This is a genomic window from Vibrio nomapromontoriensis, assembly GCF_050337205.1.
Classification (GTDB): domain Bacteria; phylum Pseudomonadota; class Gammaproteobacteria; order Enterobacterales; family Vibrionaceae; genus Vibrio; species Vibrio nomapromontoriensis.
Window position 1 is genome coordinate 1 of sequence record NZ_JAKJSS010000015.1, and the last position, 57,671, is coordinate 57,671.

Here is a 57,671-nt window from a genome sequence, read left to right on the forward strand (position 1 = left end):
GCGGACGTAAATGCAGTTTTAAAAAGGGCAAAATAAAACGTCGTCGTGAGCGTCGTTGATTTCGTCATATGCCGTTTTGAGTCGATAAATTTGAATCTCCATCAACACAAAGAGATTTCAATATGTCAGACGTTAACATTGATAAACGAGCATACACAGAGCAAGAAACAGCGACGTACATCGGTATGAGCCGTTCTTTTTTACGCCAAAGCAGGATGGAAGGACACCGAAAGAATCGAACGGTCGCGCCACCTTTTATCAAGATTGGTCGAGCGGTTCGATATTTAAAGCAGGATTTAGACCGTTGGTTAGAGAGTCACAGAAAGCTCGATAACCTAGTTCAAGGAGGTGATTACTATGGTTAATCTTACTCCTGAACAAATTACGCTGCTTGCGTGGATGAAAGACGGCAATAAATTTAATCGCTGCTCAGACTATGGTCCACAAAATGGTGTCATACGTGAGCGCCGAAAAATGCCAATYAAACTCCACCTCAAAACATTGGATAAGCTGCTTCAACACGGYTTGATTCAATATAAGTCTTATCACACGTTTGGTTTACGGTGGGATGAGTTTCGAATTACTTCGAAGGGGAGGTTGGCRGTATGCTAGACGTTATCAACCTTACTTCGGTTGATAGAGATGACAAAGCCTTTGTTCAGCAAAGGCTTTGTTGCTTTCCCGAAGCGATTCAAMGAATACTACTCACWGMGTATCTTTCCCACTCCAGCAAATTTGCACGAAATAGTTATTTRAGAGTGACGGTGGATGCCATTAGTCGCAAGCTCTCTATCCCAYTKGCAGAGTTAAAGCTYAAYGTGTCAGAAGATGACTTGAGAGAGCAATCTAARCACTATGCTCAGTCTGCTTTAACGCTTAGRCGACAATACTTGAACGAYTCGCTRGCGATTGACAGCGTTCGTTCTTTGGTGCGTTCCCGTGGTGTTAATCCCGCACTCAGTTTCAGCCTCACAGGTGAGCTTGCTCGATATGGTGATAAGAACTGGTGGTTGAGAAAATTAAGGAAAGCACTSAGGCAGAATATTGAAGCTGTGCTTCAYCACCTGAACCAAGTAAACAAAAAGAAAAGCCTTTAYTGCTCTAACCCAACACTCAACGCTCGAATYGCGCAAAAGCAATATCAGCAGGAGTGGCTTGCCAATACGATTGCGACAAATGARCTAGGACAAAGCTTTTCGTTACTCGAACTCAGTCARAAGGGCGTTGCCGATCCTAAAATCCGTAAAGGTGARCTTATGATGCGAGCAAGAGGTTTTGAAGACCTAGCAAAAAGTATGAACCATGAAGCTGCTTTCCTGACTTTAACGTGCCCATCAAAATATCACCGTGCTTACGCGACATCAGGACACGAAAACCCAAAGTGGGGCGGGTTTACACCGCTGGACGGACAGAGGTATCTAAACAAGCAATGGGTGCTGGTTCGCTCAAAGCTGAATCGTTTGGGTGTACGTTTTTATGGGTTTCGAGTCGTCGAGCCTCAACACGATGGCACACCGCATTGGCACTTGCTTTTGTTTGTTGAAGCGAATCAATATCAAACGTTAATTGAAGTGATGAAGGACTATGCGCTTAGAGAAGACAGTGATGAGAAAGGAGCGAGTAAGCATCGTTTTACTGAAGTAAAAATAGACCCAGCTAAAGGCAGTGCGACGGGTTACATCGCCAAATATATTTCTAAGAATATCGACGGCGCGGATTTAGATTCTGGTATTTACGGTGAAGATCCATTAGATGCGGCAGCCAGGGTAGATGCGTGGGCATCATGTTGGGGTATTCGTCAGTTTCAACAGTTAGGCGGTTGTTCTATCACGGTGTGGCGTGAGCTTCGTCGATTGAAAAGTACGCAGAACCTTCCTGAGCAGGTTAAAGCTATTTTTCAGGCTGCGGACAGTGGAGATTGGAAAAGCTTCTTAGAGTTGATGGGAGGCGTGTTCTGTCATCGAAAAGATCAGTTAGTGCAGCCTTACTATGAGCTAAGTGTTGATACTAATACTGGGGTGGTGAAAACGACGGCGTACAGTGACGAGGAGTTAACGACGGTACTCAAGGGGGTGTTTGCTATTGGGGAAGCGATTGTGACTCGCTCGTTGCAGTGGCGCTTTGAATCAAAGCTCGCGCGAGCTTTTTAACTTGGAGTTCTGTGAATAACTGTATTTTGATAAAAATGCATGTTTTAAAGTATGTACATTTTAATGTCATTTACTTAGTCTTAGCCAAGATAGGGGTACTTAATTGATCCATCCATCTACAACTGGATAGTGAAAGTAAATAATTATGAAAATTAAACGTATCCTCAAAGATATCGTTGAGACGAGAAATACGAAAATAGGTCAATTGTTTGATTTACTGATACAGCTGCTCATTTGTGTGTCTATAACTTCTTTTTCCCTAGAGACTCTGCCATCTTTGAGTAATGAGAGTCGGAATACTTTACATTATGTAGAAATTATTTGTATTAGCATATTTACGGTTGAGTATCTTGTTCGATTTTGGGTTGCAGATGCACGTTGGAAATTTGTAAGGTCATTTAGTGGCATTGTTGATGTGCTTGCTATCTTGCCATTCTATCTATCTTTAGGTGTGGATTTACGAAGCATAAGAATTTTCCGTTTGTTTAGGCTTGTTCGAGTACTGAAGTTAGCGAAATATAGCGATGCATTAAATAGATTCCATGTAGCATTTAAGTTGGCTAAAGAAGAGTTGACACTATTCTTTTCACTCACTTTAGCACTGATATATTTGGCATCTGCAGGAATATATTTTTTTGAAAGTAAAGCTCAGCCAGAAGCTTTTTCATCTATATTTGATAGTTTGTGGTGGGCTGTTATCACTTTAACTACAGTAGGTTATGGTGATGTTTATCCAATAACAGTAGGCGGTAGAATATTCACTTTTGCAATTTTGATGGTAGGACTTGGAGTAGTATCAATTCCTGCAGGAATCATTGCTTCTGCATTAAATAAAGCGAGGCAGCTTCAAAATTTAGATGCGAGTAATTGATTACGAAACTTTTAATCATCCGTAAAAACTATGAGCCTAAAGTGGATCGGAGTAGACCTTAATGAGCCGAGGTCTACTCTTGCTATTTAACTTATGCAACTTCTATTTTTTGCTTTTGCTCAATAGCTAAGCTTTCGCGATATTCAGCTGCTTCAGCTTTCATTGTCCAATGAACATCAGATAAACCACTTTGTTCAACAGCTTGCCTTACTTCGGCAACAGTAGTCCGGAAGAACTCTTTACGTGGGTTGATTTTGTTTACAGATTGTAAGTTAAATCGGCGGTGTAGGTCTTTTTCTAGAGTTGGGGCGTCATCACTATAAATCATCGCATGGACATCAAATGAGAACGGTACGGATGCATCACCAAGCTCCTTTACTCTGTCCATTGGCTCTAGCCTACGAGTCATACCGATCTTATAAACCTCTTCACCAAAACTGCCGATATTACTGATGACATAAACATGACCACGGCGAGTTTGTTGGGCCATAGAAAGGGCGCGCTGACCTTTCTCTTCTGCTTCATGGAGCTTGGTTTCAAGTTCTGCTAATTGAGCTTCATATTGAGCTTTTTGCTCTTCTGTAGCAGTGGCTAACTCGGAGCGAGCTTTCTCAAGTGCTTTCTGTAGTAAACGTTCTTCTTTTTCTGCTTCTTTTCGTGCTTTCTCCATTTCACGAATAGCACGCTCTTCTTCACGAATTTGAGCTTTAATTTCAGCTTGCTCTTCTCTCTCTATTTTCCGCAATTCAAATGTGGCAACCGCCCATTTTAACTCGGTTAGACGTGCATCTAAGAATTCTTGATTTATGCGTGCATTTCTAAACGGTGCTCCATTGTGATTTACGAGTGCAAAAGCATCGATGATCTCTTGCTTTATTTTACCAAAATTGTCATGTTTAACCTTAGATAATGCACTGTCGACCTTGCCATTAAACGCATCAACGGCGAAATGGATAGCATACATTTTTCGGCTAGCCTCGACGTAATCACATGATCCTGCATGATTTCCCTTCACCATTTCACGAACGCGTTTTCGAGACGATTTTAGTTCCTCTCCTGCCTCTTTATGACTGAATTCATTAGCTAAGTCGTCGAGAACTGACTGGTTTGGGATTATGTAGTCATCTTTATAACCATCAATAGTGTTACGCATAGCGCGTATTGCTTGCTCATATGAATCAGCTTTTGCTTTGGCTTCGTAAGCATTACCTGCTATTTCTTTGGCTTGCTGTTCAGCAAAGTTGATAACTTTTGAAGCTTCCTCTCGAGCTGCGCTTTCTATTATTTCTGATTTTTCTTTAGCGTCCCTTAATCGTTGTGTAGCCTCTGAGCGAAGGGATTTAGCTTCTTGGCGAATGCTTTCAGCGTCAGCGTCAGCTTTAGCTACAATTTTTAAAGAGGTATCACGTTTAGCTGCAGCGTCTTCTTCTACTTCATCACGTAATTTTTCGGCATGGCGCTCGATATTTAGTATTGGGCCATACTTAGCAATGAGAGTATCACGTTCAGCTTCAAGCTCAGCCAGCTTAGAAAATCCGTTTTCGACTAAATAATTAGCTTCATCGAGTTTTTCTTCGAGTACTTTCTGCTTTTTTTTCCAACTAACTCTCTGAATTATGAGTAGTAATAATGGTAAAAAGAAAATTAGAAGGGAGATAATAGCGCCTGAACTCATTGTTGTACCTTAGTTAGCCTGTAATGCTTAATATGTTAGTTTGATGTGGGATTTGTGAGACCTAGCAATAACAGTTAGGCCTCGATAAAATAATACAATTTAGATTGATTTCGCAATTAAATCAGCTTTAAGTAACCCGCCTTTAGTTAACAACTTTGGCGAAAAACTCGGATTCCTACGCTGTTTGAATGCAGTTAAAATTCTCTGTAGCCCTTCAGCTTCCAGCAAAGAAATATTGATATCAGTATCCATATCAGCGGCATCAACGAAATCCTCAGAAAATGCAGGAGCAACAATTAGTACTTGAGCCACACGATGCCCGTTGGCTTCACACCGCTTAACATAAGCTTTAACTTGTCTAGAAGTCGAAGAATATTTGGTGAACTGACCATTCTTGAATGACTTAGCTTCACCAATGATAACATCATCATTTTCTAACGAAATAATGATGTCAGCTTTGTCTTTTGCTGTATTGATGTCTTTTCTCAAATCCTCATCAACCGTCATGCCTAGTTGCTCTAGAATCGAACGAGTCGCCTCCTCAAATTTCACACCGATATCTGCTTCTTTGATATCGATGCCCGCGGATTGAAGTCCTTGAAGGTCACGACAGGCCAAAAGATGATAGTTCTCAATGAGCCGATCATTGGCGCTAGCAAAACTCTCGATAATTTGGCTTCTAGGGTTGCCACGTCGAGGTAAATTCATATCATTTCGGATGGTCTTAATCTCATCATTGCTATAGAGATAAAGGATATCTATCGGTGTGATACTGAGTGCTTTAAGACGTTCAGGATCAAGCGTCTCTTTGTTCTCAATTTCGAAGTCTGCTCGAATCCTATCTTCAACGTTTAATTCGTTTTGAGACAGTGCTTCGAGTAGTTCTTTATAGCCACTCACGCTAAGTACATTGAACTCCTCTTCTTCTGATGATCTTAGGTGTTCAATCAAAACGTCAATGCGGTCTTGTAGCCTTGTCCCTATTCGTGAAATATCGAGGTCCATATCTTCAATGAGTTGCTTGATGCGCTCTTTTCTCTGATTTTGAGTAGCGTCCTCAGCATGGAGATCGGTCATTAAAATACTTCTGATGGATAAGCCTGAGTGCGCAATGGTAGCTATTTTGTCTTGTCTCTCAACACCACGAATTTTGTAGCCATGATTTTTGAGGATATTAGAAAGGTCAGCATCAGAAAGTGACCTTAGAATGCGAAGGACATATTTATCATGCAGCTCTTTGCCAAGAACGTCATGAAGAGACTCGATAACTTCATCGGCAATCATAATTTCAGAACGACGGCGGTTGATAAGGATGACTCCATTTTCTCGGAGGTACTCTAAAGCACTTTCAATACCTAGTTCTGGAATTGGGTCGACAGAGTGTTCAATCGCATGAATTTCCTCTCTAGAAAGCGCTAGGCGTTCAGCTAAGACATTTAAGATGCTTCGTTCATCTTCTGATATTTTTGCGGTGCGATTAGACCTTAAATCGTTGTTGAATGCTGTTTTCATACATTCACGGTAGATATCGAGGCGATTCAAGCGTTCAAAGTCACTTGAGTCATTTTCCTCAATCTCTTTTATGAGGTTTAGGCTTAGCTCATCGATCTCGGTGTATTCTTTAGCATAAAGGTTTTCAATCCAAGGAATGGTAGCAATGCAATTCCCATCTCTGACAAGGATATTGATAAGCAAAGAGACTTGAGGTCCGCCTATGGCGATTTGTTCTTTTAGGTGTTTTTGGAAAAGAGTCTGAATTAGGCTGAATAACTGCGTTATTTCATTACCTGATGCTGCTTTTAGCTGCCCATCGATTTTCTCAAGTTGTTTCGCTAAATCAGAATCACCTTTACTGTCTTGGCATAGTTTATCGATACAGTTTACAAACTTTGATCGTTCGACTTGGTTAGTGTGGTTAAGAACCTGATTTAACTTCATGAGAATAGCCTATTGAAATACGTAGAGTAATCGACGAATGATAACTCCGCATTTCTTGTAGGTATATTAATCAATATCAATCTGTTAACTATGTCACTTGTTTGATATGTGAACCTCTTATGGGTTCTATTGTACTACTCGATACATGGTACATGGTGAGTCTTTGAAAGGAGTATTTTTGATGCAGTTCGCTATAAACGGAAAGTGCTATAAATACGCTATAAATAGCAGAAATGAAAAAGGCTTGAGAAACGAATCGCTTCTCAAGCCTTTAAATTTGGTGGCCCCTCGCAGACTTGAACTGCGGACCAATCGATTATGAGTCGACTGCTCTAACCACTGAGCTAAGGGGCCTTATAGGGCAATGATTATAGGGGATGGCAGGTGAGCTGTCTAGACGTAACTAGGGCTAATTGCGCTTGCTTTTTAATCACTTAAACCGATAGAAACAAAAAAGGTGAGCTAGTGCTCACCTTTTTTGTTTGATTTTTACCTGACTTACTCGTCTAGGAAGCTACGCAGAGTTTCTGAGCGGCTAGGGTGGCGCAGTTTACGCAATGCTTTTGCTTCGATCTGACGAATACGCTCACGCGTTACATCGAACTGTTTGCCCACTTCTTCAAGAGTGTGGTCAGTGTTCATATCGATACCAAAACGCATACGCAGTACTTTTGCTTCACGAGGCGTTAGACCAGCTAGAACATCTTTTGTTGCGACTCGTAGGCTCGTCATTGTTGCAGAGTCTAGAGGCAGTTCTAGTGTGGTATCCTCGATAAAGTCGCCTAGATGCGAATCTTCGTCGTCACCAATTGGTGTCTCCATTGAGATTGGCTCTTTAGCAATTTTAAGTACCTTGCGGATTTTATCTTCAGGCATTTGCATGCGTTCAGCTAACTCTTCAGGAAGAGGCTCACGGCCCATTTCTTGAAGCATTTGACGAGAGATACGATTCAGTTTGTTGATCGTTTCGATCATGTGAACTGGAATACGGATCGTACGTGCTTGGTCGGCGATTGAACGAGTGATTGCTTGACGAATCCACCACGTTGCGTATGTCGAGAACTTGTAACCACGACGGTATTCAAATTTATCAACGGCTTTCATCAAACCGATGTTACCTTCTTGGATAAGGTCCAAGAATTGAAGACCACGGTTGGTGTACTTCTTAGCAATCGAAATTACTAGACGTAAGTTCGCTTCAACCATCTCCTTTTTCGCACGACGAGCTTTCGCTTCACCGATAGACATGCGACGGCTGATGTCTTTGATGTTTTGTACTGAAAGTGACGTTTCTTCTTCGATGATATCCAGCTTTTGGATAGAACGACGAATGTCATTTTCGTAACGTCTGATCTTTTCTGCGTATGGCTTATCAGAAGCGAGAACTTCATCTAACCATGCTTCGTTCGATTCATTACCTGTGAATAGCGTAATGAAAGATTTCTTAGGCATTTTGCCGTATTCAACCGCTTGACGCATGATCAAACGTTCTTGAGTACGTACACGATCCATTGACGTGCGCAGTTCGTTCACTAGGTGATCAAACTGTTTTGGCGTTAGACGGAACTCTCTAAAGACTTCTTGTACCAAGCCGTGCGACTTAGCCACTTGTGGGCTATCGTAACCATGCTCATTGATGACAAGTTGAAGGTCTTGATAAGTATTGCGCAGCGCTGTGAACTTCTCTAGAGCAAGCTCTGGGTCAATACCTACATCTTCTTCTTCATCGTCTTCGTCAGAGTCTTCATCACCTTCTTTGTCTTCATCTTCAAGATCAGATTCTGCTAGTTCTGAACCGATATGAGTCGCCGTAGGAGCGGTGGTGCCATCGTCATCTGGATCAACGAAGCCAGAGATTACGTCAGTAAGACGTAGCTCTTCTGCTTGAACTTTATCAAACTGCTCAAGAATGTAAGGAATCGTACCAGGGTACTCAGCAACAGAGGCTTGTACTTGGTTGATACCGTCTTCGATACGCTTAGCAATATCGATTTCGCCTTCGCGAGTCAATAGCTCAACGGTACCCATTTCACGCATGTACATACGGACTGGGTCAGTCGTGCGGCCAATTTCACTTTCTACGCTTGAAAGTGCAGCTGCAGCCGCTTCGGCTGCGTCTTCATCGGTGATAGACTGTTCATCACTCAGAGCAAGGTCATCGGCATCTGGGGCAGTTTCTACTACCTTGATACCCATGTCATTAATCATCTGAATAATATCTTCTACCTGCTCAGAATCGACAATCTCTTCAGGTAGGTGGTCATTTACTTCTGCGTAGGTCAGATAGCCTTGTTCCTTGCCCTTGATGACAAGCAGTTTTAGCTGTGACTGCGGATTTTGCTCCATAGACGATATCCAACTTAGATCTAGTGAAGGGTTTAGTATGCGAAATGCAAACCATTAATAGTAACAAATTTATTTGTTGCTGACTAAATAAATAGGGTTACGCTTTTAAATCTAGCATCAAGGCTAGCAGCTCCCGTTTTTCATCGACTGATAAGCCGACGCTTCTTTCTTTAGCCTGCAGGTTTTCGATTTGTTGTTCTACGCATTGGGCGAGTATTCTGTCCAATGAGTCAATAAATACATCTTCTTGGTTGTCATCGTCGACCTGGAGATCCCAACTCGCGAGACGAGACAGAAGCGCCTCATTTTTTGTATTACGCCAATGCTCAAGCAGTTGACCTGTAGTCATATGGGGGTGTGTTTGACATTTATCAACCACTTCGCCCAATAAATTTAATCCAGGAAGTGATAAATCTCTCACTGTGGATAGATCCGGTACCATTTCAGCATAGCTCGGATTTTGCAAAAGTAGAGCGATAACATCACGCATAGGGGTGCGTTTTATCGCTTTCTGCGGTTGTGGTCGCGTTTCTATGGACGCTTTTCTTGCTCGCCTTAACTGATTATCAAAGCCCGTACGTTCATCTAAACGTTTTTCCAATAGCTCTTGGAAGTAGATATCAGGGATCTTATTAATCAGTTCACTCGAGAGTGCTCTTAACGCCGACTTGCCTTCATTGGAACCCAGATTGAGCTTATTTAATTCAATGAGGTTATCGAATAAGTAAGAGGACAGGGGCGTCGCATTCGCAATTTGTTCTTCAAGCGCCGCTTTACCGTATTTACGAACGTAGCTATCCGGATCTTCACCATCTGGCAAAAACAGGAATTTTAATGTATTACCTGACTTTAGGTGAGGTAAAGCATTTTCAAGGGCACGCCAAGCGGCATCGCGACCAGCTCGGTCACCATCGTAACAACACACAACGGTATTGGTTTGGCGAAATAAAACTTGTAGGTGATCACCCGTGGTGGACGTACCAAGTGAGGCTACGGAGTAATCTACATCGTATTGCGCAAGGGCGACCACGTCCATATAGCCTTCAACAACAAGAATTTGTGGTGGCTCTCGGTACGCTTGCAGCACTTCGTATAGGCCGTAAAGCTCTTTACCTTTATGGAAAATTGGCGTTTCAGGGGAGTTGAGGTATTTCGGTGTCTCGTTGCCAAGTACACGGCCACCAAAACCGATAACACGTCCACGTTTGTCCCTGATAGGAAACATAATACGACCACGGAAGCGATCATAGCGGTTGCCTTTGTCGTTTTCGATCAGCATGCCACCAGACACGAGCATGTCTTGAGCTGCCTTTTGTTGCCCAAAGTTTTTACGTATGTTGTCCCATTCATCTGGGACATAACCGATACCAAACTTTTGAACGATTTCACCAGAAAGCCCACGTCCTTTTAGGTAGTCGATAGCAATTTTGTTTGCAGAGACTTTCAATTGATCTTTGTAGTACTGGCCAATAGCCGTCATAAGATCATATAAGGATCGTTTTTGTTCGCTGTTTGCAGTGGGCCCTTTGCTGAAAGCGCTGTTACCGTTTCTTTGCTCTCTTGGCACTTCGAGTCCGATGGATGAAGCAAGATCTTCAATGGCTTCAACAAACTCAAGACGATCATATTCCATAAGAAAATCAATGGCATTGCCGTGTACACCACAGCCAAAGCAGTGGTAGAACTGTTTCTCTTGGCTAACGCTGAAAGAGGGGGTTTTTTCATTATGGAAGGGACAGCATGCGCCGTAGTTCTTACCTTGTTTCTTTAGTTTTACGCGCGCATCAACAATATCGACAATATCCAGTCGAGCTAATAGATCGTCAATAAAGTGGCGAGGAATAATTCCGGACATAAAACCTTTTACAAGAAACGTTTACAAGAAAGACATCACCCTTTATTAGGGTTGAGATACAAACAAGCCGTGCACTCCAGAGGATAGCACGGCTTGCTGCAATTTGGTTGGGTGACTAAGCCAGTTTAGCGCGAACTAAACCACTTACTTTCCCCATGTCTGCTCGGCCTTGAATTTGCGGCTTCAGCACGCCCATTACTTTGCCCATGTCTTGCATGCCAGCTGCACCAGATTCGGCAATAGCACTAACAATGAGTGCTGTTACTTCATCTTCCGTCAGTGGTTGAGGCATAAAGTCCTCAAGAACGGTAATTTCGGCTTTCTCTGCATCCGCTAGATCTTGACGATTCGCAGCTTCAAACTGAGAGACAGAATCACGACGTTGTTTAACCATTTTTGTCAGGATAGCAAGGATGTCGTCGTCGTTCAGAGTAATCCGTTCGTCGACTTCACGTTGCTTAATAGCTGACAAGGCTAAACGAATAGTGCCAAGGCGAGCTTTGTCCTTGGCTTTCATCGCAATTTTTTGCTCTTCTTTGAGTTGTTCAATAAGAGCCATAACTAAATTCCTACTGGGACCTAGTTATTAGTACAGGCGAACGCGACGTGCGTTTTCGCGAGCTAGCTTCTTAGCGTGACGCTTTTGAGCAGCTGCTTTAGCGCGTTTACGTACTGTAGTAGGTTTTTCATAGTGCTCACGACGACGCACTTCAGAAAGGATACCTGCTTTTTCGCAAGAGCGCTTGAAACGACGTAGTGCAACGTCGAACGGTTCGTTTTCACGTACTTTAACTACTGGCATATGCCTTTCACCTCAGGGTTTAACTGTTCATTAATGCTGGTGCTTTTGTTGTTAGGGCTAAGGATTCCCTTAGTTCTAAGCGGTAAACCAGCTAAATCAAAAATGGTGCGGAATTTTAATCCGATCAGATAGGCTTTGTAAAGCACTTTTCCGCCTATGTCTTGTACAAAATTTGTTTGAGACGCGATGACGAGGTAATATTGCGCCAATTTCGAAATAAGTCGAGAACATTATGCGCATTCTAGGTATTGAAACCTCTTGTGATGAAACTGGTATTGCCATCTATGATGACGAAAAAGGTTTACTGTCACATCAACTTTATAGCCAAGTGAAATTGCACGCCGATTACGGAGGTGTTGTACCTGAGTTGGCTTCTCGTGATCACGTTAAAAAAACGATCCCATTGATCAAGGCGGCGTTGGCAGAAGCCAATTTAACGCCAAAGGATCTTGATGGTGTTGCTTATACTTCCGGTCCTGGGTTAGTCGGTGCGTTGTTGGTTGGTACGACAATTGGTCGCAGTATGGCTTACGCTTGGGGCGTGCCAGCGGTGCCTGTGCATCATATGGAAGGACACTTACTGGCACCCATGCTAGAAGATAACCCGCCACCATTTCCTTTTATTGCTTTGCTTGTGTCTGGCGGCCATACCATGATCGTTGAAGTGAACGGCATCGGTGATTACAAGATCTTGGGTGAATCGATTGATGATGCCGCAGGTGAAGCGTTTGATAAAACCGCGAAGCTGATGGGCTTGGATTATCCAGGCGGCCCTTTATTGTCTAAGCTCGCGGACAAAGGGACAAAAGGGCGCTTTAAGTTCCCGCGACCGATGACAGACAGACCAGGTTTGGATATGAGCTTTTCCGGCCTTAAAACGTTCGCGGCGAATACGATTAGAGCGAATGATGATGATGAACAGACTCGTGCTGATATTGCTTACGCGTTCCAAGAGGCGGTGTGCGATACATTAGCGATAAAATGTAAGCGCGCGCTTAAGCAAACGGGTATGAAGCGTATCGTTATTGCTGGCGGCGTGAGTGCGAATACCTTTTTGCGCCAAGAGCTTGAAGCGTTAGCAAAAAAAGTCGGTGGTGAAGTCTATTATCCACGTACTGAGTTTTGTACCGATAATGGTGCGATGATTGCCTATGCGGGTATGCAGCGTTTAAAAAATGGTGATGTGGCTGACATGGCAGTTGATGCTACGCCGCGCTGGCCAATTGATCAGTTAACGCCGATCAAGTGATAAGCAAATAGCGACAGCGAAGACGAATGTTACTGGCATTCTACTGCGCAATGTGAAGAGAATAAGGTCACGGAAGTGGCCTTTTTTATGACAGTTTTAAACAAAAACCCTAAAGTCTGTGACGAAGCAAACGTGTTACATTAGTGAAAACGACATTAGCGACAAACATAGGGAATAAAGAAACATGAAGCAGTTTTCTATTGATGGCCATACGATGGCTTATCAAGATATAGGCTCCGGACCGGTTGTCATTTTCGGGCATAGTTATTTATGGGATAGCAAAATGTGGGCCCCTCAAATTGAAGTGCTGAGTCAACATTATCGCTGTATTGTGCCTGATTTATGGTCTCATGGAGAATCAGAGTCAGCGCCCGCCTCTATGCGTAATCTAACAAACTATGCCGAACATATTTTGGCTCTAATGGATGAGTTAGAGGTAGAATCCTTCTCTATTGTCGGTTTGTCCGTCGGCGGTATGTGGGGCGCAGAGCTGACAGCTCTTGCACCATCTCGTGTAAAAAGTTTGGTCATGATGGATACGTTTGTTGGGTTAGAACCTGAAGTTATGCATACCAAATACTTTGCGATGCTCGATACCATTACGCAAGTTAGAGCGGTGCCAGAGCCAATATTAGAAGCGGTTGTACCCATGTTTTTTGCGCAAGATGCTAAAAATACAACACCTAAATTGGTTGATGAGTTCGCGACTCAATTGTCGAAGGTGCAAGGCGAGCAGGCTGTTGAGATCGCTCGTATCGGGCGGATGGTCTTTGGACGACGCGATCTATGTGATGAGATTGAAAAGTTTGCTCTGCCTACCCTTATCGCGGTAGGGGCAGAAGATAAGCCAAGGCCGGTACTAGAGTCTTATTTGATGCAGGATTTGGTTTCAGGCAGTGAACTGATGGTGATCCCAGCGGCAGGACATATTAGTAACCTAGAGCAACCAGAATTGGTGACCAATAAACTTGTTGAGTTTTTAGCTCAGCACGCGTAATTCAGTAAGATATGCATGACTAGGCACCGTTTACGGTGCCTTTTTTTGTCCTACTTTTGGCTCGGTCCCATCAAACAGGCGTCGAATATTTTGATGGTGGCGTAAAATGATTAAGCAGCTCAGCATTGCTACTGGAAAAGTAAACACCGGTCTGACCATCCAAGTATAAACCGGGGCAAGCATGACCGTTGTAATCGCGGCGAGTGAGGAATAGCGAAAGATCAATGCCACTAATAGCCAAGTGCCAGTAATGAGTCCGGTTAAATCCCAGCCAATTGGTGCAATTGCGCCTAATGCTGTTGCAACACCTTTCCCCCCTTTGAAATGGAAAAATAGTGGGTACATATGTCCCAAGCAGGCGGCAATCGCAATGACACCGAGAATGACGGGGTCAATATCAAAGTAGTAGCCACTCCAGACAGGGATAGTGCCTTTGAGCATGTCGCAGAGCAAGACCGCTACGGCTGCCCCTTTACCTCCCAGCCTTAATACATTAGTGGCACCAGGGTTTTGCGAGCCGACAGTTCTAGGGTCAGGTAGGCGTAGTAGACGGCAGATCAGCACTGCACTCGACACTGAGCCGAGCAAATAAGCGATGATGATCATAGCGAGCGCTAACGGTGTCATTGCATACCTTTTCTCAAGAAATTATCAATGGGGACTGATATCATATCGGCAATAGTACGTTTTTTCCCAGCAAATGGGTATCCGACCTCTAATAAAGGACAAATCATGGCATTGGACAAAGTATTTATCGAGCAACTTGAAGTCATTACCACTATCGGAGTGTATGACTGGGAGCAAGAAATCAAACAGAAGTTGGTTCTAGATATTGAAATGGCACACGATAATGCGCCAGCCGGGAAAAGTGATAATGTTGAAGATGCGCTTGATTACTCGCAAGTCTGCACTGCAGTCCTTGAGCACATTGAAACGGGGCGTTTTTTATTGGTTGAGCGTGTGGCTGAAGAAGTGGCTACTCTTATTCAAACGCAATTCTCTGTGCCTTGGGTTAAGATTCGTTTAACTAAGCCTGGTGCGGTCGCACAGGCCAAAGGCGTAGGCGTGGTGATTGAACGAGGCGAGGCATGATCACCGCCTTTATTGGTATTGGTTCGAATGTGCAACGTGAGAAGCACATTCGCGCCGCGTGCCATGAGTTGTCGCTGATCACCAAGAATTTGCAATACTCGCCAGTATACGCCTGCGAATCCTTTGGTTTTTCTGGTAACGATTTCTTCAATATGGTGGTTCGCCTAGACACAACATTAACGTTGACAGAACTCAGTGCGGCACTAAGAGAGATCGAAGTGAAGTGGGGACGTGATGTGGATGCCGCTAAGTTTCAAGATCGTACGATTGATCTTGATATCTTACTGTTTGGAAATGAAATCTCACAAAAAAAACCATTTGTACCGCGTGAAGATATTTTTAAATATTCATTTGTCACACAGCCTCTGTATGATCTAGCACCGAACTTGGTGATCCCGAATGATGATCGCACAGTCGGTCAGATCTTAGAGACAATGTCAGATCCGGTAGCACTTAGAAAAATCGATTTTCAATTTTAGTTGGTAGTAAATATTAATGAGTTATTTTGAAGCCTTTATTTTGGCCCTCATTCAAGGGTTGACCGAATTCTTACCCATATCCAGTTCCGCGCATTTAATTTTGCCATCGGCCATTCTTGGTTGGGAAGATCAAGGGCTCGCCTTTGATGTTGCGGTGCATGTGGGTACGTTAGCCGCCGTGGTTATCTATTTTAGAAAAGAAGTGGTGACTTTATTTCGGGCGTTGTTTGCTTCGATCTTTAAGGGCGAGCGCAGTAAGGAATCAAAGTTGGCATGGATGATTGTCTTAGCGACGATCCCAGCTTGTATCTTTGGCTTACTGATGAAAGATCTCATCGAATTGTATCTACGTAGTGCCTACGTGATTGCCACCACCACGATTATATTTGGTTTGTTGCTATGGTGGGTAGACAAGCATGCCAAACAAAATGCGGATGAGTACCAAGCTGGCTGGAAAAAAGCGTTGTTTATTGGTCTCGCACAAGCAATGGCAATCATTCCAGGCACATCACGCTCAGGTGCGACGATCACAGCCGCATTATATTTAGGTTTTACACGTGAAGCGGCGGCACGATTCTCCTTTTTGATGTCGATCCCTATTATTACCTTAGCAGGCGCTTACTTAGGTTTGAAATTGGTGACAGGCTCTGAGCCAATACATGCGGGTTATTTGTTAACAGGTATCGTGGTCTCGTTTATCAGTGCTTACATCTGCATTCACTATTTCTTGAAGCTTATCTCCCGTATGGGAATGATGCCGTTTGTCATCTATCGATTGTTGTTAGGTGTGGGACTGTTTGCATTTTTGCTGATGAGTTAATCAGACATGATATTGCTGGCACCTAGTCATTAGGTTGCCAGCGTTCATGGCGACTCAAGATCGACGACTCGGTCGGTATCGATGACGTTTATTCTTAGCTTCTTAGCGCTTCAGCAATGGCGCTTGTTTTACGCTTCTCTAGCTCTTCTTTAATCGCTTGGCCTTTAAAACCATCAGCAATGATTGTTTGTACATTAACGTTAATGGCGGCGTGATAGGCTTGCTTTACTCTTTCTGCTTGTGGGTAAGGCTGGTTTTCAAGACCTTTTCTCCCTCTATGGTCAGCCTCACAACACAATAATACTTGCGCAAGTTTTGCCGGTTTTCTCCATACATCCAGTTGCGAAAATATTTTCACAAAAGTCGCGGGTTTAAGCTCGTGCGCACGGTGGATATTAGAATGCTGAGCACACACGGCGAGGGCAAGATCTCGGTATTCATTTGGCACTCGAACGCGTTGGCACAGCTGTTTAATCAGCTTTTGTCCAGTGTGGCAGTGCAGTTTATGGCTTGGCCATTCGTCGCGAGGTGTGACACCCTTACCTAAATCGTGAACTTGCGCTGCAAAACGAATGGTCGTTTCCGCGCTCAATTTACTGGCTTGCTGAGCCACTAATAACGTGTGGATTCCAGTATCTATTTCGGGATGCCATTTTTCTGGTTGTGGAACTCCAAATAGAGCATCAATTTCTGGTAATACAACTTTGAGTGCGCCACACTGTCGCAGTACGTCAAGGAATACCTCTGGGTGCGGTGTGGATAGTGACTTGTGCCACTCTTGCCAAACACGCTCTGGCGTTAGGTGTGCGAGTTCACCATCATCAACAATGCGTTGCATCAAAGACAAGGTTTCTGGCGCGACGGTAAAACCTAAGTGTGCTAACTTCGCCGCAAAGCGAGCGACGCGTAATACTCGTAATGGATCTTCGACAAATGCCGGTGAAACATGGCGCAATACACGCTGTTCAAGGTCTAGGCGCCCTTGGTAAGGATCGATGATATCGCCCTGTTGGTTTTGTGCCATGGCATTAATGGTGAGATCACGACGTTGCAGGTCTTCCTCTAGTGTCACATCGGGGGAAGAAAAGCATTCAAAACCCGTGTAGCCATGCCCGGATTTTCGCTCTGTACGAGCAAGAGCATGCTCTTGTTTGTTCTTTGGATGTAGGAAGACAGGAAAGTCTTTACCAACCGCTTGAAAACCCGCATTAAGCATTTGTTCTGGCGTAGCGCCGACCACAACCCAATCTTTGTCATAAACGTCAAGCTTGAGTAATTGATCGCGCACTGCACCACCGACAAGATAGACTTGCAAATTGGCTCCCCTTTTTCATACTTTGCCGTTGGCATTCATTAAGCTCAATGGTACTTTGCTTTTTGTCATAATGTAAGGACGAGAGAATGTATAAGGATTTTTTTGGTTTTCATGAGGTACCGTTTTCGATTGTGCCTAGCTCTCGTTATCTGTTTCTCAGTCAACGACACCGTGAAGCCATGCAACACCTCCAGGCCGGATTAGGCCAAGGTGGAGGGTTTGCTATGTTGACGGGGGAAGTTGGAACTGGAAAAACCACCGTTGCTAAAGCCATGCTGGCAGCGCTTGACGACAAAACGGCGTCAGGTCTTATCCTCAACCCCACTTTTTCGAGCCAAGATTTACTAGAAGCGATCTGTGATGAGTTTGCGATTGTTTATCCAGAGAGTGCTTCTTTAAAACAGCTGAGTCAGGCTATTTATCGTTACCTGCAACAAAACGAAGAGCAAGGGATTAACACCTTAGTCGTCATTGATGAAGCTCAGCACTTATCTGCAGACGTTCTTGAGCAGTTAAGGCTTTTAACCAATCTAGAGACGGATGACCGTAAGTTGCTAAAGGTACTACTTATCGGGCAGCCAGAGCTGCAAGATAAACTGCGTACCACGCAATTACGCCAACTCGCTCAGCGCATTACCGGGCGGTATCATTTGCTACCGCTGACTGAAGGGGAAACTCGTCAATATATTGAGTTTCGCTTGTCGATGGCTGGTGGAGAAACGAGTCTATTTTCAAAAGGTGCAGCATCGGTGATTAACCGTGCCAGCCAGGGGATCCCAAGACTGATTAACCTTATCGGTGATAAGTCATTGCAGTACGCTTATCATTCTGGTCAAAAGGAGGTTTCAAAATCGTTGGCACAAAAAGCCAGTGAAGATATTTTGTCTTTTCAAGCACCAGGTTTTGCAAATGCTGCCAGTGAGCACGCCTCAGAAAAGATCGCATTCCGATGGCGGCCTATCGCCAGTTACGTCGCCCTAGCGACGATCGGAGTTGCGCTTGCATCGTTGATGTACTTTAAGGGAGCGGATGTGATGACGGCGCTGCAGGCGAGTCAATCATCCACAAGCCTTGAAAATGATAATAGTCACGCACAGCTAGAGAGTTCTGCGGTGCAAGAGCCGAGAGTATCAGCCCCTGTTGCAGAGCCACAACCGTATTCAGAAGCGCTGCTTCAGTCGGTGTTTTTGAGGCAGGATAAGGTCGCAGCGATACAAGAGCTTTATAACGTCTGGGGCTATCAAGCGAGCGTGCTTGACGGTATGTGCGAGAGCGAAAGTAACAGTTTGTTTATGTGCCAAAAGCGTTTGGGAACATTGCAACAGGTAGTGTCGACAAACCTACCCGTCGTGATGCCGATGTATCTTGATGGCAAGGAGAGCTTTGTTGTGCTGTATAAACTCTCCCAGACCCATGCGGAGCTACTCAATGGATCTGAGCGTTTTCAAATCCCTGTTGCCACCCTTGAGAGTTTATGGACAGGGGAGTTTTACTTTATTTGGCAACGAGCGCTAACCAGCACGCTACGATTAAATCAGCAAGGGGAAGCGGTGCGACTATTGGATGAAAAGCTTTCTCAGGTGCTCGGCAGTCGCCCTTCTGGGAGTGATGTGTTTGACCAGCAATTACAGCGTAAGGTGGAAGTGTTTCAACGTTGGCAGAAGATGGATGTTGATGGGATCGCTGGACGTAATACCTTACAGAAACTGGAATTATTGACTCAGGTTGATGCCCCTTCATTAAGTGGAAAGATTGCAGGGGAGGAAAGCTAGTATGCTTATGAATTTCACTAAGGCTGCCGTTTCAGCGTCTTTGATGGTAGCAATGGTAGTGCCGACCGCGATGGCTTCTGAAAGTGGGGGCACTGCAAAATCGCCTGCTATTGAACCAGCCTCGCAAGCGCATGGTGAAGCGCTGCTATCGGCAGACTATATTGTATTGGAATACCCCGATTTTGGCGTGTTGAAAGTGTTACCAGAAAAGGATTTCCCCCCTATTTACTCCGGTAAAAAGCGTTCAGAGCCTTACGTGACTGAGGTGCAGAGCGAAGAGAAAAATCATGCTGATGATCCGTTGCTGGAGCAAACCTCATCAGATGAGCCATTCACGCTGGATAACTTAGATTTAAGTGGACTTGATCCTGATATCGCTCGTAAAGTGGCGTCAGCGATGAATAAAATTGATCAACAGAGCGCAGCGTCATCGAGTCACATCTCACTAGAAGAAAACACCAGTAAGTATCAAGGCCGTTTACCGCCATTGAATTTGCAAACCCATATGTATTCTTCAGATTCTCAGCGTCGTTGGATTAAGATTAATGGTCATGAATTAAAAGAAGGCGATCGGCTTAATAATATCCAGATTGTCGAGATCACGCCGCAGTTGGTGACGATTCGTTTTGATAATGAACTGATTGATATTCCTGCGTTGTATGAGTGGGGAGGCTAGGGACTAGTTCAGTTAAGGCCATATTAATTGGGCGATATCAGCGAAAAATCTATCGGATAGACGCTTATTGTCCAGCACCCTGTCAGGGAAAGGCCGCAGTGAGAGCGCGGCCTTTTGTCAGTAAAGTCGTTAGCAATAAGCGATGACTCGTTTAAGCGCAAACGGTAGTTGATTTGAAGCCGTTATTGCTAGGCCGAAATAGCGACTTATTACCGTAGAAATAGCTACCGTAGTAAGTTGCTAACGTAATAAGTCGCTCATTCATGTGGCAACGAATGGCATGTTATTGAGCGCCTGAGGCTTCTAATGCACCAGAAGAGACCGCAAGGCTGTTGTCTAGCGAATACTCGGTCGAAAAGGTCTCATTTGGAAATAAATACTCAGCTTCAGTCAGCACCTGTATGGCTCGACTGCTATCCCCAATGGCGTAATACGCTAAAATCAAATTTTGATAAAACGCCGGTCGTGGCTTACGTTTTATGATGTCGACAGACCAATCAATATACGGCTGAATGTGTTGCGGTTGCTGGCTACTTAAGCCTATTTTTAGGTAGGTGCTGTACACGTCCCAATCATATCGGTCCTTCCACACGACAGGGTTACTCACTTGCTGAAGAATATCAGGGTCAACGGGTGTGGTTTGTTCAAACTTGGTCAGCACATAGTTCGTATGCAGGGCCGCTCCCATATAAAGTGTTGTTACAATCGGAATAACAAGCGACATAACACGCAGCAAGGTTTTTGTGATGCGAGAGAATGACGTTTGTTTGAGTTGTGAACCTCGTTGATCCACCCAGTAGATAAGCACGATAAACGTTATCCAGTGAATCAAAGAGTGATAGAAAGGGTATTCAAGCTGAGTGTGCAGCACCAGAGGAATAAACAGAGCGAAGATAGCCAGTCGGGTACCCGGCTTAGAGGTATAGATGCGGCTCAAGACAAACCCCGCCGCCAATAAAATGCCCAGAATCGTGACGACGCCCCCCTCAACTCCCCAGTAAAGCAGCTCATTATGTGGGTGATCGAGCGCAGGGAGACCGGGCTCAAACCGGTCATTAAGTTGGTGCTGGCGCGCGGTATATAGCATGTATTGTGACTCAAACTTACCTAGCCCATACCCTGTAAACGGTTTTTCAATCAACATATCAATGGATTGACTAAATAGCGTAGGACGGATGTCGTGCAGTTGAGCTTTGTCTTCTACAAGCGCTTGATTGCCATGACCAGAAAATAGTAACAACAGACCTAGTGCGACACCGGTTAAATTCGCGAGAGTCCAACCCCGAAAACGTTTACGAGTCGAATGGCGATATAAATAAGGGACTAAGAAAAGAGCGCCAATACTAGCGCCTAACCAGCCCGTTCTAGACGCTAACGAAATGATTAAGGGAATCAGAATAATCGGTGTGACGTACAATAATGAAACGTCACTAATACGGCGATGGTACTTGTGTTTTTGACGAGCTAATAGATACCCTGATATGACCAATCCAGTGGCAAGGAAACTGGCCATGACATTGGGTTGCTGAAAGATGCCATAAGGGCGATTCAGCTCGGTGTCGTAGCCGAAAATATTGTCACTTGGTAAGCAAAAAAGTTGGATGTAGCCAACGAGTGCTTCAATAAGGCAGGCGAGAACCACTAACCAAAGCAGACGCTGCTTCTGTTTATTAGTGAATTGGAATTGTTGAAGTAATACAAAAAATAAAAAGCCACCCCACAGAGTAATGAAGCGTGGTAGCACATTGGTAAAATCTGGTTGGCTATAAATCAGCGGTAGGGTTAAAAACACGCACGACGCTAACAAGCCAACGGTAAGTTTGCTAAATCGTAAGTACTGGTTGCTGCCCATTTGGTATAAACCAATGGCAAACGCCAGACTAAATGCTATCCATGTCGTATTGTTAAACGACAGCGCCAGGCCGACTCCGCCTGGGTTAGGCCAGAAAAAATGCATGGCGACGAGATAGAGTAGAGCCATCACTGTAAGGAACTTTCGGTTTAACGGTGGATGTGTGCGGCTTGCGCCTAACTCAGTGCCATTAATTAATGTGGTTGCCATCGTTGATGTTGTTTCACTATATCTAAGGGAAAATGAGTGCCTCATTGAGTCGGCACCCAAGGTAATGGGGACTAATTTACCTTTTTAGCACAGTTTTTAATAACTAACCTAGCTTTAAACCCGCAACTTTGCTTCCAAGAAGTCATGAGATTTCTTAGAAGCAAAGTTGATCGCAAGTCTGATGGTTAAGCGCGTGGAATAAGCTTACTGTTTTGCCTTTGCGGTCAGCATTGGCTTTAAGAATCTTGCCGTATGTGACCCGTCGACTTGTGCCACCGCTTCTGGCGTGCCCTCGGCAATAATTTCACCGCCACCTTGACCGCCCTCTGGCCCTAAATCAATCACCCAGTCTGCTGTTTTGACAACATCTAAGTTATGCTCAATCACCACCACGCTGTTGCCATGATCACGTAGGCGGTGCAGAACAGAAAGTAGTAATTCAATATCATGGAAGTGAAGACCTGTTGTTGGTTCATCCAAGATATAGAGTGTTTTGCCAGTATCGCGTTTAGAAAGCTCACGAGCGAGTTTGACGCGTTGTGCTTCACCGCCTGACAGCGTTGTCGCCGCTTGGCCTAGGCGAATGTAAGACAACCCAACATCCATCAGTGTTTGCAACTTTCGTGCGATAACAGGCACAGGATCAAAGTAAGCGCGAGCATCTTCGACGGTCATTTGTAGTACTTCGTCTATCGTCTTGCCTTTGTAGCGGATCTCGAGTGTTTCACGGTTATAGCGCTTACCTTTACAAACATCACAAGGAACATAAACATCGGGTAGGAAGTGCATTTCAACTTTAATGACCCCATCCCCTTGGCACGCTTCACAACGCCCGCCTCGGACGTTAAAACTAAAGCGACCTGGTTTATAGCCACGAGAACGAGATTCTTGAGTCCCCGCAAAAAGCTCACGAATCGGAGTGAATATGCCAGTATACGTCGCCGGGTTAGAGCGTGGCGTTCGGCCTATTGGGCTTTGGTCGATATCGATAACTTTATCAAAGTGCTCCAAGCCTTCGATCTTCTTGTAAGGCGACGGCTCTGCGGTCGTCGCTCCGTTAAGTTGCGTATGAGCAATCTTAAAGAAGGTGTCATTGATAAGGGTGGATTTCCCCGAACCTGATACACCAGTAATACAGGTGAATAAGCCGACAGGGATCGTTAAATCCACATTCTTCAGGTTGTTGCCTGTCGCACCGGATAAGGTGACGACTTTTTTAGGGTCAACAGGTGTGCGTTGCTTTGGTATTGATATTTCACGCTTACCACTTAGATATTGCCCTGTTAACGATGCCTCGGATGCCAGAATGTCATCAATTGTTCCTTCTGCAACAATTGATCCACCGTGTACGCCAGCGCCAGGGCCAATATCGATGACATGGTCAGCGGTACGAATGGCATCTTCATCATGCTCAACAACTAGTACGGTGTTGCCTAAATCTCGTAAGTGGATCAGGGTATCGAGCAAGCGCTCATTGTCTCGTTGGTGAAGACCAATAGACGGTTCATCCAGTACGTACATCACACCAACAAGTCCTGCACCGATTTGGCTAGCGAGTCGAATTCGCTGCGCTTCACCACCGGATAATGTCTCGGCACTGCGTGATAAATTCAAGTAATTGAGGCCGACATTAATTAAGAACTGAAGTCGGTCATTGATCTCTTTCATCACTTTATCAGCGATCTGTGCACGTTGACCTTCTAAGGTTAATGAGCGGAAAAACTCCATAGAATCGCTGATGCTCATTTCGACAATTTCAGGCAACGTCGTGTCTTGGATAAAGACATTTCGAGCTTCTTCTTTTAGGCGAGTACCGCCACAAGATGAGCAGGATTTAGTAGAAATATACTTGGTCAGATCTTCACGAACCGAGTTTGATTCTGTGTCACGATAGCGACGCTCTAGGGTATTAAGGATCCCTTCAAACGGATGGCGCTTAACTCGGATATCGCCACGGTCGTTGACATAATTAAATTCAATTTCGGTTCGGCCAGAGCCTTTTAATACCACATCCTTAATTTTCTTGGGTAAGGATTTGAAGGGTGCGAACAGGTCAAAATCGTAATGTTTGGCCAGCGACGATAGCATTTGGAAATAATAGTAGTTCTTTTGATCCCAGCCTCGTATTGCCCCTTCGGCAATGCTGATGGTTTCATCTTGAATCACGCGAGCAGGGTCAAAGTACTGCTGTACGCCCAGCCCATCACAAGTGTGGCAGGCTCCGGCTGGGTTATTGAAAGAAAACAGTCGCGGCTCGAGTTCTTGCAGACTATAGCCACAATACGGGCAGGCAAAGTTAGCCGAGAATATAATGTCTTCTTTTTCGGAGTCATCCATCCAACCCACCGCGACAATGCCACCAGAGAGTTCTAATGCCGTTTCAAAGGACTCTGCCAGTCTTTGTTGCAGGTTATCACGTACTTTAAAGCGATCGACGACCACTTCAATGGTGTGTTTTTTATGTAATTCGAGCGTTGGTGGATCGGAAAGATCGCAAGTCTCGCCATCGATCCTTGCGCGAATGAAACCTTGCGCGGCGAGGTTCTCTAGCGTTTTGACGTGCTCCCCTTTTCGTTCTTTCACTATAGGGGCAAGCAACATCATTTTAGAGCCTTCTGGCAGCTCAAGTACTTTGTCGACCATTTGGCTAACGGTTTGTGCGGCCAATGGAGTTTTGTGCTCGGGACAGCGAGGCTCACCAACACGTGCATATAGAAGACGCAGGTAATCGTAAACCTCAGTAATGGTACCAACGGTTGAACGTGGGTTATGAGAGGTGGATTTTTGCTCAATGGAAATCGCTGGCGATAGCCCTTCAATATGGTCGACGTCAGGTTTTTCCATTAAAGATAAGAACTGTCTCGCGTAAGCCGATAATGACTCCACATAGCGCCTTTGCCCTTCTGCATACAGGGTGTCGAATGCTAGCGATGACTTACCCGAGCCAGAAAGACCGGTAATCACGGTGAGTTTATCGCGAGGAATCGTCAGGCTGACGTTTTTTAGGTTATGGGTACGAGCACCCCTAACTTCGATCTTATCCATTGTAGCCACTCATGTAATACGTAGTGCGATAAGTATTACATAGTGTGAAGTTTGTGCAAAGAAATACTGGATAAAAAAACAGGTTAATTTACTAAGAAGCGGGGGAGAATAAAAACGCCACCTTCATAACGGAAAGTGGCGTTAATAGTGAGCGAACACCGAGTTTAATTAGGCTTTCTTAGTTGCGTGTTTGCCTAGCTCAGAGGTTTTTTCATCTTTTAGATATAGGTTTTCGAAACAGTAGTTTGTCGCTTCAATGTAGCCTTCGACGCTACCACAATCAAAGCGTTGACCTTTGAATTTGTAGGCAAGGACGCAGCCGGATTTTGCTTGCTTTAGTAGTGCATCGGTAATCTGAATTTCACCGCCTTTACCTGGTTCTGTTTGCTCGATCAGCTCAAAGATATCTGGAGTAAGGATATAGCGACCAATGATGGCAAGATTGCTAGGTGCGGTACCCGCCTCTGGCTTTTCAACCATGTCGTCAACGCGGAACAGATCGTCTTTGATCATTTCGCCAGAAATGACGCCGTATTTGTGTGTTTCATTTTCTGGGACTTCTTGAACAGCAACAATTGAACAGCGGAACTGTTTGTACAGGGCGACCATTTGCGCCAGTACCCCTTGCTCTTCGTTGACGCAAAGATCATCGGCTAGCACGACTGCAAAAGGTTCATCGCCGATGAGCTCACGGCCCGTTAGGATAGCATGACCTAGGCCTTTCATTTCACGTTGGCGAACATAGGTAAATTGCGCAGAATCGATGATATCGCGGATCTCAACCAGCAGCTCTTCTTTGTTGGTGCCGCTAATCTGATGTTCTAGCTCATAGTTTTTATCAAAGTGATCCATGATCGAGTGTTTACCACGACCTGTCACAATGCACATTCCATCCATACCTGCTTGAATCGCTTCTTCGACACCGTATTCAATAAGTGGCTTGTTCACCACTGGCATCATCTCTTTTGGCATTGACTTTGTTGCTGGAAGAAAACGAGTTCCGTACCCAGCAGCTGGGAATAGGCACTTTTTAATCATGATAAAACCCTTTATCTTTATAGTCTGTAGTTTGCGTTACTGACGAATATTCTGCCGCTAGTCTACCGCTAATTAAATCCAGATAACAGCCTTATCCTAAGTTGGGCGGGTGAGGCATTCATGATTGATTTATCAATGTTTTGTGGTAAGTCTAGTTTTATTCGTTAAGAGAGTAAGTGTTGGTTGGCCCATGCAATAGCTTGTAAGCGGTTTTTAACTGATAGCTTTCTAAATATCTGATAAAGATGTGATTTTACGGTGGATTCGGTAATGAATAGATCCTCAGCCATTTGCATATTGGTTGCCCCAGATTGAAGACTGCGCAGGATATCAATTTCGCGAGCGGTTAGGTCAACCACTGCTGGAGACGTATTGGCGGACACGACGTGTCGATAGTGATGTAATAATTGACTCGAGACATCCCGAGGTAACCAGTTTTTGCCATTAATGATTTCATCAAAGCCTTTGACGATCTTCTCTGGTGATTCATGGCTATAGAATAAGCCTTTAATGTTGCCGTAGCGCAGGATGGTTTCCGTGGTGAGTCTATGCGGAACGTTGATTAAAATGGTTTCAAAGTGCTTACTCACTAAAGGGAGGTTAAGTACTTGCTGGAAGATGTCTAGCGAGGCGTGGTAATCAAACAATAATATTCGGTTACGTACTTTGTCTCTCGCCACCATCAGGGCTTCCGGTTGAATAACATCGATGGCATTGATACTTAACTTGGAAAGTTGTTCCACAAGAGGATCGGGCGAACTCGTGCTTAGTGCCACATGCTGAATGATGCGTTTGTAGCTATTTTTTCTCATAAGAATGACTTAGTCCGATTGTTTTTATGCATGCTGACGAGTATCGGAGCTAGGTTCTAGACCGGAAGGATACATTTGAGACTCAGTTAAAAAATCTAAGTAATTGATATAAGTCTTATGTTGTCGGTGATGGTGGTCAGTTCAAGAATTAGAGCTTGATCCCTATCATTGGATTGATTCATTAAGCGCTGTTGTCGAAATGAAGTATCGTGTTATCCTATTGTGCTAAATTTAAAATATCTATTGTGGTTACGGAGCAAAACATGGCAAGCCGTGGAGTAAACAAAGTCATTCTAGTGGGTAACTTAGGTAACGACCCAGAAATTCGTTACATGCCAAACGGTGGTGCGGTAGCGAATATCACAATCGCAACGTCAGAATCTTGGCGAGATAAAGCAACGGGTGAACAGCGTGAGAAAACAGAGTGGCATCGTGTTGCTTTGTTTGGAAAGCTGGCTGAAGTTGCTGGTGAATATTTGCGTAAAGGCTCTCAAGTTTATATTGAAGGTCAACTACAGACTCGTAAATGGCAAGATCAAAGTGGTCAAGACCGTTATACAACAGAAGTGGTTGTACAAGGCTTTAATGGCGTGATGCAAATGCTTGGTGGTCGTCAAGGTGGCGGTGCTCCAATGCAGCAAGGCGGCATGAACCAAGGTGGTATGCAGCAGCAATCTCAACAGCCTCAGCAAGGTTGGGGTCAGCCACAACAGCCGGTTCAGCAGCAGTCTGCTCAACAGCAGCCAGCACAGCAAAAACCTGCGCAACAACAGCCACAGTACAATGAACCGCCAATGGATTTTGATGACGATATCCCGTTCTAAATCGGCCGTTCTTGTGAGTAGATATTCTACTTGCTGCTCGAATTGAAAAAACCGCGAGTAATCGCGGTTTTTTTCGTTTATTAGAGTTAGAGCAACTATTAGAGTCTGGGCATTGGATGAAGCTTAACCCTGTTGAGTAAATTTGATATAACAATCAGTTAGCGCACTCAGTTGTTTATCCATGTGACAAAGTGATGATTGATGGATAACGCGCATATTTCTCTTATGATTAAGAGAAGATAAATGGGTCAAAAAGGACTTGAACATTTATGAGACAAACTCCCACCCTTAAATTAAGCACTCGCTTGGTTGCCTTTGTGACCGTGATTGTACTCAGTGCGGTTTTTATTTTGTTTGTCGGTGGCACATTGTCGATAAAAAAAATGGGACAAGAGTACCTTAACCACCATCTGTCGGGCATTGTTAAAGTTATTGATAAAGAACTTGAAGATCCTGATGCGGCTTATATGATGCAACGTTGGATGCCAAAAATGTTGCAGGCAAGCAACATTATTGAGATGCAGCTTTCTTCATCTGCCGGTGTGGTTTACCGCTACAAAAATACCTCTCCCATGATTGATCGCACGATCATCTATCAAAGAACCTACACCTTAGAACGCAATGATGGCTACACCATTAGTTTTACCGCTCTGCCTCCTTACCTTGGTGTTCGTTATTCCTTAGAGGCGATGTGGTCGGTGACGTTAGCATTTGGGTTGATAGTCTTTTGTTTAATGCAAGGTGTGAAGTGGCTACGACTACAGCTGATCGGTTCAGAGTTGCTCGAAGAGCGTGGTCGAATGATCTTAGGGGGCCGAGTTGAGCAATACGCGAAGGGAGACTTACGCGAATGGCCGTATACCGCGAGTGAAGCTCTCGATATTCTGATCGAAGAATTGCAAGATGCTAGGCAAGAGCGCAGTCGCTTTGATACGTTTATTCGTACTCAAACTTTCCTCGACCCTTTGACAGGCAGTGCAAACCGAATGCTTTTCGACAGCAAGCTTGAGTCAGCTCTGTTAGAAAGTGGCGCACAAGGTGGCGTGATGCTGTTTCGTATCGAGGATTGGGATCAGGTGACCGAGCACAACAGTAAGGCGGTTTCTGATGACTTCTTAATTGAGGTCGGTGAGGTACTGTCTAATGCGGTACAAAAATACCCTGATGCCATTTTCTCTCGTTATTTTGATGCCGATTTCGCGGTATTTATCCCCCACCAAAGTGCAAAAGATGTCGCTACGCTTGCTAATCAGTGCTTACGTCAGTTAGCCAAGGTGACGCCACCACTTCCTCTGGATGAAGACAATTGGTGTCACATCGGGGTCAGCATGTATGCGGAATCTGAACGCCAAGGCCGAATTATGGAAGAGGCTGAGACAGCACTGAAAAGCGCCCAGCTGCAGAAGGCGAACAATTGGAGCCGCTACAGTAAACAAACACAAACGATGGATGAGCGTGGCAGTGTGCGCTGGCGAACTTTGTTTGATAAAGCCTTGTTGCCTGAAAATCTACTGATCTTTTCTCAGCCTTGTTATCTCTATGAAAAGGGAAAAGATCTGCACGTACTGCACCGTGAGTTATTTGCTCGAATTGAAGATCCTGAACGTGGCGTGGTGAAAGCCTCACGTTTTCATTCCGCGCTTATTCAAGTGGGCTATGAGTCCAATTTGGATCGCTCGGTCTTGAACAAAGTGATTCGTAATATCAAGCAAGGAAAGGCAATACTCCCTATTTCGATCAATTTATATGTGGTTCCCTTTGCTCACAAACGCCACTTTAAGTGGTTTAGAGATGAGCTGCTTCAGTTGCCTATTGCGCAGAGACAACAGTTAGCGTTTGAGTTTTCTGAAGCACGAGTCATCCAACATTTGGATTATATTCGCCCGGTGATTAGGATGCTGTCAGGGTTAGGTTGTACCGTCATTATTGGTCAAGCAGGGCGCTCGATTGTTAGTACACATTACATAAAAGACCTTAAAGTCGACTACTTAAAACTACACCGCAGCTTGATTAAGAAAATCGATCAAAGAGATGAGAACCAACTGTTTGTCCGTAGTATGGTTGGTGCCTGTGGTGATTCGACAACCAAGGTTATTGCTGTTGGTGTAGAAACGAAAAAAGAATGGCATACATTGATTGACCTTGGCGTAAGTGGTGGTCAAGGCCGTTATTTTGCCCCTGAAGTTCAATTGCTACCGGAAGCAAGTAAGAGAGTTGCGGCAATTAAACCGGGTCGACGAAACCGTTGGCGAAAGACATAACGACGTTGCGTTGTTAATGATGTGTGTGGAATATTTGCTTTCTGAATGAGCGCGCCCCTTTTTTGAGGGCGCTTGTCCAATCTATAGTGCTCACATGTGAACACACCGTGATGAATCCGGTGCGTACTCTCCGTGCGATTCTATCCCCGCTTTGCCCATATGCGCTATTTCTTGCATTGTAGGAAAATCATTGTTCACTTAGAACGCCATGTCTTTTTCACAATAAACTGGCCTGTCTAGTGGCGAATTATTGTCAATTTTTTGCGTTAAGTAAGGAAACTGTAAGAAAATGAGGTTTTCAGCCCATGTTTCTGCTCCAATGCCTTGCTGATATGGCAAGGCATTGGTACATTTAGTGCAATTTTTGTCTTCTCATTCTTGCAGGACGAGCGAAGAATATGTTTAAAAAACTGCGTGGCATGTTTTCTAACGACCTATCGATAGATCTAGGTACTGCCAACACACTGATTTATGTAAAAGGCCAAGGTATCGTCCTAGACGAGCCTTCTGTAGTTGCTATCCGTCAAGATCGTGCGGGTTCGGCGAAAAGCGTGGCAGCAGTAGGACATGCTGCTAAGCAAATGCTAGGTCGTACTCCGGGTAACATTTCGGCAATTCGTCCAATGAAAGATGGCGTGATCGCGGACTTTTATGTGACTGAAAAAATGCTTCAGCACTTTATTAAGCAAGTGCATGACAATAGCGTATTAAAACCAAGCCCACGCGTGTTGGTTTGTGTTCCTTGTGGCTCTACTCAAGTAGAGCGTCGTGCGATTCGTGAGTCAGCACTAGGTGCTGGTGCTCGTGAAGTGTATTTGATCGATGAACCAATGGCAGCTGCGATTGGTGCGGGTCTTCGTGTATCAGAACCAACGGGTTCGATGGTTATTGATATCGGTGGCGGTACAACTGAAGTGGCGGTGATTTCACTTAACGGTGTGGTTTATTCTTCATCTGTGCGTATCGGTGGTGACCGTTTCGATGAAGCGATTATCAATTATGTCCGTCGTAACTACGGTAGCTTAATTGGTGAAGCGACGGCTGAAAAAATTAAGCATGAGATTGGTTCTGCTTATCCGGGTGATACGGTTGAAGAAATTGAAGTTCGTGGGCGTAACCTTGCTGAAGGTGTGCCACGTAGCTTCAGCCTAAACTCCAATGAGATTCTAGAGGCGCTTCAAGAGCCACTAACTGGTATCGTTTCTGCGGTAATGGTTGCGCTAGAGCAATGTCCACCGGAGCTTGCGTCTGACATCTCTGAGAACGGTATGGTATTAACGGGTGGTGGTGCACTACTTCGCGATCTCGATCGTTTGATTACAGAAGAAACTGGTATTCCAGTGGTTATCGCTGAAGACCCACTAACGTGTGTGGCTCGTGGCGGCGGTAAAGCATTAGAAATGATCGACATGCACGGTGGCGATCTGTTTACTGAAGAATAATGGTTTCACTCTGGTTTTAGTGTGGCACTGAAACCAGAGTCCACATTAGGATAATGAGTACATGAAACCAATATTTGGTCGAGGTCCTTCCTTACAACTTCGCCTATTTCTTGCGGTATCTCTATCAGCTGGCTTAATGCTGGCTGATAGTCGTTTAGATACATTCTCTAATTTCCGTTACTTACTCAATAGTGCCGTCGCGCCCATTCAGTACGCTGCTAACTTGCCTCGAAGCATGTTTGATGGTGTGTATGAGCGATTTAACACACGGCAGGGTCTAGCAGAGCAAAACATTAACCTTAAGCGCGAAGTCTTACGTTTAAAGAGTGATTTGATTTTGTTGGATCAATATCGCGAAGAAAACCAACGATTTCGCGAGTTATTGGGGTCATCGTTTGTCCGAGATGAAAAGAAGGTTGTGACTGAGGTCATGGCAGTAGACACCTCTCCTTATCGTCACCAGGTCGTGATTGATAAAGGCAGAATTGATGGTGTTTACGAAGGGCAGCCAGTGATCAATGAAAACGGTATTGTTGGGCAAGTGACATTTGTAGGCGCCCACAACAGCCGAATTATGTTGCTCACGGATTCAAATAGTGCAATTCCTGTTCAGGTTATCCGTAACGATATTCGTGTGATCGCATCTGGCAATGGTGCAATTGATGAAATCCAACTAGAACACATACCAACCAGTACTGACATTCAGCAAGATGACTTGCTTGTGACGTCGGGGTTAGGTGGCATTTACCCAGAAGGTTATCCTGTGGCGCATGTTAAGCAAGTGCAGCGCGATAATCGTAGAGAGTTTGCTAGCATCATCGCAGAACCAGTGGTTGATTTTGACCGTTTGCGTTACTTATTGTTGATTTGGCCTAACCAAGACAGGCAGCAGCAAGAAGTTGAAGCGACGCTGAATGCGCAATAAGAGACAGAAATAGACTATGACTAATCGTGGATTCCGCAGTCAGCTAGTAATTGGATTTTCATTGCTGGTGGCGCTTACCCTACAAACGATACCTTGGCCGGGCGTACTCGATTTTATTCGACCGTCATGGCTGCTATTAGTGATGTGTTATTGGGTGCTCGCATTACCGCATCGCGTCAATGTGGGTACTGCGTTGTTTGTTGGATTAGTGTGGGACCTACTTGTGGGGTCTACACTTGGTATTCGTGGCATGATGATGTCCATCATTGTTTATGTGGTGGCACTCAATTTTCTTGTTTTAAGAAACATGGCGCTGTGGCAGCAGGCGACAGTGATCGGTTTGCTGTCCATGGGGCTAGAGGTTGCAATCTTTTTCGGTGAGTATTTGATCCAAGACGTGACTTTTAATCCGATGTCGCTGTGGAGTGGGTTGATTAACTGTATACTTTGGCCATGGATGTTTATGTTGCTGCGTCGTATTAGAAGGCATTGGCATGTCAGGTAACCGAGAAGAACATAACGCAATGAAACATCAGATCGTATTAGCCTCAACCTCGCCGCGACGTAAAGAATTGCTTAACCAGTTGGGTTATGAATTTTCGACCGTTAGCCCTGATATTGAAGAGTTAAAAGGCGAGCAAGAGAGCGCTGAAGCGTATGTGGAGCGCTTGTCGCTTGAAAAAGCACTGGCTGGACTAAAGGCAATTGAAGATGGCAGTGATGGGGCCGTCGTGATTGGCTCTGATACGGTTGTTGTCCAAAATGGCAAGGTTTTAGAAAAGCCAGTTGATTTTGATGATGCGCAACGGATGTTGCAATTATTGGCGAATGATCAGCACCAAGTGATGACAGCAGTAAGTGTTGTGTCTACTGATAAGCAAGCATCTGTCGTTGTGAAGACGGATGTTTGGTTTAAACCACTAACTGAAAATGAAATACAACAATACTGGTTAAGTGGTGAGCCACGAGATAAAGCTGGCAGTTATGGAATTCAAGGACTCGGAGGGCGTTTTGTCTCTCGTATCGAAGGAAGCTACTACGCGGTAGTAGGATTGCCACTCTATGAAACTGACCAGCTCTTGCAAGAATTTATAAATAATTAAAAATTGAGGTGCGCTCATGAGTGCAGAGCTGTTGATAAATGTGACTCCAAGTGAAACAAGAGTTGCAATGATTGAAGGTGGAATTCTTCAGGAAGTTCACATTGAGCGTGAAGCCAAACGTGGCATTGTGGGTAATATCTATAAAGGGAAAGTCAGCCGAGTATTGCCGGGGATGCAAGCTGCTTTTGTGGACATAGGTTTAGAAAAAGCCGCGTTTTTACACGCTTCAGATATTGTACCGCATACCGAGTGTGTGGCAGAAAATGAAAAGAAGCAGTTTCAGGTTAGAGATATTTCTGAACTGGTTCGTCAAGGACAAGACATTGTCGTTCAGGTGGTGAAAGACCCACTTGGCACTAAGGGTGCTCGTTTAACCACGGACATCACCTTACCCTCTCGTTATCTCGTCTTTATGCCCGGCGCAAGCCATGTCGGTGTTTCTCAGCGCATTGAAAGTGAAAAAGAAAGAAATCGACTCAAGCGAGTGGTGGCGGACTACTGTGATGAGAATGGCGGTTTTATTATTCGTACCGCAGCGGAAGGGGCGAATGAAACAGAATTAGCGCAAGATGCTCAGTTTCTTAAACGCTTGTGGCTTAAAATCAATGAGCGACGAACTAAGTATAAAACACGCTCTACCTTATATGGTGAGCTTGGTTTAGCGCACCGAATTCTGCGTGATTTTGTGGGTACTGAATTGACCCGAATTCAAGTGGACTCTCGTTTGGTTTATGAGAGTCTGAAAGAGTTTACTCGCGAATTTGTACCAGAGTTGGAGTGCCTACTAGAGCTCTATGAAGGTGATAAGCCGATCTTTGATATGTACGACACGGAAAATGAGATTCAACGTTCTCTAGAGCGAAAAGTGAACCTCAAGTCCGGTGGTTATCTGATCATTGATCAAACGGAAGCGATGACAACGGTTGATATCAATACTGGCGCGTTTGTTGGGCGCAGAAACTTAGAAGACACCATATTCAATACCAATGTAGAGGCAACTCAAGCGATTGCTCGGCAATTAAGGCTGCGCAATCTAGGCGGTATTATCATTATTGATTTTATCGACATGACGATTGAGGAGCATCGCCAGCGAGTATTAGCCTCGCTTGATGCCGCGTTAGCTAAGGATCGAGTCAAAACCAATATCAATGGTTTTACTCAGCTTGGGTTAGTCGAGATGACACGTAAAAGAACACGTGAAAGTATTGAACATGTTCTCTGTAGTGGTTGTCCAACTTGTGAAAGCCGTGGTTCGGTGAAGACAGTAGAAACGGTATGTTATGAGATCCTTCGTGAGATTACTCGTGTTAACCGAGCCTATGATGCAGACAAGTTTGTTGCTTATGCGTCTCCTGCCGTTGCCGAAGCGCTAGAAGGCGATGAGTCTCATGCGTTGGCTGAGCTTGAAGTCTTTATTGGTAAACAGGTTCGTATTCAAGCGGAACCTTTGTATATTCAAGAACAATTTGATGTTGTTATGATGTGATGAGTAGTGTGTGAGTCCTCGCGTTAATCAGTTAGTACGTTTTTTCCTTTGGATATTGTTGACCGTGTTAGTGTTGCTTGCTACTACGGTCACAGTGTTGCGCGTCACTTTGCCTCAGCTTAACCGCATACAGCCCGAAATTGTTGCTTGGATCAACCAAGGAACGGGATTTGATGTATCGATCAGTGACGTTCGAGGTTTTTGGCGCAATACCCATCCTTCCATCTCCTTACAGGGCGTTGTGGTTGGTCTGCCTAAAAATGAACAAAGTAAGTTCGAAGTTGCTAATCTGGAACTTGAGTTTGATTTGGTTCAAACGGTAATACAGCGTCAGCCCGTTATTGCTGATATGTCGATCAACGGTATGATTTTAGATATTCGTACCGTTGATCTGCTTAAGGCGACTAGTAACAAAAGCGAGCTGAAGCCACCTGCTGGCAATGAGCCTGCTAAAAATGCCGAAGATATTATTAATCGACTTGATAATATTTTACTGCGACAACTTGACCGCTTCTCAGTCGTTGAATCGACGATTTTTTATCAAGCCATCTCAGGAGAGCCTCGCGAGCTAGATATTACCAATTTGCAATGGCGAAATGAAAATGCTCGCCACCTTGCACAAGGGACGGTATCCATTGCCGATGCCAATCTAGATTCATTGGAAGTACGTGCGGATTTTATTGATAACGGCAGTTTAAGTGATGTTACTGGTTCGTTTTACGTCACGTTAGATAAAATGTCGGTGTCTCCATGGTTAACCGACGAAACGGCAAAGAAAACCGGGATCACTGGAGGGGATACTAGCCTGCGAGCTTGGTTAACCCTTGATAAAAGCACCGCTAAAGAAGCGTATGTTGAAGTGTTACCTTCCGAGCTGATGTGGGAAAAAGATGGCGTAGAAAACCAGTTAGTTCTTGAGTCGGCTTTGCTACATCTTCACCCGTCTAAAACAGGGTGGCAAATTAACGCCCATGAAATCACCGCCAGAACGAATGACACGCCTTGGCCAGAATTGGATATTGCCCTTGATTGGAACCGTCAAAATCAATGGCAGGTGAATCTGTCTCAATTAGAAATTGACGCTTTAAAACCGCTTGCTTCATTGGCGCCAGATGCGACGGTCACCGAGTGGCTAGATAAGCTGAATCCTGGTGGGCGGATTGAAGACATTCGCATTGCCCAGCAAGGCGGTCCTGATTCACTTCAATATTCTGCAAGTTTTCAGCAAATGTCGCTATCGCAATGGGCACTATTGCCGGGCTTTTCTCATGTGTCAGGCAGTCTGGCGGGTAATCTGAATAAAGCCAAAGCAACGGTGATGGTCATTGATGATAAATTCCCTTATGGCGATGTGTTTCAAGCACCGTTGAATATTAAGCAGGGCTTAGTTGATATTCATTGGGAGAATCATGGCGATAAGGGCTGGTCACTATGGTCTGATAAAGTGACGGCTGCGACCGCCGATATTCAGGTTTTAGGCGCATTTCGACTCGACTTTCCCAAAGATAGTAGCCCATTTCTTTCATTTTATGCTGAGGCGGATCTCTACAATGCTGGTGAGACTTGGCGCTACCTCCCTACACTCGCGCTTGGGCAGAGTTTAACGGACTATTTGTCTGCTGCGATTCAGGCAGGGCGCGTGAATACTGCGAAGCTGCTTTGGTACGGCCAGCTGTCTGATTTTCCGTATAACGACAATAATGGCATGTTCCAAGCTTGGGTCGGCTTGCGTGATGCCAAGTTTAGTTTTGATACTAACTGGCCACCATTAACTAACCTTCAATTGGATTTGTTATTCCAAAATGAAGCGATGCATATTGACTCAAAAGCAGCCACGCTTATGGGCGTAAAAGGTAAACGAATTACGGGTCGCATCCCTGAGCTCCGAGGCGATGGGCACCTAGAAATTGAAGCGAAAGCGGCGGGAAGTGGCAGTGCCGTCCGTGACTATATGATGGCGACACCTTTAGTTGGCTCGGTTGGTGCCGCGTTGACTGCGGTTCAAGTTAGTGGTCAAGTCGACGCGGATTTTCAGTTATACATTCCATTTTCCGAAGATCCAACGCCATCGAGAGCATGGGGTTATGCGGAACTTAAAGACAACCATGTTGAGATAGATGCGCCGCCGATGACACTAGAAAAAGTGTCGGGAAAAATCGCATTTGATAACGACCTAGTGAACGCGAAAGGACTATCCGCAACACTACTAGACCAGCCGATAACGCTTGATTTTGATGGTCAAAATTCAGGTAAAGGCTATGGCGTGAATATCGATGCTATCGGTGACTGGACGATGGCACCGCTAGAGCCTTATGTAGGTGAGCGCTTTGTAAGTGGGCTTAAGGGGCATGCGCCTTGGAGTCTAGATGTCGACCTACAGCTCAATGATGTTGGCTTTACCTATCAATTAGACTTGAATGCCAATTTGGTGACTCTCGCCAGTGAATATCCTTACCCATTAAAGAAAGCATTTGGTGAGGCAGGGAAAGCAAGATTACAGGCTTCTGGTAACCAGCAAGCTATCTCGGCGCGATTACAGCTTCCTTCTGTGAAGTATCAAACTGAAATTGATATAACAAAAGAAACGCCAGTATTGAAAGCGACCAACTTAGTGCTGGGTAAAGGTGGTTTCAAAATTAGTCCTATTGTGGGACATGATTTTCAAGTTCGCTCCGATCGGTTTAGCTTTGATGAGTGGAGCGCTCTCGCTAAGCAGCCACCAAGCACCAAAAAGGCGCTTTTGGATGATTTGAATACCCCAACGATTCCGCTACCCACGCGTGTTTATATTGAAGCGAAAGAGTTGACGCTCGGCGGGATTGAATGGCATGACGTCGACTTTAATGCTCGCCATAAGCAAGGTGGCTGGCAGTTTGAACTGGATAGCCAAGAAGCGAAAGGGCAGGCTAATTACAGTGATGATAACCAGCTTTACGTTGCGCTAAAACGATTGCACATTTACCTACCATCACTCAATGAAGCATCAGATAAAGATGAGCCAATCATATTGCAGGAGGACTTGTCTGCACCATTAGTGAGCGAGTTTGACCGTGACTTCTTTAACTCTCTGCCTGACAGTAAGCTTAAGATTGATGATTTTTGGTTCCAAGGTTATAAAGTGGGCAAGGTCGATATGGACGTGTCTCGCCAAGGGAACAAGTTAGTTTGGAATAAGCTCAATCTTAGTAGTGGCAGCAATACCATTAATATAGATGGTGATTGGATGGTGGCTGGCGAGCAAAGTAGGAGCCACGTCAATCTTAGCGTTGAGGGTGAGAATAATAGCGATTTGATGGAGCGATTTGGAATTACTTCTGGTATTCAACGAGCGCCTTTTGAATTGAACTCTACGTTGTCATGGGACGGGGCGCCTTGGTCAATGCGGGTGGATACGGTAAATGGAGAGATTAAAACCAAGCTAGGCAAAGGGGTAATTTCCGATGTCAGTGGTGCGGCTCGTTTATTAGGGTTATTTAGTTTGGACTCTATCATCCGTAAGATGCAGCTCGACTTTACCGACGTATTTGATAAAGGGATGGCTTTTAATTCCATTACCGGTAGCGGCAAGATACGCGATGGTATTTTTGTGACTAACGACATTGAAATGGATGCCGTTGCAGGCGAAATGAAAATAAAAGGCTTAGCCGATTTATCGGCTCAAACGGTGGATGCTGAAGTGAACTTCACTCCAGACATGACATCAGGGATCCCTATTATTACCGCGTTTGCCGTGACGCCACAAACAGCATTGGTTGTCTTGGCGGTAACGACAGTCATTTCACCTGTGGTTGAAGTTGTCACTCAGGTGAATTACTCAGTGAAAGGAAAGCTCGACTCACCTGTCGTGAGTGAGATATCGCGAAGTAAGGGGGAATACACACTCCCTGATGATTTAAAAAAGGAGCAAAAGTAATCCATGAGCAAGGAACGCTTCGGTATTATTCAAATGACTTCGGGACCAGATCCTAAACAGAACTTAGCCTTTATAGACAAGCAGGTTCAGTTTCTTGCCAGCAAAGGGGCAACATGGGTTCTCACGCCGGAAAATTCACTGGTGTTTGGTAAGAGAGAAGAGTATCACCACTACGCAGAGCCGCTTGGAAAAGGGGAATTACAGCAGCAGTTAGCGGCTATAGCCAAAGCCAATAACGTGAATCTAATTGTGGGTAGTTTCCCAATTCGACGCTCTGAGACAGAGGTGAGTACCACGACATTAGTGTATGACGGTAACGGGCAGCGATTAAATCACTATGATAAGCTGCACATGTTTGATGTCGATGTTGATGATGGGTTTCAGCGATATAGAGAATCTGAGACATTCAAACCCGGCAACAGCATGGCCATGGTACCAGTGAATTTTGGTGCGATAGGCCTAACAATTTGCTATGACTTGCGCTTTCCTCATCTCTATAGTGCATTACGAGCGCAAGGTGCCACTGTGATTGTCGTGCCTGCCGCATTTACCGCGGTGACCGGGCAAGCGCATTGGGAAGTGTTGCTGCGAGCGCGAGCAATAGAAAATCAATGTTGGATCGTAGCGGCGAATCAGTGTGGTACGCATCCTTGTGGCCGCGAAACTTGGGGTCACTCGATGGTGATTTCTCCATGGGGAGAAATACAAGGTCAACTGGAAGGTCAGGTTGGCACCATCATTGCCGATTTAAATTTTGATGTTGTTAATGAAGTCAGGCAAACCATGCCTGTTGCGAAACATATTCGCTTCGAACAACATCTACACTCATTACCATAATAAGAGTATGAATATGGAACGCATAGAAGATGCGCTACTTGGGCCAACAGGTCTTACAGAGCAAGATATCGAAGCTACACTAGCCAGCATTGCGACTCGCCAGATCGACTATGCGGATATTTACTTTCAGTCTAGCTGGCATGAATCTCTAGTTCTTGAAGATAGTATTATTAAAGATGGCTCGTTCAATATCGACCGTGGTGTTGGTGTGCGTGCCGTTACGGGTGAAAAAACGGGTTTTGCCTATTCTGACCAATTGACCCTCGACGGGTTAAAGCAAAGTGCGATGGCGGCACGTGGTATTGCTCAGCAAGGGAAAAGCGCTTCAGTTAAGGCGTTGACTCGACGCGATAATCAAGTGTATTACGCAGCGGTTAACCCGCTAGAAAGTTGGGAAAAACAACAAAAAACAGAGCTATTAAAAGAGTTGGATGCTTACATCCGTACTAAGGAGCCTCTGGTGAGTGAGGTTTCGGTTAGCTTAAGCGGTGTCTATGAGCAGATGTTGGTTGCGGCAACGGATGGGACATTAGCTGGGGACGTTAGACCTTTGGTTCGTTTATCTATTAGTGTGCTAGCTCAGAAAGGCGATCGTCGAGAGCGCGGCAGTGCTGGTGGTGGTGGTCGTTATGGTTATGACTTTTTTATCTCTGATGAAAATGGCAGACAAGTGGCTTATCACTATGCCGATGAAGCAATTCGTCAGGCGCTGGTCAACTTAGAAGCGATTGATGCCCCTGCTGGCACAATGCCAGTGGTATTGGGATCTGGCTGGCCAGGTGTTTTATTACATGAAGCGGTTGGTCATGGCTTAGAAGGTGACTTTAACCGCAAAGAGTCATCGGTTTTCTCGGGTAAAGTGGGTCAGAAAGTGACCTCTGAGCTTTGTACCATTGTTGATGATGGCACGCTTAAAGATTTGCGTGGTTCATTAAATGTGGATGATGAAGGGGTACATGGTCAGTACAACACCTTGATAGAAAATGGTGTGTTAAAGGGCTACATGCAAGATAAGCTGAACGCACGTTTAATGGGTGTCAATCCAACAGGTAATGCACGCAGAGAATCTTACGCTCATTTACCTATGCCACGCATGACCAATACTTACATGTTGCCAGGGCAACATACGCCGGAAGAAATCATTTCGACGGTGAAGAAGGGCTTATATGCGCCTAACTTTGGTGGTGGTCAGGTTGATATCACATCGGGTAAGTTCGTTTTCTCTGCCTCTGAGGCATACTTGATTGAGGATGGTAAAATTACCACTCCAGTAAAAGGCGCAACCTTGATAGGATCTGGCATTGAAGCGATGCAACAGGTGTCGATGGTAGGTAATGATCTAAGCCTAGACCGAGGCGTTGGCGTGTGTGGTAAGGCAGGTCAAAGCGTGCCAGTTGGCGTTGGTCAGCCAAGTCTGAAAATCGATGCGCTTACCGTGGGTGGCACAGACTAAATTTATGTGAAGTCACTATAACGCCGTTGGGCACTTAGTGATAAGATCTTGAAAATCGCGGCGAAATGCCGCGATTTTTATTGAAGTTAGCCTAATAATAGGCACTATCCTGCAGGACCCAGGACCCAGGACCCAGGACCCAGGACCCAGGACCCAGGACCCAGGACCCAGGACCCAGGACCCAGGACCTACAAATTCTCTTCCGCATATTCAGCCAGTCGGCTTCGAACCACACCATTTAAATGTATATTGGCGCTACCTGAAAAGTTTTTGAATCGTTCTACCATGTAGGTAAGCCCTGAAGTGACAGGGGTAAGGTAATGAGAGTCTATTTGCGCAAGGTTACCTGAACAGACAATTTTTGTTCCTTCGCCACAACGAGTGATGATGGTTTTAATTTGCGATGCTGTAAGGTTTTGGCATTCGTCGAGCAACACAAACGCATTTTGTATCGAGCGCCCTCGCATAAAGTTAATCGATTTAAATTGAATGTTAGCTTTGTCGCAAATGTATTTTAATGATCCTTCGGTGCAATGATCATGCTTGTGCAGTGCTTCCAACGTATCCGTAATCGCTGCCAGCCATGGCATCATTTTTTCTTCTTCACTACCAGGAAGAAAACCTATCGACTCGCCAATATCTGGCGTGTTACGTGTCACGATGATTTTATCAAACATGCTTCTTTCTATGGTCATTTCAAGCGCAGCTGCCATCGCGAGCAGTGTTTTACCACTCCCTGCCGCGCCAGTTAAAATAACGAGGTCGATATCAGGGTCAAGCAAGGCATCCATTGCCATTCCTTGGTAAGTGTTTTTCGGGCGAATCCCCCAAGCTTGGCGAGACAGCAAGCGCTCATGACTGAGGTCTTTTATGGTGATGTCTTCCTCATGAATATCCGCGACTCTACCAGCAAAGTCACTCTCTTCATCAACCAGATATTGATTTACATAGGAAGGGGCGATGGCATCTCTATTGAAAGTATGGAAGGTATTGCTACCGAGGACGCTGGTTTCAACGTTATCTATCCCGTCCCAAAAATCGCCCGGTATTTTTTGAAAACCTTTTGTCAGATATTCCACATCATCAATGAGTTGGTCGGTACGATAGTCTTCGACAAACAATACGCCGGCACCTTTAGCTCTCAGTCTCATATTGATGTCTTTGGTCACTAGGATGATATCGCGCGGTGCACGTTTGTTCTGCAAGTATAGGACGGCGTTCAGGATTCGATTGTCGCCTTCTTTGTCGGCAAATGCTTTGAAGGTTTCTTGCAGCATATAATCAGCCAATATGGAGATAGTGCCAGTTGCTTGCTGCTCGTGGGAGAAGGGAATTCCTTCAGATATTTCATCGGGCGTGGCGTCTTTAAAAAGATTCTCAAGTGCCCGAATAGCGACACGAGCGTCACGAGCAACGTCGCGTTTACTGTCTTTTATTCGGTCGAGTTCTTCTAATACCGTCATTGGAATGACAACATCGTGTTCTTTAAATGAATAAATAGCGAAGGGTTCGTGGAGAAGGATATTGGTATCGAGAACAAAAATTTTACGGTCGGTGTCGCCCATAGAGTCTCCTTGCCGCATTCCGCGGTTGTCCTGGCAAGTTGCTCACAGCTGAGACGAATCAGGTTTTGGATCCTCGCTGGCTCGTCTGTGTACACGGTGAGTCAACTTTGGTTGCTTCAATCAAAACTAATAAGATTGAATGGCTTATCCTTGTATACGTTCACAAGTTCATAATGGTTTAACATCTTTGTAACGTTTACACTTTCAGTATAAGTGAAAATTCTCACCTTACCGTTAACAAATGCCACTATTTTTTTTCAGTTTTATGTCAACGTGACCAAAACAAAAAAAACTGAGGTTTTCCGTGCAATTGGCGTGACCTAAATCACGCCTTCAAGTAAGATGAGCGACCTTTCATCAAGTGGTAGGAATGCGCAATTTTTGTGTCATCATCTACTATTATTTGGGCGGAGTTGTGAGCTCAATAGTGACTCTGAGCTACCGCCAAATAACCGCAAAAGATATCGAAAAGAGTGAGGTATTCGTTCTATGACATTTGCTTTAGGGCAGCGCTGGATTAGCGATACGGAAAGTGATTTAGGTTTGGGTACGGTCGTCGCATTGGATGCGAGAACAGTATCATTGATGTTTGCTGCATCGGAAGAAAACCGTGTTTATGCACGTAGTGATGCACCGGTAACCCGAGTCATTTTTAATGTCGGCGATGTTATAGATAGCCAAGAAGGCTGGTCTTTAGAAGTTGCGGATGTGTCGGAAGACCAAGGCGTTTTGACTTATATTGGTACGCGCCAAGACACGCAAGACACAGATGTGGCCTTGCGTGAGATCTTTTTAAGCAACCATATTCGTTTTAACAAGCCACAAGATAAATTGTTCGCAGGGCAAATTGACCGTATGGACAATTTTGTGTTGCGTTATCGTGCACTGACCAATCAACATCAGCAGCATAAAAGCCCAATGCGTGGTCTTTGTGGTATGCGAGCTGGTTTGATTCCACATCAACTTTTCATTGCTCATGAAGTTGGGCGTCGTCATGCGCCTCGCGTATTGCTAGCTGATGAAGTTGGCCTAGGTAAAACGATTGAAGCGGGTATGATCATTCATCAGCAGGTGTTATCTGGCCGTGCTGAGCGTGTCCTTATTGTGGTCCCAGAAACCCTACAGCATCAATGGTTAGTTGAAATGATGCGCCGTTTTAATCTTCACTTCTCAATCTTTGATGAAGAGCGCTGTATTGAAGCGTACGCCGAGGCGGATAACCCATTTGATACTCAACAGTTTGTGCTGTGTTCATTGGATTTCTTGCGTAAGAGTCGCAAGCGTTTTGAGCAAGCCTTGGAAGGTGAGTGGGATCTATTGGTTGTCGATGAGGCACACCATTTAGAGTGGAGCCAAGAAAAACCAAGTCGTCAGTATCAAGTTATTGAAGCATTAGCTGAAAAGACACCTGGTGTATTACTGCTTACTGCCACACCAGAGCAACTAGGACGTGAAAGCCATTTTGCTCGTTTACGCTTGTTAGATGCTGACCGTTTCTTTGATTATGAGGCGTTTGTAAAAGAAGAAGATCAGTATGCTCCGGTTGCAGATGCGGTTACCGCTCTGTTCTCTGGTGAAAAATTGGCCAATGAAGCCAAGAATCAAATTACAGAATTGCTTTCGGAACAAGACGTAGAGCCTTTGTTTAACGTCTTAGAAAGTGGCGCGGATGATGATGAAAAAAGCACGGCTCGTCAGGAACTGATTGATAACCTGATGGACCGACATGGCACGGGACGCGTACTGTTTAGAAATACGCGTGCGGCGATTAAAGGTTTCCCAACACGTAATGTGAATTTGGTTCCTATGCCTATTCCGCAGCAATACACCACTTCAATGCGTGTATCTGGCATGATTGGCGGCAAAATGGCTCCAGAAGCTCGCGCGATGAAGATGCTTTACCCAGAAGAGATCTTCCAAGAGTTTGAAGGTGAAGATTCAAGTTGGTGGCAGTTCGATTCACGTGTGAATTGGTTGATTGAAAAAATCCAAGCAAAACGCAGTGAAAAGATTCTGGTTATCGCATCACGCTCAAGCACGGCCTTGCAGCTTGAACAGGCACTTCGTGAGCGAGAAGGTATTCGCGCTACTGTGTTCCATGAAGGCATGTCAATTCTGGAGCGTGATAAAGCGGCGGCTTACTTTGCTCAGGAAGAGGGTGGTGCTCAGGTACTAATTTGTAGTGAGATTGGTTCTGAAGGTCGTAACTTCCAGTTTGCTAATCAACTGGTTATGTTTGATTTGCCATTTAACCCGGATTTGCTTGAGCAACGTATTGGCCGTTTGGACCGTATTGGACAAAGTCGCGACATTGACGTACATGTACCGTACCTAGAGGGGACTTCTCAGGCGATCCTGGCGCGTTGGTTTGATGAAGGGTTGAACGCTTTTGCTGAAACCTGCCCAACGGGTCGAATGGTCTATGACCGTTACCAAGAGTCGATTGTAAATATGCTAGCCTCTGGTGATGTGACTGAATTGGACGAGGTTATTGAAGGTTCGCGTCAATACAATCAAGAGCTGAAGCACGACCTAGAGCAGGGGCGTGACCGTTTATTAGAGATGCACTCTAATGGTGGCGAAGCGGCGCAAAAAATAGCGGATGATATTAAAGCAACCGATGGTGATACCAACCTGGTGACTTTCGCGTTAAGCCTATTTGATACCATCGGCTTAAACCAAGATGATAAAGGTGAAAATGCTTTGGTGGTGACACCATCTGAGCACATGATGGTGCCGAGTTATCCTGGTTTGCCTTATGAAGGCGCGACTATTACCTTCGACCGTGATACTGCGCTATCTCGTGAAGATATGAACTTCATCAGTTGGGAGCACCCAATGATCCAAGGCGGTATCGATCTGCTGATGAGTGAAGGCGTTGGTACGTGTGCCGTTTCATTGTTGAAGAACAAGGCGTTGCCTGTCGGAACTATTTTGCTTGAGCTGGTGTACGTGGTGGACGCACAAGCGCCTAAACGTAGTGGTATCAGCCGATTCTTGCCACCAGAGCCGATTCGCTTGATGATCGATGGACGAGGTAATGATTTGTCTGCTCAAGTAGAGTTTGAAGGCTTTAACCGTCAGTTAAGCCCTGTTAATCGTCACTTAGCGAGCAAGCTCGTGACATCGGTTCAGGGTGAAGTCGTACGTTTGATTGAAGCAGGTAATGCGGTCGTGGAGCCTAAGCTTACACAAGCGAAAGAGCAGGCGCACAAGGCCATGTACTCTAGTCTCAATGGTGAACTGGAGCGTCTTCAGGCATTGAAAGCGGTGAACCCAAATATTCGCGATGAAGAGATCGAGGCGATTGATACTCAGATTAAAGCGTTAGATGGTTATATCAATAACGCACAATTGCAGCTGGATTCGCTACGCCTGATTGTCGTGAGTCACAACTAAGCTTGGCATGATAATAAAAAATGCAGCGTATGCTGCATTTTTTGTTTCCGCGCTTTGTATCGGATAAAGGTATACAGCTAAGCGTTACCTTCATCTATATTTATCCCCCCCCTTAATCTCGGTAATGACTATGGCGATGCTAAGCTACACCCCACCCACTGACCCTTGGATTGATATCGTCTATGAAGACGAGGACATCCTGGCGGTAAATAAGCCCTCTGGATTATTATCTGTGCCAGGGAGAGCCGAAGAGCACTACGATAGTATGTGGAGCCGGCTACATGCAGAGCATCCGGAAATCCAAGTTGTACATCGGCTAGACATGTCCACATCGGGGTTGATGTTACTGGCAAAAAATAAGCCAGCAGAGTGTGCTATCAAGAAGCAATTTCAGTATCGACTGACCCATAAAATCTACTATGCGCGAGTATGGGGCACGCCTGAAATAAAAGAGGGGTTGATTGATGAGCCTCTGATTTGCGATTGGCCGAATAGACCAAGGCAAAAAGTATGTTATCAAGACGGTAAGCCATCACAGACCTACTATCAGGTGGTGGCAGAAGAAGGGAAAACCAGCATCGTGCGCTTGTTTCCGATTACTGGCCGCTCTCATCAGTTACGTGTACATTTGTTGGCAATCGGGCATCCGATTGTGGGGGATGAGTTTTATGCGCATGATGAAGCAAAGCAGTATTCAGACACGTTGGCACTTCATGCTACGGAGCTTACTTTTTATCATCCAGAAACGTTGGCGCTGAGTTCTATTTTTGTCCCGTGTGAGTTTTATCCGCAAGCGGAAAAAATGGTGATTGAACATTTTGACCCTGCGCCAGTTTTACCGGATTATAAAACTCTACCCAAATGTTAATTTGACCGGATTGAGACTATCGGTCAGTGCTAGTTAAGGATGCTCTATGACCGATACACATCACGATTTATCTAAACAACCGTCCTATGAAAAGTGTTTGAACTCGCCTGAACCTAGTGCACCAACGGTGGTGTTTTTGGATCGAGATACTATCCCGTCTCATATTAAAATAGCGCCTTTATCGTTTGAACATCAGTGGTTGAGTTATCCCGAAACCACGCCGTCCCAGATTGCAGAGCGGATTGTGGATGCGGATATTATCGTGACGAATAAAGTCGTACTAAGTGAAGAGGTGTTAGCGCAGGCAAGCAAGTTACAGCACATTGCTGTGACGGCAACGGGTGTTAATAACGTTGATCTTTCTTACTGCAAGTCTCGGGGTATCGCCGTTTCTAATATTCAAGGTTATGCGACTCAATCGGTTCCCGAACACGTGATAGGGTTATTGTTTGCTTTGTTTCGAAACATTCGCGCTTATCATAATGATATTGCTCAAGGTGAGTGGCAGAAACAGGGGAAATTTTGCTTCTTTACGCACCCGATTCGAGACGTGGCTGGGTCAACGTTGGGTATTATCGGCTCTGGTACCCTAGGACAGGCAACCGCAAAGTTGGCGTCAGCGGTAGGGATGAAGGTGGTGTTCGCTGAGCGAAAAGGCACATCGGAGGTTCGAGCGGGCTATCAGGCATTTGATAGTGTCCTTAAACAGTCCGATGCCGTGTGTTTGTTGTGCCCTTTGACGGAGTCCACCGTAAATCTGATTGATAAGTATGAGCTTGAGTTGATGAAGTCAACGGCGGTGCTGATTAATACCGGACGGGGTGGTTTAGTCAATGAACACGCGTTAGTGGATGCGTTGCAACAAGGTGTGATAGCAGGCGCTGGCGTCGATGTGTTTACTCAAGAGCCCGCCCCAGAAGATAACCCTTTGATCGTAAATAAAGACATGCCCACATTGCTATTAACGCCTCATGTGGCATGGGGAAGTGACTCTTCGCTACAAAAGCTCTGCAATATATTGGTTGATAATCTAGAGGCCTTTCAACAAGGCGCAGTATTAAACCGTGTTGTGTAATTTATTTCGTTGCTAGAGTGTTGACGAGAAAGCCTTAGCATAGACAGCGTTGTTTTAGCGTTAAAAAAGGTAGCAGATGCTACCTTTTTTTGTGGCAAATCTTTGGGTCAGTCGGCTTGTGGTTTGACAACTAAAACGTTAATCGGGGAGTTTTGCACCACTTTACTCGCCACAGAGCCAAGCACCACTTTATCAATTTTTGAGCGTTTATGGCTTGGCATAACGATTAAGTCTGCTCCAAGGCGTTCAGCAAAATCTAATATGGTGGCGTAGGGTTTGCCTTCGGCGACGTGAACTTTAAAGATCACTTCATCATCAATATGCTGATCAGCGAATGCCTTAAGTTGTGCTTTTACATCGCTTTTCATTTTAGCCGCTGCATCTTTAGGAAAGTATGTGGCGACCATCGACATGTGAATGCCTGGTAGCACATTCAGGAGATGGATTTCCGCATTGGAATGTTTGGCGTGCCACACCGCGATCTCTACAGCTTTATCGGAAAAGCCTTTGTCATTTAGATCGACAGGAACAAGGATCTGTTTATACATGTGATTTCTCTTCTTAATTCACGCTAGGTGAGGTCGCTTTGTCCTTACTAAGGCTCCCACTATAGGGAGCCCTATCTGTCTTACGCGCTTAACGCTTCCCTACGAGCACGACGTTTTTGATTCATAGCCATGGCTAAGAGTATGAGTAGCGCTGGTAGAAACATCCATTCTTTCATTGGTCGTTCCGCATCTTGTATGATGGATTGGATTTCCCAATCAAAATCAAGTCCAGAAGCTTCCGCAGGGCTACCAAACTCAACCATGTCGATAATCATCTTACCGTCATTTTCTGTGAGCATGAGTCCCATCGAGGCGATTCTATCTTCAGCTGTGGTGGCGCTGTCATCAAATGGTAGGCGAACCGTTTTTTCTACGGCTTTGCCATCAAAGGTTTCACCACCTACTCGTAATTCGATGGATTGTCCAACATTTAGCTGTTCAGTGATTTGCGCTATCTCAATCCCAGGTGAAACAACTTTTGCAGGGTAGACCATATCCCACCAAAATCCGGGCCTGAAGAAGGTGAAAGTTAGCACTAATAGCAATACCGTTTCCCACCATTTATTTTTGGTTAACCACCATCCTTGGGTCGCCGCTGAGAAAATGAGCATAGCGATGATGGATGAAATGACGGTGAGTGCTAAGTGCCACCATGAATCAATACCCATTAACAGGAGCTGAGTATTAAAAATGAACATGAATGGCAAAATAGCGGTACGAATATCGTAGGTAAAGCCTTGTATACCCGTACGGATTGGGTCTGACTTAGCGATTGCAGCAGCGGCAAAGGCAGCGAGACCAACCGGAGGGGTATCATCGGCCAAAATACCAAAGTAGAAAACAAATAGATGGACGGCAATAAGAGGAATAATCAGACCATGAGCTGCGCCTAAGGTGACAATCACCGGTGCCATCAGGGTTGATACCACAATATAGTTGGCCGTAGTGGGTAAGCCCATACCGAGAATCAAGCTAATGACCGCAGTAAACAACAACATCAAAATGATGCTGCCACCGGAAATAAACTCAACGAAGTCGGTCATGACAAGACCAATACCCGTTAAGGTAACGACACCAACGACAATACCTGCCGCTGCTGTCGCGACACCGATACCGATCATGTTGCGAGCACCAGATACCATGCTTTCGGCAAGGTCAACAAATCCTGCTTTTGCCTGTTGTGCAACATCATCCGATTTACTCATTATCGCGATCAGCGGACGTTGAGTTATCAAAATGAAAATCATAAAGACGGTTGCCCAGAATGCGGATAGCCCTGGAGAGAATCGCTCAACAGTGAGACACCATACTAGGACGACAATTGGCAGTAAAAAGTGTAAACCAGACTTGATGGTTGGCCCTGGATCTGGGACTTCGGTTAACTCGGCATCAATCTCCATTACGCCTTCTTTGGCGTAACGGGCAGAGATTCTAAGTAAGCCGATATAAGAAATGAGGAGCGCTACGCCAACAATCGGTGTTGCGGCATCACCAAATACCCCTTTAGTCCAGCCAATCCCATAATAGACGGCGGCACTAATGACGCAAAGTCCTAAAATGGTGCCTGTAAATGATAATAGGCTTTGAACCAGAGTCGGGTTATGGCGGCGAGGTAGTCCTGTCATACCAGCTTTGCAGGCTTCTAAATGCACGATATAAATTAGGGCAATGTAGGAAATGAGCGCGGGAAGTAGTGCCGCCTTGATCACTTCTACATAGGAGATACCCACATACTCAACCATTAGAAATGCCGCAGCACCCATGATTGGTGGAGTCAGTTGCCCATTGGTGGAAGCGGCAACTTCAACCGCGCCGGCTTTGGTACCAGGGAAACCCACTCGCTTCATTAATGGGATAGTAAAGGTACCTGTGGTCACCACGTTGGCGATGGATGAACCTGAGACCAGTCCAGATAGGCCAGAGGCAACAACCGCCGCTTTTGCTGGACCGCCACGCATATGCCCTAGTAAAGAGAATGCAACTTTAATGAAGTAAGCACCAGCACCTGCTCGTTCCAGCATCGCACCAAAGAGTACAAACAAGAAAACAAACGAGGTGGATACACCTAGAGCGACGCCGAACACCCCTTCAGTAGTAAGCCAAAGGTGTGACATGGCTTTGTTTAAACTTGCCCCTTTATGCGCGATGACATCAGGCATATAAGGACCACCAAAGGTGTACAGCAGAAATACTGCAGCAACCACCATGAGCGGAGGCCCTAATGCACGTCGTGTCGCCTCAAGGAGTAAGATCATCCCAGTGACTGCCGCGACAATATCCATGGTCGTAGGCGCACCAGAACGTTCAGCTAGCTGGGTATAAAAGAGAAATATATAAGCGGCAGAAAAGCTGCCCAATAATGCTAATACCCAATCTATTGCAGGAATTCGGTCTCTTGGAGAGGATTTCATCGCTGGATAAGCGGTGAAAGCTAAGAAAATAGCGAACGTTAAATGTATTGAACGCGCTTCAGTATCGTTGAGAACGGCAAAATTAAAAATAAATGGTAGCGGAGAAGCATACCAAAGTTGAAATAGCGACCAACACAAAGGAACAAACCAGAGGATCTTTGCTGGTATTCCTTGTGGGCTTCGTGCTCCAGTATCGGCTTGCGCGACCATTTCTTGCACATCTTGCGACGGTTGTGATGTCTGCGTCATGTACTTTATCCTTTATTATTCATGGTCCAATGTTTCCCAACAACGGATTATCCCTTTTTACTTGTAGCGGTGGTGAGTCGGTGCGCTTAATACCATCCCATCGTTTCTTATGTCGATTGAGATTTAGTGAGCATTACCAACTTGTCTCTGCAAGTCATTTAGGTATAGAACCCTGTTTCGCCCCTAATAGTGTAGTCAATGGATGCGAAGGTGTGGTTGTTGTTGTGTATGTTTGGCTAGAAAGTAGTGGGCTGTGAACGTTGAGCCCAAGTAGCCAAACCAGATAAGAAATCTGGTTTCATTTATTTTGAGTAATATTATTTACGAAAAACAGTAGGGAAGCGATGCTTCCCTACTTGGAGTATTACTTAAGAAGACCGACTTCTTTGTAGTACTTCTCAGCACCTGGATGAAGAGGGATAGAAAGCCCTGCTTTAACCATGTCTTCTTTTTTCAGGTTTGCAAATGCTGGGTGCAAACGCTTGAAGGTATCAAAATTTTCAAAGACAGCTTTTGCAACATTGTAAGCGACTTCGTCAGACACGTCTGATGTTGTCACCATTGTTGCCGCTACACCAAAACTCTTCACGTCTTGATCTGAGCCGCGATACATACCTGCCGGAACAGAGCTGTATGCGTAGTATGGGTTGGCTGAAACGATTTCGTCGACTTCAACACCCGTCGCTGGGATCAGGCGAGCATCACAAGATGTCGTTGCTTCTTTGATTGATCCATTTGGATGACCGACAACGTAAACAAACGCGTCAATTTTGTTGTCACACAGAGCTTGTGAACGCTCAGAGCCTTTTAACTCAGAGGCCAATTTGAAGTCACTGTTTGTCCAACCCATGGCATCCATTACCACGCCCATAGTTGCACGGTCACCAGAACCAGGGTTACCAATGTTGACTCGCTTACCTTTTAGGTCGCTAACATTTTCAATGCCAGAATCAGCGCGAGCAATGATATTGAAAGGTTCTGTGTGCAGAGAGAACATAGCACGAAGTTTTTTGTAAGGACCTTGGTCTTCAAATTTGCTCGTACCGTTATAGCCATGGTATTGCCAATCCGATTGAACAACACCAAAATCTAGCTCACCAGCACGCATCGTGTTCACGTTGTAAATTGAACCGCCAGTTGACTCAACAGAGCAACGAATATTGTGGTCTTTACGACCTTTATTTACCAACTTACAAATGGCACCGCCAGTAGGGTAATAAACCCCAGTTACTGACCCCGTACCAATAGTGATAAACTCTTGAGCATTAACTGCACCAGCGCCCATGACTGCTGCTGCAATAGCGCCGATTTTGATAAGTTTCTTCAATGCCATGAATTTCCCTTCCTTTATTCATTACTAACCCTGAATAACTATAGTCGTCTTCAGAGGTTTCCTATGCGGAAACGGCATCTTTTTCAATCCGTTTGTTGAAAAAGTAGCGCAATCATACCAAATAATTTGGAAGAAAATTATCATATTGTTAATAAAAATAGGTGATTTATCTGTGCCAGAAGGTTATAGGGGAGTTGGTGTGTGGTGGTATAAATTATTTAAAACAATAAGTTAAGTGTATTTTTGGAAGCGGTGTTGGATTATTTAAGATGTGATGTGTATCACGAAACCCAATGTTCCGTGACACATTATTCTGAATGTTACTGTTTGAAATTAGCCCGCGTATTCGAATAAATCGCAGACTGAGTCAAAGAGTTGTTCGGTGGTAATGTTGAGTGTAGGCGTGATAAAAATAGTATCGTCGCCAGCAACAACACCAAGAATCCCTTCTGCTTTACCAAGGGAGTCAAGTAGCCTTGCTATAAGCTGTGCCGCGCCAGGTCCCGTGTGAATGACAACAATCGCGTTGTTATGATCAATATCGAGTACGAGTTCGCGTAGTGAACTAGAAACCGTCGGTACCCCAAGCTCTGCGGGTAAGCAGTAGACCATTTCCATTTTTGCATTTCTCGTTCTCACTGCGCCGAACTTTGTTAGCATGCGTGACACTTTTGATTGGTTGATGTTTTCAAACCCTTCAATTTTTAGTGCATCAACGATCTCGCCTTGTGAGCCAAAGCGTTCTTCTTTTAGCAGTGCTTTAAATGCACGAACGAGATTGTCTTGTTTATCATTATTGCGCATAAACGCCTCTTAAATTGGTCCGACTTGCAGTGATCCGTCTATTGTTGCACAGAACCCGTTTGTTGACCAAATAATCCATAGTTTATGTCGACAGTATCACTATTATTTATAGCTAAATAAAGTGCTATAACTCCATAAAAACCAAGAAAAAAAGAAGGTTATTATTCGAGGGATATCGTGCTAATTTAGTAGCACGTGTTTGGTGAGTTGCGCGACCTCGCAAAGCTGAGGTTAATTGATTGTAATCGATTAGTGAATATTATAGATTTTCTTTAACTGATGAAAAATTACCCTACAAAACTATTAATAAGAGAACCTCTCTCAAGGAGAACGCCCATGAAAGTAGCTGTCATTGGTGCCGCAGGTGGCATCGGTCAAGCTTTAGCCCTTCTATTGAAAAACCGCCTTCCTGCGGGTTCAGATTTAGCTCTTTACGACATTGCACCAGTCACTCCAGGCGTTGCCGCTGACTTAAGTCATATCCCCACTCCGGTTTCTATTAAAGGTTATGCTGGTGAAGATCCTACACCTGCTTTAGAAGGTGCGGATGTTGTACTGATTTCAGCTGGTGTGGCTCGTAAGCCTGGAATGGATCGTTCAGATTTGTTCAATGTGAATGCTGGTATCGTTAAATCTTTGGCAGAGCGCATTGCTGCGGTATGCCCAGAGGCGTGCATTGGAATTATCACGAACCCTGTCAATACAACAGTGCCAATTGCTGCTGAAGTACTTAAAAAAGCAGGCGTTTACAACAAGCGCAAGCTATTCGGCATCACGACACTGGATGTTATCCGCTCTGAAACGTTTGTTGCTGGCTTAAAAGATAAAGATCCTGGTGATATTCGTGTGCCTGTTATTGGTGGTCACTCTGGTGTGACAATTCTTCCTTTACTATCTCAAGTAGAAGGTGTGGAATTCACCGCTGAAGAAGTAGAAGCGTTGACTAAACGTATTCAAAATGCCGGTACTGAAGTCGTAGAAGCGAAAGCGGGTGGCGGTTCGGCAACTCTGTCTATGGGACAAGCAGCATGTCGATTTGGTCTAGCGCTAGTGAAAGGCCTACAAGGTGAAGAGAATGTCATCGAATGCGCTTACGTTGAAGGCGAAGGTGAACATGCTCCATTCTTTGCACAGCCAGTGAAACTGGGTAAAGACGGTGCGGAAGCAATCCTAAGCTACGGCGAATTGAGCGACTACGAGAAAGCAGCGCTTGATGGCATGCTAGAAACGTTGAATAAAGATATTGAACTTGGTATTGAGTTCGCTAAGTAAACAATCTTGCTGTAGAAAACATGTCTAATAGTAAAACCGATCTTTTATAGATCGGTTTTTTTGATCTATACCCTAGTTATGTCGGTATGGTGGGATACGACTAAAAAAAGGAAGGGGTATGGATATCAAAGACGTTAGCCAAGGTATGTGGGTTGAGTCCCAACATGGGGTAGGGCAAGTGCTGGTGGTTGATGAAGTCTCGGGATCGGTGCTCATTGCACCTTCAGGTAGTGAGTTGCAATGGGCACTGTCAATTGATGAGATTGACGAAAACCTACAACTTCATAATGGTTGCGACCAATACTATTAACTGAAATCACGTTACTGGAATAAATAGAGACAAAAGAGAATACAGCATTCTCTTTTGTCTCTATTTATTTTAACGAACTAAGATATAGGAAACGTCATGCGCTTCGTTTAACGGCCATATAGGCCAATGAGACTAGTGCGTCTTTGTAAACACTCTCAGGAAGCACTGTGAGCTCAGCAATCGCTTTGTCGGCTTCTTTGTAGGCCTGCTCTTCTGTATAGGTTAGCGAACCAACGCGCTTCATCGTCGCAAGAATCGCGTCAATTTTATCTATGCCATTTGATTTTTCTATAGCTTCTCTGATCATCGCTGTTTCTTCGGGTTTGCCGTGCTGCATAGCATGAATCAGTGGCAGAGTTGGTTTACCTTCTGCAAGGTCATCACCTACGTTTTTACCCATATCATCACCCGATGAGGTGTAATCCATCACATCGTCGATAAGTTGGAATGCAGTGCCTAAGTACTTACCGTAGTTTTGCAGCGCAGTTTCTACTTCTGGTGAAGCGTCGTTGAGAATAGCTCCAACTTGTGTGGCGGCTTCAAAAAGGCGAGCAGTTTTTGAATAGATGACCTGCATATAGCTGGCTTCAGTGGTGTCAGGATCATTACAGTTGATTAATTGCTGTACTTCACCTTCGGCGATAACGTTCACCGCATCACTCATTAATTCAAGAATTCGTAGCGAGCCCAATCCGGTCATCATTTGGAACGAGCGAGTATAGATGTAATCACCGACCAATACGCTAGCCGCATTACCAAAGGCTGCGTTTGCTGTTGCCTTACCACGGCGCATGTCGGACTCATCAACCACATCATCATGGAGCAGAGTTGCCGTGTGGATAAACTCGATAAAGGCTGCCGCCGTGGTGTGAGCTTTTCCATCATAGCCTAGGGCTTTTGCTGATAATATAGCCAAAAGTGGTCTGATGCGTTTCCCACCACTGTTGACAATGTAGAAGCCCAATTGATTGATAAGGCTGACCTCAGAGTTCAATTGTGCCTGAATCGTTTCGTTCACTTTTACCATGTCACTAGCAGTTAGTGATTGGATAGCTTTAAAATCCATTACGTACCCGGTTGAGCATAGAGCCTATAAGGCTTAGTCGATCATTATAATTTGGTGAATAATACACTAAAAAACGTTGATTAATACATGCTTAAAAGGCATTATTGCCGCACTTTTCTTTGGCGATTAGCTTTTCGCCAAAATTTTTAAAATATGGCTTGTCATAGGTTAATGGTTCGCGTAGAATCTGCGCCCTATTGATGATTAGTTTAGCGCACACCCTCATTGTTCAAATAACAATCAAAAGGCTGTGCGGAAAAAGCGGAGTAAAATATGTACGCTGTTTTCCAATCTGGTGGCAAACAACACCGAGTAAGCGAAGGTCAAACCCTTCGTTTAGAGAAATTAGACGTTGAAACTGGCGCAACTGTAGAATTTGATAAAGTTCTTCTTGTTGCTAACGGCGAAGAGATCCAAGTTGGCGCTCCTCTAGTAGAGGGCGGCAAAGTAGTTGCTGAAGTAGTACAACACGGTCGTGGCGATAAAGTTAAAATCGTTAAGTTCCGTCGTCGTAAGCACTCACGTAAGCAACAAGGTCACCGTCAGTGGTTCACAGAAGTGAAAATCACTGGTATCAACGCTTAATCGATTAGGAGAGTTTAACAATGGCACACAAAAAAGCTGGTGGTTCTACTCGTAACGGCCGCGATTCAGAAAGCAAACGCCTAGGTGTTAAGCGTTTTGGTGGTGAAGCTGTTCTTGCAGGTAACATCATCGTTCGTCAACGTGGTACTAAGTTCCACGCTGGCACAAACGTTGGCATCGGTAAAGACCACACTCTTTTCGCTCTTACTGAAGGTAAAGTGAAATTTGAAGTTAAAGGTCCTAAAAACCGTAAGTTTGTAAGCATCGAAGGTTAATAATTGGCCTAGTGCTCAATTATTAAATTAGCTTTCTAGCTGAATTCAAAAGCCCTGCCGATTCGGCAGGGTTTTTTATTTATAAGCAGTCGATAGAGACGAAGTTCTACTTACTCGAATTCGCATAGGTTAAGTGGGGAATCGTCTCTGTCATCTGCTAAAATGTAGTGATAATTGTTTTAGCCTAGGAGATGGGTTTATTCGTAGTTCGTTGACGTAATATTGAGTCGCGCAGAATGACACATCGAGTATCTAGGATATACACGCGAAGAAGTAGTCGGAGTAAGAGATGAAGTTCGTAGATGAAGCGGTAGTAAAAGTTCAAGCTGGTGACGGCGGTAGCGGCGTTGTGAGTTTTTGGCGTGAAAAATTTGTGGCTAAAGGTGGCCCTGATGGTGGCGATGGCGGCGATGGTGGCGATATCTACATCGAAGCTGATGAAAACCTTAACACATTGATTGATTACCGTTTTCAGCGTTTTTATGATGCGGAACGTGGTCAAAATGGCCGAGGTGGAAACTGTACAGGTAAACGCGGCAAAGACAAAGTAATGAAAGTGCCGGTAGGTACTCGCGCCGTTGATATTCATACCAATGAGATCGTTGCTGAAGTTGCTGAGCATGGCAAAAAAGTCATGGTGGCAAAGGGCGGTTGGCATGGTCTTGGTAACACT

Annotated in this window: 47 protein-coding genes and 1 tRNA gene (1 of these 48 running past the window's edge); 29 read left to right on the forward strand and 19 right to left on the reverse strand. The window is 44.9% G+C overall.

Annotated features, from left to right (window positions below; all coding sequences use genetic code 11):
- The first annotated feature begins 122 nt into the window (after nt 1–122).
- From L4D05_RS18530 to L4D05_RS18545, 4 genes are all read left to right on the forward strand, one after another.
- A complete protein-coding gene (locus tag L4D05_RS18530) occupies nt 123–365 on the forward strand; it encodes a helix-turn-helix transcriptional regulator (protein ID WP_428750251.1) in 243 nt (80 codons plus the stop codon).
- Nucleotides 358–612: a hypothetical protein gene (locus L4D05_RS18535; protein ID WP_428750250.1), complete on the forward strand. Its 255-nt coding sequence runs from the start codon at nt 358–360 to the stop codon at nt 610–612. Before L4D05_RS18530 ends, L4D05_RS18535 begins: the two co-directional genes overlap by 8 nt.
- Nucleotides 606–2,150 (forward strand): replication endonuclease, encoded by a 1,545-nt coding sequence (locus L4D05_RS18540; protein WP_428794890.1) that lies wholly within the window; start codon nt 606–608, stop codon nt 2,148–2,150. The genes L4D05_RS18535 and L4D05_RS18540 overlap by 7 nt, the downstream gene beginning before the upstream one ends.
- 145 nt (nt 2,151–2,295) lie before the next feature.
- The gene (locus tag L4D05_RS18545; protein WP_428794891.1) at nt 2,296–3,021 is read left to right on the forward strand and encodes an ion transporter; all 726 of its coding nucleotides are present in this window, start codon (nt 2,296–2,298) and stop codon (nt 3,019–3,021) included.
- Nucleotides 3,022–3,112: 91 nt separating this feature from the next.
- Here L4D05_RS18545 and L4D05_RS18550 read toward each other — a convergent pair whose 3' ends face one another.
- The 7 genes from L4D05_RS18550 to rpsU form a co-directional block, all read right to left on the reverse strand.
- Nucleotides 3,113–4,696 (reverse strand): SNIPE associated domain-containing protein, encoded by a 1,584-nt coding sequence (locus L4D05_RS18550; protein WP_428794892.1) that lies wholly within the window; start codon nt 4,694–4,696, stop codon nt 3,113–3,115.
- A gap of 99 nt (nt 4,697–4,795) precedes the next feature.
- On the reverse strand, nt 4,796–6,634 hold the full coding sequence (locus L4D05_RS18555; protein ID WP_428794893.1) for a hypothetical protein: 1,839 nt from the start codon (nt 6,632–6,634) through the stop codon (nt 4,796–4,798).
- 278 nt (nt 6,635–6,912) lie between these two features.
- Nucleotides 6,913–6,988 (reverse strand) — tRNA-Ile (locus L4D05_RS18560).
- Between the two features lie 144 nt (nt 6,989–7,132).
- Nucleotides 7,133–8,980, reverse strand: a complete 1,848-nt coding sequence (gene rpoD, locus L4D05_RS18565) for an RNA polymerase sigma factor RpoD (RefSeq protein WP_428753316.1) — start codon at nt 8,978–8,980, stop codon at nt 7,133–7,135.
- A 97-nt stretch (nt 8,981–9,077) separates the two neighbouring features.
- Nucleotides 9,078–10,835: a DNA primase gene (gene dnaG, locus L4D05_RS18570; protein ID WP_428794894.1), complete on the reverse strand. Its 1,758-nt coding sequence runs from the start codon at nt 10,833–10,835 to the stop codon at nt 9,078–9,080.
- Between the two features lie 115 nt (nt 10,836–10,950).
- Nucleotides 10,951–11,394, reverse strand: coding sequence for a GatB/YqeY domain-containing protein (locus L4D05_RS18575; protein ID WP_428753312.1), 444 nt, complete (start codon nt 11,392–11,394; stop codon nt 10,951–10,953).
- 27 nt (nt 11,395–11,421) lie between these two features.
- Nucleotides 11,422–11,637, reverse strand: a complete 216-nt coding sequence (gene rpsU / locus L4D05_RS18580; protein WP_001145625.1) for a 30S ribosomal protein S21 — start codon at nt 11,635–11,637, stop codon at nt 11,422–11,424.
- A gap of 232 nt (nt 11,638–11,869) precedes the next feature.
- On the opposite strand from rpsU, the gene tsaD reads away from it, so the two are divergent.
- Together tsaD and L4D05_RS18590 are read left to right on the forward strand one after the other, a co-directional pair.
- Nucleotides 11,870–12,886 carry a tRNA (adenosine(37)-N6)-threonylcarbamoyltransferase complex transferase subunit TsaD gene (gene tsaD, locus L4D05_RS18585; protein WP_428794895.1) on the forward strand — a complete coding sequence of 339 codons (1,017 nt, stop codon included), beginning with the start codon at nt 11,870–11,872 and terminating at the stop codon, nt 12,884–12,886.
- A gap of 184 nt (nt 12,887–13,070) precedes the next feature.
- Nucleotides 13,071–13,883 (forward strand): alpha/beta fold hydrolase, encoded by an 813-nt coding sequence (locus L4D05_RS18590; RefSeq protein WP_428753308.1) that lies wholly within the window; start codon nt 13,071–13,073, stop codon nt 13,881–13,883.
- A 30-nt stretch (nt 13,884–13,913) separates the two neighbouring features.
- Here L4D05_RS18590 and plsY read toward each other — a convergent pair whose 3' ends face one another.
- Nucleotides 13,914–14,510: a glycerol-3-phosphate 1-O-acyltransferase PlsY gene (gene plsY, locus L4D05_RS18595; protein WP_428794896.1), complete on the reverse strand. Its 597-nt coding sequence runs from the start codon at nt 14,508–14,510 to the stop codon at nt 13,914–13,916.
- A 105-nt stretch (nt 14,511–14,615) separates the two neighbouring features.
- Here plsY and folB point away from each other — a divergent pair, with 105 nt between their 5' ends.
- The 3 genes from folB to L4D05_RS18610 are packed head-to-tail and all read left to right on the forward strand — an operon-like array spanning nt 14,616 to nt 16,274.
- Complete coding sequence (gene folB / locus L4D05_RS18600; protein WP_265676296.1) at nt 14,616–14,975, forward strand: dihydroneopterin aldolase; 360 nt, start codon at nt 14,616–14,618, stop codon at nt 14,973–14,975.
- Nucleotides 14,972–15,454: a 2-amino-4-hydroxy-6-hydroxymethyldihydropteridine diphosphokinase gene (gene folK / locus L4D05_RS18605; RefSeq protein ID WP_428794897.1), complete on the forward strand. Its 483-nt coding sequence runs from the start codon at nt 14,972–14,974 to the stop codon at nt 15,452–15,454. Before folB ends, folK begins: the two co-directional genes overlap by 4 nt.
- Nucleotides 15,455–15,470: 16 nt before the next feature.
- Nucleotides 15,471–16,274: an undecaprenyl-diphosphate phosphatase gene (locus L4D05_RS18610; RefSeq protein WP_265676286.1), complete on the forward strand. Its 804-nt coding sequence runs from the start codon at nt 15,471–15,473 to the stop codon at nt 16,272–16,274.
- Between the two features lie 94 nt (nt 16,275–16,368).
- Here L4D05_RS18610 and L4D05_RS18615 read toward each other — a convergent pair whose 3' ends face one another.
- On the reverse strand, nt 16,369–17,589 hold the full coding sequence (locus L4D05_RS18615; protein ID WP_428794898.1) for a multifunctional CCA addition/repair protein: 1,221 nt from the start codon (nt 17,587–17,589) through the stop codon (nt 16,369–16,371).
- Nucleotides 17,590–17,675: 86 nt separating this feature from the next.
- On the opposite strand from L4D05_RS18615, the gene L4D05_RS18620 reads away from it, so the two are divergent.
- Complete coding sequence (locus tag L4D05_RS18620) at nt 17,676–19,361, forward strand: ExeA family protein (protein ID WP_428794899.1); 1,686 nt, start codon at nt 17,676–17,678, stop codon at nt 19,359–19,361.
- A gap of 1 nt (nt 19,362) precedes the next feature.
- Entirely contained in the window at nt 19,363–20,037 is a 675-nt protein-coding gene (locus tag L4D05_RS18625) for a general secretion pathway protein GspB (RefSeq protein ID WP_428794900.1), read from the forward strand.
- A 283-nt stretch (nt 20,038–20,320) separates the two neighbouring features.
- On the opposite strand, the gene L4D05_RS18630 is transcribed toward L4D05_RS18625, so the two are convergent.
- The 4 genes from L4D05_RS18630 to L4D05_RS18645 all read right to left on the reverse strand — a co-directional run bounded on the left by L4D05_RS18630 (nt 20,321) and on the right by L4D05_RS18645 (nt 26,994).
- Complete coding sequence (locus tag L4D05_RS18630; protein WP_428794901.1) at nt 20,321–22,099, reverse strand: PglL family O-oligosaccharyltransferase; 1,779 nt, start codon at nt 22,097–22,099, stop codon at nt 20,321–20,323.
- A 204-nt stretch (nt 22,100–22,303) separates the two neighbouring features.
- Nucleotides 22,304–25,144, reverse strand: a complete 2,841-nt coding sequence (gene uvrA / locus L4D05_RS18635) for an excinuclease ABC subunit UvrA (RefSeq protein ID WP_428794902.1) — start codon at nt 25,142–25,144, stop codon at nt 22,304–22,306.
- A gap of 168 nt (nt 25,145–25,312) precedes the next feature.
- Nucleotides 25,313–26,182: a UTP--glucose-1-phosphate uridylyltransferase GalU gene (gene galU / locus L4D05_RS18640; protein ID WP_428794903.1), complete on the reverse strand. Its 870-nt coding sequence runs from the start codon at nt 26,180–26,182 to the stop codon at nt 25,313–25,315.
- 164 nt (nt 26,183–26,346) lie between these two features.
- Nucleotides 26,347–26,994 (reverse strand): LuxR C-terminal-related transcriptional regulator, encoded by a 648-nt coding sequence (locus tag L4D05_RS18645; RefSeq protein ID WP_265676275.1) that lies wholly within the window; start codon nt 26,992–26,994, stop codon nt 26,347–26,349.
- A 263-nt stretch (nt 26,995–27,257) separates the two neighbouring features.
- On the opposite strand from L4D05_RS18645, the gene L4D05_RS18650 reads away from it, so the two are divergent.
- From L4D05_RS18650 to tldD, 10 genes are all read left to right on the forward strand, one after another.
- On the forward strand, nt 27,258–27,818 hold the full coding sequence (locus tag L4D05_RS18650) for a single-stranded DNA-binding protein (protein ID WP_265676273.1): 561 nt from the start codon (nt 27,258–27,260) through the stop codon (nt 27,816–27,818).
- Between the two features lie 269 nt (nt 27,819–28,087).
- The gene (csrD, locus tag L4D05_RS18655; RefSeq protein ID WP_428794904.1) at nt 28,088–30,079 is read left to right on the forward strand and encodes an RNase E specificity factor CsrD; all 1,992 of its coding nucleotides are present in this window, start codon (nt 28,088–28,090) and stop codon (nt 30,077–30,079) included.
- A 398-nt stretch (nt 30,080–30,477) separates the two neighbouring features.
- Nucleotides 30,478–31,521 carry a rod shape-determining protein gene (locus tag L4D05_RS18660; protein WP_250617449.1) on the forward strand — a complete coding sequence of 348 codons (1,044 nt, stop codon included), beginning with the start codon at nt 30,478–30,480 and terminating at the stop codon, nt 31,519–31,521.
- 61 nt (nt 31,522–31,582) lie between these two features.
- The gene (gene mreC, locus L4D05_RS18665) at nt 31,583–32,446 is read left to right on the forward strand and encodes a rod shape-determining protein MreC (protein WP_428753289.1); all 864 of its coding nucleotides are present in this window, start codon (nt 31,583–31,585) and stop codon (nt 32,444–32,446) included.
- A gap of 16 nt (nt 32,447–32,462) precedes the next feature.
- Nucleotides 32,463–32,951, forward strand: a complete 489-nt coding sequence (gene mreD / locus L4D05_RS18670) for a rod shape-determining protein MreD (protein WP_428753287.1) — start codon at nt 32,463–32,465, stop codon at nt 32,949–32,951.
- Nucleotides 32,941–33,549: a Maf family protein gene (locus L4D05_RS18675; protein ID WP_428794905.1), complete on the forward strand. Its 609-nt coding sequence runs from the start codon at nt 32,941–32,943 to the stop codon at nt 33,547–33,549. Before mreD ends, L4D05_RS18675 begins: the two co-directional genes overlap by 11 nt.
- 16 nt (nt 33,550–33,565) lie before the next feature.
- Complete coding sequence (gene rng / locus L4D05_RS18680; protein WP_428753284.1) at nt 33,566–35,035, forward strand: ribonuclease G; 1,470 nt, start codon at nt 33,566–33,568, stop codon at nt 35,033–35,035.
- A gap of 10 nt (nt 35,036–35,045) precedes the next feature.
- Complete coding sequence (locus tag L4D05_RS18685) at nt 35,046–38,948, forward strand: YhdP family protein (RefSeq protein ID WP_428794906.1); 3,903 nt, start codon at nt 35,046–35,048, stop codon at nt 38,946–38,948.
- Between the two features lie 3 nt (nt 38,949–38,951).
- Nucleotides 38,952–39,785: a carbon-nitrogen hydrolase family protein gene (locus L4D05_RS18690; protein ID WP_428794907.1), complete on the forward strand. Its 834-nt coding sequence runs from the start codon at nt 38,952–38,954 to the stop codon at nt 39,783–39,785.
- A gap of 7 nt (nt 39,786–39,792) precedes the next feature.
- Nucleotides 39,793–41,238 (forward strand): metalloprotease TldD, encoded by a 1,446-nt coding sequence (gene tldD, locus L4D05_RS18695; protein ID WP_428794908.1) that lies wholly within the window; start codon nt 39,793–39,795, stop codon nt 41,236–41,238.
- A gap of 188 nt (nt 41,239–41,426) precedes the next feature.
- Here tldD and L4D05_RS18700 read toward each other — a convergent pair whose 3' ends face one another.
- On the reverse strand, nt 41,427–42,803 hold the full coding sequence (locus L4D05_RS18700) for a PhoH family protein (protein WP_428794909.1): 1,377 nt from the start codon (nt 42,801–42,803) through the stop codon (nt 41,427–41,429).
- Between the two features lie 489 nt (nt 42,804–43,292).
- On the opposite strand from L4D05_RS18700, the gene rapA reads away from it, so the two are divergent.
- The 3 genes from rapA to L4D05_RS18715 all read left to right on the forward strand — a co-directional run bounded on the left by rapA (nt 43,293) and on the right by L4D05_RS18715 (nt 48,145).
- Nucleotides 43,293–46,202, forward strand: a complete 2,910-nt coding sequence (rapA, locus tag L4D05_RS18705) for an RNA polymerase-associated protein RapA (RefSeq protein WP_428794910.1) — start codon at nt 43,293–43,295, stop codon at nt 46,200–46,202.
- Nucleotides 46,203–46,332: 130 nt separating this feature from the next.
- Complete coding sequence (locus tag L4D05_RS18710; protein ID WP_428794911.1) at nt 46,333–47,070, forward strand: RluA family pseudouridine synthase; 738 nt, start codon at nt 46,333–46,335, stop codon at nt 47,068–47,070.
- 46 nt (nt 47,071–47,116) lie between these two features.
- Nucleotides 47,117–48,145 carry a D-2-hydroxyacid dehydrogenase gene (locus tag L4D05_RS18715; RefSeq protein WP_428794912.1) on the forward strand — a complete coding sequence of 343 codons (1,029 nt, stop codon included), beginning with the start codon at nt 47,117–47,119 and terminating at the stop codon, nt 48,143–48,145.
- 107 nt (nt 48,146–48,252) lie between these two features.
- On the opposite strand, the gene L4D05_RS18720 is transcribed toward L4D05_RS18715, so the two are convergent.
- The 4 genes from L4D05_RS18720 to argR form a co-directional block, all read right to left on the reverse strand.
- Complete coding sequence (locus L4D05_RS18720) at nt 48,253–48,693, reverse strand: universal stress protein (RefSeq protein ID WP_428753273.1); 441 nt, start codon at nt 48,691–48,693, stop codon at nt 48,253–48,255.
- Between the two features lie 80 nt (nt 48,694–48,773).
- Nucleotides 48,774–51,353, reverse strand: coding sequence for a TRAP transporter permease (locus tag L4D05_RS18725; protein ID WP_428753271.1), 2,580 nt, complete (start codon nt 51,351–51,353; stop codon nt 48,774–48,776).
- A gap of 364 nt (nt 51,354–51,717) precedes the next feature.
- On the reverse strand, nt 51,718–52,686 hold the full coding sequence (locus L4D05_RS18730; RefSeq protein WP_428753270.1) for a TAXI family TRAP transporter solute-binding subunit: 969 nt from the start codon (nt 52,684–52,686) through the stop codon (nt 51,718–51,720).
- 333 nt (nt 52,687–53,019) lie between these two features.
- Nucleotides 53,020–53,490 carry a transcriptional regulator ArgR gene (argR, locus tag L4D05_RS18735; RefSeq protein ID WP_265676249.1) on the reverse strand — a complete coding sequence of 157 codons (471 nt, stop codon included), beginning with the start codon at nt 53,488–53,490 and terminating at the stop codon, nt 53,020–53,022.
- Between the two features lie 336 nt (nt 53,491–53,826).
- On the opposite strand from argR, the gene mdh reads away from it, so the two are divergent.
- Together mdh and L4D05_RS18745 are read left to right on the forward strand one after the other, a co-directional pair.
- Nucleotides 53,827–54,762 (forward strand): malate dehydrogenase, encoded by a 936-nt coding sequence (mdh, locus tag L4D05_RS18740; RefSeq protein WP_428753268.1) that lies wholly within the window; start codon nt 53,827–53,829, stop codon nt 54,760–54,762.
- 118 nt (nt 54,763–54,880) lie between these two features.
- Entirely contained in the window at nt 54,881–55,072 is a 192-nt protein-coding gene (locus tag L4D05_RS18745) for a hypothetical protein (RefSeq protein ID WP_428753266.1), read from the forward strand.
- 94 nt (nt 55,073–55,166) lie between these two features.
- Here the strand turns inward: L4D05_RS18745 and ispB are convergent, their stop codons facing one another.
- Complete coding sequence (gene ispB / locus L4D05_RS18750; RefSeq protein WP_428794913.1) at nt 55,167–56,138, reverse strand: octaprenyl diphosphate synthase; 972 nt, start codon at nt 56,136–56,138, stop codon at nt 55,167–55,169.
- 273 nt (nt 56,139–56,411) lie between these two features.
- Here ispB and rplU point away from each other — a divergent pair, with 273 nt between their 5' ends.
- From rplU to cgtA, 3 genes are all read left to right on the forward strand, one after another.
- Nucleotides 56,412–56,723 carry a 50S ribosomal protein L21 gene (gene rplU / locus L4D05_RS18755; protein ID WP_005437376.1) on the forward strand — a complete coding sequence of 104 codons (312 nt, stop codon included), beginning with the start codon at nt 56,412–56,414 and terminating at the stop codon, nt 56,721–56,723.
- Nucleotides 56,724–56,743: 20 nt separating this feature from the next.
- Entirely contained in the window at nt 56,744–56,998 is a 255-nt protein-coding gene (gene rpmA / locus L4D05_RS18760; protein ID WP_250617468.1) for a 50S ribosomal protein L27, read from the forward strand.
- A 289-nt stretch (nt 56,999–57,287) separates the two neighbouring features.
- On the forward strand, nt 57,288–57,671 hold the beginning of the coding sequence (cgtA, locus tag L4D05_RS18765; RefSeq protein WP_250617469.1) for an Obg family GTPase CgtA. 789 nt of this gene lie beyond the right edge of the window; 384 of the gene's 1,173 nt are visible here — the first part of the coding sequence; the start codon lies at nt 57,288–57,290; the stop codon falls past the right edge of the window.

What these genes read in the sequence shown, in the direction of transcription:
- L4D05_RS18720 (WP_428753273.1), bottom strand. Translation starts at nt 48,693, where the DNA reads ATGTATAAACAGATCCTTGTTCCTGTCGATCTAAATGACAAAGGCTTT.
- L4D05_RS18700 (WP_428794909.1), bottom strand. Translation starts at nt 42,803, where the DNA reads ATGGGCGACACCGACCGTAAAATTTTTGTTCTCGATACCAATATCCTT.
- L4D05_RS18610 (WP_265676286.1), top strand. Translation starts at nt 15,471, where the DNA reads ATGAGTTATTTTGAAGCCTTTATTTTGGCCCTCATTCAAGGGTTGACC.
- L4D05_RS18675 (WP_428794905.1), top strand. Translation starts at nt 32,941, where the DNA reads ATGTCAGGTAACCGAGAAGAACATAACGCAATGAAACATCAGATCGTA.
- L4D05_RS18575 (WP_428753312.1), bottom strand. Translation starts at nt 11,394, where the DNA reads ATGGCTCTTATTGAACAACTCAAAGAAGAGCAAAAAATTGCGATGAAA.
- uvrA (WP_428794902.1), bottom strand. Translation starts at nt 25,144, where the DNA reads ATGGATAAGATCGAAGTTAGGGGTGCTCGTACCCATAACCTAAAAAAC.
- rplU (WP_005437376.1), top strand. Translation starts at nt 56,412, where the DNA reads ATGTACGCTGTTTTCCAATCTGGTGGCAAACAACACCGAGTAAGCGAA.
- tsaD (WP_428794895.1), top strand. Translation starts at nt 11,870, where the DNA reads ATGCGCATTCTAGGTATTGAAACCTCTTGTGATGAAACTGGTATTGCC.
- rapA (WP_428794910.1), top strand. Translation starts at nt 43,293, where the DNA reads ATGACATTTGCTTTAGGGCAGCGCTGGATTAGCGATACGGAAAGTGAT.
- L4D05_RS18715 (WP_428794912.1), top strand. Translation starts at nt 47,117, where the DNA reads ATGACCGATACACATCACGATTTATCTAAACAACCGTCCTATGAAAAG.
- dnaG (WP_428794894.1), bottom strand. Translation starts at nt 10,835, where the DNA reads ATGTCCGGAATTATTCCTCGCCACTTTATTGACGATCTATTAGCTCGA.
- tldD (WP_428794908.1), top strand. Translation starts at nt 39,793, where the DNA reads ATGAATATGGAACGCATAGAAGATGCGCTACTTGGGCCAACAGGTCTT.
- folB (WP_265676296.1), top strand. Translation starts at nt 14,616, where the DNA reads ATGGCATTGGACAAAGTATTTATCGAGCAACTTGAAGTCATTACCACT.
- rpoD (WP_428753316.1), bottom strand. Translation starts at nt 8,980, where the DNA reads ATGGAGCAAAATCCGCAGTCACAGCTAAAACTGCTTGTCATCAAGGGC.
- L4D05_RS18625 (WP_428794900.1), top strand. Translation starts at nt 19,363, where the DNA reads ATGCTTATGAATTTCACTAAGGCTGCCGTTTCAGCGTCTTTGATGGTA.
- L4D05_RS18710 (WP_428794911.1), top strand. Translation starts at nt 46,333, where the DNA reads ATGGCGATGCTAAGCTACACCCCACCCACTGACCCTTGGATTGATATC.
- plsY (WP_428794896.1), bottom strand. Translation starts at nt 14,510, where the DNA reads ATGACACCGTTAGCGCTCGCTATGATCATCATCGCTTATTTGCTCGGC.
- L4D05_RS18650 (WP_265676273.1), top strand. Translation starts at nt 27,258, where the DNA reads ATGGCAAGCCGTGGAGTAAACAAAGTCATTCTAGTGGGTAACTTAGGT.
- mreC (WP_428753289.1), top strand. Translation starts at nt 31,583, where the DNA reads ATGAAACCAATATTTGGTCGAGGTCCTTCCTTACAACTTCGCCTATTT.
- L4D05_RS18530 (WP_428750251.1), top strand. Translation starts at nt 123, where the DNA reads ATGTCAGACGTTAACATTGATAAACGAGCATACACAGAGCAAGAAACA.
- csrD (WP_428794904.1), top strand. Translation starts at nt 28,088, where the DNA reads ATGAGACAAACTCCCACCCTTAAATTAAGCACTCGCTTGGTTGCCTTT.
- L4D05_RS18630 (WP_428794901.1), bottom strand. Translation starts at nt 22,099, where the DNA reads ATGGCAACCACATTAATTAATGGCACTGAGTTAGGCGCAAGCCGCACA.
- L4D05_RS18745 (WP_428753266.1), top strand. Translation starts at nt 54,881, where the DNA reads ATGGATATCAAAGACGTTAGCCAAGGTATGTGGGTTGAGTCCCAACAT.
- rpsU (WP_001145625.1), bottom strand. Translation starts at nt 11,637, where the DNA reads ATGCCAGTAGTTAAAGTACGTGAAAACGAACCGTTCGACGTTGCACTA.
- L4D05_RS18555 (WP_428794893.1), bottom strand. Translation starts at nt 6,634, where the DNA reads ATGAAGTTAAATCAGGTTCTTAACCACACTAACCAAGTCGAACGATCA.
- L4D05_RS18645 (WP_265676275.1), bottom strand. Translation starts at nt 26,994, where the DNA reads ATGAGAAAAAATAGCTACAAACGCATCATTCAGCATGTGGCACTAAGC.
- galU (WP_428794903.1), bottom strand. Translation starts at nt 26,182, where the DNA reads ATGATTAAAAAGTGCCTATTCCCAGCTGCTGGGTACGGAACTCGTTTT.
- mreD (WP_428753287.1), top strand. Translation starts at nt 32,463, where the DNA reads ATGACTAATCGTGGATTCCGCAGTCAGCTAGTAATTGGATTTTCATTG.
- ispB (WP_428794913.1), bottom strand. Translation starts at nt 56,138, where the DNA reads ATGGATTTTAAAGCTATCCAATCACTAACTGCTAGTGACATGGTAAAA.
- L4D05_RS18545 (WP_428794891.1), top strand. Translation starts at nt 2,296, where the DNA reads ATGAAAATTAAACGTATCCTCAAAGATATCGTTGAGACGAGAAATACG.
- L4D05_RS18620 (WP_428794899.1), top strand. Translation starts at nt 17,676, where the DNA reads ATGTATAAGGATTTTTTTGGTTTTCATGAGGTACCGTTTTCGATTGTG.
- folK (WP_428794897.1), top strand. Translation starts at nt 14,972, where the DNA reads ATGATCACCGCCTTTATTGGTATTGGTTCGAATGTGCAACGTGAGAAG.
- rng (WP_428753284.1), top strand. Translation starts at nt 33,566, where the DNA reads ATGAGTGCAGAGCTGTTGATAAATGTGACTCCAAGTGAAACAAGAGTT.
- argR (WP_265676249.1), bottom strand. Translation starts at nt 53,490, where the DNA reads ATGCGCAATAATGATAAACAAGACAATCTCGTTCGTGCATTTAAAGCA.
- L4D05_RS18660 (WP_250617449.1), top strand. Translation starts at nt 30,478, where the DNA reads ATGTTTAAAAAACTGCGTGGCATGTTTTCTAACGACCTATCGATAGAT.
- L4D05_RS18725 (WP_428753271.1), bottom strand. Translation starts at nt 51,353, where the DNA reads ATGACGCAGACATCACAACCGTCGCAAGATGTGCAAGAAATGGTCGCG.
- rpmA (WP_250617468.1), top strand. Translation starts at nt 56,744, where the DNA reads ATGGCACACAAAAAAGCTGGTGGTTCTACTCGTAACGGCCGCGATTCA.
- L4D05_RS18590 (WP_428753308.1), top strand. Translation starts at nt 13,071, where the DNA reads ATGAAGCAGTTTTCTATTGATGGCCATACGATGGCTTATCAAGATATA.
- L4D05_RS18550 (WP_428794892.1), bottom strand. Translation starts at nt 4,696, where the DNA reads ATGAGTTCAGGCGCTATTATCTCCCTTCTAATTTTCTTTTTACCATTA.
- mdh (WP_428753268.1), top strand. Translation starts at nt 53,827, where the DNA reads ATGAAAGTAGCTGTCATTGGTGCCGCAGGTGGCATCGGTCAAGCTTTA.
- L4D05_RS18690 (WP_428794907.1), top strand. Translation starts at nt 38,952, where the DNA reads ATGAGCAAGGAACGCTTCGGTATTATTCAAATGACTTCGGGACCAGAT.
- L4D05_RS18730 (WP_428753270.1), bottom strand. Translation starts at nt 52,686, where the DNA reads ATGGCATTGAAGAAACTTATCAAAATCGGCGCTATTGCAGCAGCAGTC.